General features: G+C 72.9%; 52 protein-coding genes, 1 tRNA gene and 1 pseudogene (1 of these 54 only partly in view). 31 read left to right on the top strand and 23 right to left on the bottom strand.

The window, feature by feature from the left end; genetic code table 11:
• Positions 1-1,019, top strand: the 3' portion of a protein-coding gene (locus tag ACIF8S_RS24230; protein ID WP_400001662.1) for an NYN domain-containing protein. The gene continues 199 nt to the left of window position 1, outside the view; only the last 1,019 of its 1,218 coding nucleotides appear in the window; the start codon falls outside the window, past its left edge; it ends in the stop codon at positions 1,017-1,019.
• 278 nt (positions 1,020-1,297) lie between these two features.
• On the opposite strand, the gene ACIF8S_RS24225 is transcribed toward ACIF8S_RS24230, so the two are convergent.
• Complete coding sequence (locus ACIF8S_RS24225; protein ID WP_400001660.1) at positions 1,298-1,702, bottom strand: VOC family protein; 405 nt, start codon at positions 1,700-1,702, stop codon at positions 1,298-1,300.
• Positions 1,703-1,972: 270 nt separating this feature from the next.
• Between ACIF8S_RS24225 and ACIF8S_RS24220 the strand changes: the two genes are divergently transcribed.
• The 3 genes from ACIF8S_RS24220 (at position 1,973) to ACIF8S_RS24210 (ending at position 4,597) form a co-directional block, all read left to right on the top strand.
• Positions 1,973-2,947, top strand: coding sequence for an ABC transporter ATP-binding protein (locus ACIF8S_RS24220; RefSeq protein ID WP_400001880.1), 975 nt, complete (start codon positions 1,973-1,975; stop codon positions 2,945-2,947).
• Between the two features lie 86 nt (positions 2,948-3,033).
• Positions 3,034-3,855, top strand: coding sequence for an ABC transporter permease (locus ACIF8S_RS24215; protein WP_400001658.1), 822 nt, complete (start codon positions 3,034-3,036; stop codon positions 3,853-3,855).
• A gap of 34 nt (positions 3,856-3,889) precedes the next feature.
• Positions 3,890-4,597, top strand: coding sequence for an AAA family ATPase (locus ACIF8S_RS24210; RefSeq protein WP_400001656.1), 708 nt, complete (start codon positions 3,890-3,892; stop codon positions 4,595-4,597).
• A 191-nt stretch (positions 4,598-4,788) separates the two neighbouring features.
• Here ACIF8S_RS24210 and ybaK read toward each other — a convergent pair whose 3' ends face one another.
• From ybaK to ACIF8S_RS24190, 4 genes are all read right to left on the bottom strand, one after another.
• Positions 4,789-5,292, bottom strand: coding sequence for a Cys-tRNA(Pro) deacylase (ybaK, locus tag ACIF8S_RS24205; RefSeq protein WP_400001654.1), 504 nt, complete (start codon positions 5,290-5,292; stop codon positions 4,789-4,791).
• Positions 5,293-5,314: 22 nt separating this feature from the next.
• Positions 5,315-6,055, bottom strand: a complete 741-nt coding sequence (locus ACIF8S_RS24200) for an LON peptidase substrate-binding domain-containing protein (RefSeq protein ID WP_400001653.1) — start codon at positions 6,053-6,055, stop codon at positions 5,315-5,317.
• Between the two features lie 11 nt (positions 6,056-6,066).
• A complete protein-coding gene (locus ACIF8S_RS24195; RefSeq protein WP_400001652.1) occupies positions 6,067-7,143 on the bottom strand; it encodes a hypothetical protein in 1,077 nt (358 codons plus the stop codon).
• A 468-nt stretch (positions 7,144-7,611) separates the two neighbouring features.
• Complete coding sequence (locus ACIF8S_RS24190) at positions 7,612-9,189, bottom strand: oxidoreductase (RefSeq protein WP_400001651.1); 1,578 nt, start codon at positions 9,187-9,189, stop codon at positions 7,612-7,614.
• Between the two features lie 192 nt (positions 9,190-9,381).
• Here ACIF8S_RS24190 and hisD point away from each other — a divergent pair, with 192 nt between their 5' ends.
• The 8 genes from hisD to hisF are packed head-to-tail and all read left to right on the top strand — an operon-like array spanning position 9,382 to position 15,114.
• Entirely contained in the window at positions 9,382-10,707 is a 1,326-nt protein-coding gene (hisD, locus tag ACIF8S_RS24185; protein WP_400001649.1) for a histidinol dehydrogenase, read from the top strand.
• The gene (locus ACIF8S_RS24180) at positions 10,704-11,816 is read left to right on the top strand and encodes a histidinol-phosphate transaminase (RefSeq protein ID WP_400001647.1); all 1,113 of its coding nucleotides are present in this window, start codon (positions 10,704-10,706) and stop codon (positions 11,814-11,816) included. The genes hisD and ACIF8S_RS24180 overlap by 4 nt, the downstream gene beginning before the upstream one ends.
• The gene (hisB, locus tag ACIF8S_RS24175) at positions 11,813-12,406 is read left to right on the top strand and encodes an imidazoleglycerol-phosphate dehydratase HisB (protein WP_400001645.1); all 594 of its coding nucleotides are present in this window, start codon (positions 11,813-11,815) and stop codon (positions 12,404-12,406) included. Before ACIF8S_RS24180 ends, hisB begins: the two co-directional genes overlap by 4 nt.
• A 3-nt stretch (positions 12,407-12,409) precedes the next feature.
• Complete coding sequence (locus ACIF8S_RS24170; RefSeq protein WP_024882524.1) at positions 12,410-12,568, top strand: hypothetical protein; 159 nt, start codon at positions 12,410-12,412, stop codon at positions 12,566-12,568.
• Positions 12,569-12,572: 4 nt separating this feature from the next.
• Complete coding sequence (gene hisH, locus ACIF8S_RS24165; RefSeq protein ID WP_400001643.1) at positions 12,573-13,214, top strand: imidazole glycerol phosphate synthase subunit HisH; 642 nt, start codon at positions 12,573-12,575, stop codon at positions 13,212-13,214.
• Positions 13,215-13,218: 4 nt separating this feature from the next.
• Complete coding sequence (gene priA / locus ACIF8S_RS24160; RefSeq protein WP_349793630.1) at positions 13,219-13,941, top strand: bifunctional 1-(5-phosphoribosyl)-5-((5-phosphoribosylamino)methylideneamino)imidazole-4-carboxamide isomerase/phosphoribosylanthranilate isomerase PriA; 723 nt, start codon at positions 13,219-13,221, stop codon at positions 13,939-13,941.
• A 16-nt stretch (positions 13,942-13,957) separates the two neighbouring features.
• On the top strand, positions 13,958-14,362 hold the full coding sequence (locus ACIF8S_RS24155) for a Rid family hydrolase (RefSeq protein WP_400001641.1): 405 nt from the start codon (positions 13,958-13,960) through the stop codon (positions 14,360-14,362).
• On the top strand, positions 14,359-15,114 hold the full coding sequence (hisF, locus tag ACIF8S_RS24150) for an imidazole glycerol phosphate synthase subunit HisF (protein ID WP_024882520.1): 756 nt from the start codon (positions 14,359-14,361) through the stop codon (positions 15,112-15,114). The genes ACIF8S_RS24155 and hisF overlap by 4 nt, the downstream gene beginning before the upstream one ends.
• Before the next feature lie 3 nt (positions 15,115-15,117).
• Here hisF and ACIF8S_RS24145 read toward each other — a convergent pair whose 3' ends face one another.
• Both ACIF8S_RS24145 and ACIF8S_RS24140 read right to left on the bottom strand, forming a co-directional pair.
• Entirely contained in the window at positions 15,118-15,516 is a 399-nt protein-coding gene (locus ACIF8S_RS24145; protein ID WP_400001640.1) for a VOC family protein, read from the bottom strand.
• Positions 15,517-15,539: 23 nt separating this feature from the next.
• Positions 15,540-16,175 carry a TIGR03085 family metal-binding protein gene (locus tag ACIF8S_RS24140; RefSeq protein ID WP_349793637.1) on the bottom strand — a complete coding sequence of 212 codons (636 nt, stop codon included), beginning with the start codon at positions 16,173-16,175 and terminating at the stop codon, positions 15,540-15,542.
• Between the two features lie 84 nt (positions 16,176-16,259).
• Here ACIF8S_RS24140 and hisI point away from each other — a divergent pair, with 84 nt between their 5' ends.
• The 11 genes from hisI to lgt all read left to right on the top strand — a co-directional run bounded on the left by hisI (position 16,260) and on the right by lgt (position 25,084).
• The gene (gene hisI, locus ACIF8S_RS24135) at positions 16,260-16,652 is read left to right on the top strand and encodes a phosphoribosyl-AMP cyclohydrolase (protein WP_400001638.1); all 393 of its coding nucleotides are present in this window, start codon (positions 16,260-16,262) and stop codon (positions 16,650-16,652) included.
• Positions 16,653-16,663: 11 nt separating this feature from the next.
• On the top strand, positions 16,664-18,151 hold the full coding sequence (locus tag ACIF8S_RS24130; protein ID WP_400001637.1) for an anthranilate synthase component I: 1,488 nt from the start codon (positions 16,664-16,666) through the stop codon (positions 18,149-18,151).
• Between the two features lie 49 nt (positions 18,152-18,200).
• Positions 18,201-18,842, top strand: coding sequence for a TIGR02234 family membrane protein (locus ACIF8S_RS24125; RefSeq protein ID WP_400001635.1), 642 nt, complete (start codon positions 18,201-18,203; stop codon positions 18,840-18,842).
• A 115-nt stretch (positions 18,843-18,957) separates the two neighbouring features.
• Positions 18,958-19,209, top strand: coding sequence for an HGxxPAAW family protein (locus ACIF8S_RS24120; protein WP_024882515.1), 252 nt, complete (start codon positions 18,958-18,960; stop codon positions 19,207-19,209).
• A gap of 71 nt (positions 19,210-19,280) precedes the next feature.
• A complete protein-coding gene (locus ACIF8S_RS24115) occupies positions 19,281-19,715 on the top strand; it encodes a DUF2752 domain-containing protein (protein WP_400001633.1) in 435 nt (144 codons plus the stop codon).
• Between the two features lie 119 nt (positions 19,716-19,834).
• A complete protein-coding gene (gene trpC, locus ACIF8S_RS24110) occupies positions 19,835-20,641 on the top strand; it encodes an indole-3-glycerol phosphate synthase TrpC (RefSeq protein WP_145825259.1) in 807 nt (268 codons plus the stop codon).
• Between the two features lie 22 nt (positions 20,642-20,663).
• On the top strand, positions 20,664-20,822 hold the full coding sequence (gene trpM / locus ACIF8S_RS24105) for a tryptophan biosynthesis modulator TrpM (RefSeq protein WP_400001632.1): 159 nt from the start codon (positions 20,664-20,666) through the stop codon (positions 20,820-20,822).
• A gap of 181 nt (positions 20,823-21,003) precedes the next feature.
• Positions 21,004-22,287, top strand: a complete 1,284-nt coding sequence (gene trpB, locus ACIF8S_RS24100; protein ID WP_400001630.1) for a tryptophan synthase subunit beta — start codon at positions 21,004-21,006, stop codon at positions 22,285-22,287.
• Positions 22,284-23,099, top strand: coding sequence for a tryptophan synthase subunit alpha (trpA, locus tag ACIF8S_RS24095; protein ID WP_400001628.1), 816 nt, complete (start codon positions 22,284-22,286; stop codon positions 23,097-23,099). The genes trpB and trpA overlap by 4 nt, the downstream gene beginning before the upstream one ends.
• A gap of 101 nt (positions 23,100-23,200) precedes the next feature.
• Positions 23,201-23,977 (top strand): thioredoxin domain-containing protein, encoded by a 777-nt coding sequence (locus ACIF8S_RS24090; RefSeq protein ID WP_400001627.1) that lies wholly within the window; start codon positions 23,201-23,203, stop codon positions 23,975-23,977.
• 87 nt (positions 23,978-24,064) lie between these two features.
• Positions 24,065-25,084: a prolipoprotein diacylglyceryl transferase gene (gene lgt / locus ACIF8S_RS24085; protein WP_400001625.1), complete on the top strand. Its 1,020-nt coding sequence runs from the start codon at positions 24,065-24,067 to the stop codon at positions 25,082-25,084.
• Between the two features lie 58 nt (positions 25,085-25,142).
• On the opposite strand, the gene ACIF8S_RS24080 is transcribed toward lgt, so the two are convergent.
• The 6 genes from ACIF8S_RS24080 to ACIF8S_RS24055 are packed head-to-tail and all read right to left on the bottom strand — an operon-like array spanning position 25,143 to position 31,982.
• The gene (locus ACIF8S_RS24080) at positions 25,143-25,973 is read right to left on the bottom strand and encodes an HpcH/HpaI aldolase/citrate lyase family protein (protein WP_400001623.1); all 831 of its coding nucleotides are present in this window, start codon (positions 25,971-25,973) and stop codon (positions 25,143-25,145) included.
• On the bottom strand, positions 25,970-27,187 hold the full coding sequence (locus ACIF8S_RS24075) for a CaiB/BaiF CoA transferase family protein (protein WP_400001622.1): 1,218 nt from the start codon (positions 27,185-27,187) through the stop codon (positions 25,970-25,972). Before ACIF8S_RS24075 ends, ACIF8S_RS24080 begins: the two co-directional genes overlap by 4 nt.
• Complete coding sequence (locus ACIF8S_RS24070) at positions 27,184-28,560, bottom strand: ADP-ribosylglycohydrolase family protein (protein WP_400001620.1); 1,377 nt, start codon at positions 28,558-28,560, stop codon at positions 27,184-27,186. Before ACIF8S_RS24070 ends, ACIF8S_RS24075 begins: the two co-directional genes overlap by 4 nt.
• The gene (locus ACIF8S_RS24065; protein ID WP_400001618.1) at positions 28,548-29,729 is read right to left on the bottom strand and encodes an ADP-ribosylglycohydrolase family protein; all 1,182 of its coding nucleotides are present in this window, start codon (positions 29,727-29,729) and stop codon (positions 28,548-28,550) included. The genes ACIF8S_RS24070 and ACIF8S_RS24065 overlap by 13 nt, the downstream gene beginning before the upstream one ends.
• Before the next feature lie 7 nt (positions 29,730-29,736).
• On the bottom strand, positions 29,737-30,981 hold the full coding sequence (locus tag ACIF8S_RS24060; RefSeq protein WP_400001616.1) for an ADP-ribosylglycohydrolase family protein: 1,245 nt from the start codon (positions 30,979-30,981) through the stop codon (positions 29,737-29,739).
• Positions 30,978-31,982, bottom strand: coding sequence for an ADP-ribosylglycohydrolase family protein (locus tag ACIF8S_RS24055; protein ID WP_349793660.1), 1,005 nt, complete (start codon positions 31,980-31,982; stop codon positions 30,978-30,980). The genes ACIF8S_RS24060 and ACIF8S_RS24055 overlap by 4 nt, the downstream gene beginning before the upstream one ends.
• Positions 31,983-32,262: 280 nt before the next feature.
• Here ACIF8S_RS24055 and ACIF8S_RS24050 point away from each other — a divergent pair, with 280 nt between their 5' ends.
• The 3 genes from ACIF8S_RS24050 (at position 32,263) to ACIF8S_RS24040 (ending at position 39,416) form a co-directional block, all read left to right on the top strand.
• Entirely contained in the window at positions 32,263-32,994 is a 732-nt protein-coding gene (locus tag ACIF8S_RS24050) for a VIT1/CCC1 transporter family protein (protein ID WP_352166516.1), read from the top strand.
• Between the two features lie 367 nt (positions 32,995-33,361).
• Positions 33,362-37,960, top strand: a complete 4,599-nt coding sequence (gltB, locus tag ACIF8S_RS24045) for a glutamate synthase large subunit (RefSeq protein ID WP_400001878.1) — start codon at positions 33,362-33,364, stop codon at positions 37,958-37,960.
• Positions 37,953-39,416: a glutamate synthase subunit beta gene (locus ACIF8S_RS24040; RefSeq protein ID WP_400001613.1), complete on the top strand. Its 1,464-nt coding sequence runs from the start codon at positions 37,953-37,955 to the stop codon at positions 39,414-39,416. The genes gltB and ACIF8S_RS24040 overlap by 8 nt, the downstream gene beginning before the upstream one ends.
• 97 nt (positions 39,417-39,513) lie before the next feature.
• Here the strand turns inward: ACIF8S_RS24040 and ACIF8S_RS24035 are convergent, their stop codons facing one another.
• The 3 genes from ACIF8S_RS24035 to ACIF8S_RS24025 form a co-directional block, all read right to left on the bottom strand.
• Positions 39,514-40,428: a chitosanase gene (locus ACIF8S_RS24035; RefSeq protein WP_400001612.1), complete on the bottom strand. Its 915-nt coding sequence runs from the start codon at positions 40,426-40,428 to the stop codon at positions 39,514-39,516.
• A complete protein-coding gene (locus ACIF8S_RS24030; RefSeq protein ID WP_400001610.1) occupies positions 40,425-41,351 on the bottom strand; it encodes a rhomboid family intramembrane serine protease in 927 nt (308 codons plus the stop codon). The genes ACIF8S_RS24035 and ACIF8S_RS24030 overlap by 4 nt, the downstream gene beginning before the upstream one ends.
• 173 nt (positions 41,352-41,524) lie before the next feature.
• The gene (locus ACIF8S_RS24025) at positions 41,525-42,424 is read right to left on the bottom strand and encodes a hypothetical protein (protein ID WP_400001608.1); all 900 of its coding nucleotides are present in this window, start codon (positions 42,422-42,424) and stop codon (positions 41,525-41,527) included.
• A gap of 100 nt (positions 42,425-42,524) precedes the next feature.
• Between ACIF8S_RS24025 and ACIF8S_RS24020 the strand changes: the two genes are divergently transcribed.
• From ACIF8S_RS24020 to pepN, 3 genes are all read left to right on the top strand, one after another.
• Complete coding sequence (locus ACIF8S_RS24020) at positions 42,525-42,863, top strand: chorismate mutase (RefSeq protein WP_024882496.1); 339 nt, start codon at positions 42,525-42,527, stop codon at positions 42,861-42,863.
• 149 nt (positions 42,864-43,012) lie between these two features.
• Positions 43,013-43,555, top strand: a complete 543-nt coding sequence (locus tag ACIF8S_RS24015) for a response regulator (protein ID WP_349793672.1) — start codon at positions 43,013-43,015, stop codon at positions 43,553-43,555.
• Between the two features lie 48 nt (positions 43,556-43,603).
• Entirely contained in the window at positions 43,604-46,189 is a 2,586-nt protein-coding gene (pepN, locus tag ACIF8S_RS24010; protein ID WP_400001606.1) for an aminopeptidase N, read from the top strand.
• Between the two features lie 72 nt (positions 46,190-46,261).
• Here the strand turns inward: pepN and ACIF8S_RS24005 are convergent, their stop codons facing one another.
• Positions 46,262-48,070, bottom strand: a complete 1,809-nt coding sequence (locus tag ACIF8S_RS24005; RefSeq protein ID WP_400001604.1) for a bifunctional metallophosphatase/5'-nucleotidase — start codon at positions 48,068-48,070, stop codon at positions 46,262-46,264.
• A gap of 239 nt (positions 48,071-48,309) precedes the next feature.
• Here ACIF8S_RS24005 and pyk point away from each other — a divergent pair, with 239 nt between their 5' ends.
• A complete protein-coding gene (pyk, locus tag ACIF8S_RS24000) occupies positions 48,310-49,746 on the top strand; it encodes a pyruvate kinase (protein ID WP_400001602.1) in 1,437 nt (478 codons plus the stop codon).
• A gap of 16 nt (positions 49,747-49,762) precedes the next feature.
• Here pyk and ACIF8S_RS23995 read toward each other — a convergent pair.
• Positions 49,763-50,507: pseudogene (locus ACIF8S_RS23995) on the bottom strand (helix-turn-helix domain-containing protein).
• Positions 50,508-50,614: 107 nt separating this feature from the next.
• A tRNA-Leu gene (locus ACIF8S_RS23990) sits at positions 50,615-50,689 on the bottom strand.
• Between the two features lie 100 nt (positions 50,690-50,789).
• Here ACIF8S_RS23990 and ACIF8S_RS23985 point away from each other — a divergent pair.
• Positions 50,790-51,449 carry a response regulator gene (locus ACIF8S_RS23985; protein ID WP_349793681.1) on the top strand — a complete coding sequence of 220 codons (660 nt, stop codon included), beginning with the start codon at positions 50,790-50,792 and terminating at the stop codon, positions 51,447-51,449.
• Between the two features lie 80 nt (positions 51,450-51,529).
• Here ACIF8S_RS23985 and ACIF8S_RS23980 read toward each other — a convergent pair whose 3' ends face one another.
• The 4 genes from ACIF8S_RS23980 to ACIF8S_RS23965 are packed head-to-tail and all read right to left on the bottom strand — an operon-like array spanning position 51,530 to position 56,083.
• Entirely contained in the window at positions 51,530-52,246 is a 717-nt protein-coding gene (locus tag ACIF8S_RS23980; protein WP_400001599.1) for an ABC transporter ATP-binding protein, read from the bottom strand.
• A complete protein-coding gene (locus tag ACIF8S_RS23975) occupies positions 52,243-53,313 on the bottom strand; it encodes an ABC transporter ATP-binding protein (RefSeq protein WP_400001598.1) in 1,071 nt (356 codons plus the stop codon). The genes ACIF8S_RS23980 and ACIF8S_RS23975 overlap by 4 nt, the downstream gene beginning before the upstream one ends.
• A gap of 5 nt (positions 53,314-53,318) precedes the next feature.
• On the bottom strand, positions 53,319-55,145 hold the full coding sequence (locus ACIF8S_RS23970) for a branched-chain amino acid ABC transporter permease (RefSeq protein ID WP_400001596.1): 1,827 nt from the start codon (positions 55,143-55,145) through the stop codon (positions 53,319-53,321).
• A gap of 5 nt (positions 55,146-55,150) precedes the next feature.
• Positions 55,151-56,083, bottom strand: a complete 933-nt coding sequence (locus ACIF8S_RS23965; protein ID WP_400001594.1) for a branched-chain amino acid ABC transporter permease — start codon at positions 56,081-56,083, stop codon at positions 55,151-55,153.
• Positions 56,084-56,238: the final 155 nt, after the last annotated feature.

Genomic DNA, 56,238 nt, shown 5'->3' with positions numbered 1-56,238 from the left:
CGCAGCCCGAGCACCGCCGGCTGCGCGTGATGCCCCGGGTCACCGTCCGGCTCGGCGCGCTGACCCGCAGCGACGGACGCTGGGCGCAGAAGGGCGTGGACGCGGCGATGCACGCCGAACTCACCGAACTCGCCCGCAACCGCGCCTGCTCCGACATCGTCCTGGTCACCGGCGACGGCGACCTGCTGCCGGGCATGATGGCCGCCAAGGAACACGGCGTGGCCGTGCACCTGTGGGCCGTGCAGGCCGCCGACGGCGACTACAACCAGTCCGAGGACCTCGTCGCCGAGGCCGACGAGCGCCGGGTGCTCGACCGGGCGTGGATCACCCAGGCGGTCCGCGCCAAGGAGATCGGCGGTGTGTGCGCCCCGCAGCCCGCCCCCCGGCCCGAGATCGCCGCGATCCTCTCCGCCCCGCTGCCCGAGTCCGCCCTGGCCCCGGCCACCGAGCGCACCGCCCCGGAACCGCGCCACCCGGCCGCCGCCGGGCACAACGGCACCGGCGAGCGGACGCCCGTCGCCAAGGGCGTCCCCACCCCCAAGGACCTGGCCGCGCTGCGCCACCCCGGAGCGCACCAGCCGCCGCAGCCGCAGCAGCCCGCCTCCGCGACCCTGCGCTGGTCCTCCGACAAGGGGTGGGTGGACCGGCCCGCCGCCGAGCCGCCGGAGGCCGCTTCCATGCCGACGCTGGCCCAGCTGACCACGGCGGAGCAGCGGTGGGCCGACCGCGAGGAGGACATCACCACCGTCGGCGGCGACCCGTTCGAGGTCGGGCAGGTCTTCGCGCGGCGGTGGGTGGAGCGGCTCGGCGACCACAGCCACATCCAGAAGCTGTCCGCGATGTACCCGCGCATTCCGCACCGCGTCGACGGTGAGCTGCTGCGCTACGCGGCCCGCTTCGGGCTGCTCGCCCACAAGGACGACCAGATCGACGAGCGGGACCGCTACGCCATCCGGGCGGGGTTCTGGCGTGAGCTGGACACGCGGACCGGGACGGAGCGGGTTTCCGCGGGGGAGTGAGGGGCGCGCCGGCTTTGCCGCCGGGTGCGGTCGTGGCACCCGCTGTGCGCAGTTCCCCGCGCCCCTGGATCGGTGGGGCCGGTGGGTGTGGCTGAGGTCGTTGGGGGCTGGTCGCGCAGTTCCCCGCGCCCCTTTGTGGGCTGGCGCCGGTGGGTAGGGCCGGGGCCGTGGTGGGTTGGTCGCGCAGTTCCCCGCGCCCCTCAAGGGGCGCGGGGAACTGCGCGAGTGGCTGCAACGCGCCCGCGGACGCACGTCAGGGGGGCGCCCCTCGCGGGGCTCTAGTCGTCGAGTTCGGTGAACAGCGTGAGCTGGAGCGCGCCCGGCGCCTCCAGCCGGGAGTTCAGCGAGTTCCACGGCGTGCGGGTCGGTTCCGCGACCACCTCCGCCCCGGCGGCAGCCAGCCTCTCCGTCGTCGCGGCCGAGTCGTCGACCTGGAAGGCGACCCGGACGTGCCCCGCGACCCGCCGGCCCACCTCGACGTCGTCGATGAACGCCGCATGGTTCGGGTCGGTCAGCTCCAGTGTGGCCCGCCCCGCCTCCAGGATCGTCACCCTCCCGCCGTCCGACGTGAACGCGGCCCGCTCGGGCAGCCCCAGCACGTCCCGGTAGAACCGCAGCGCGGCGTCGTAGTCCTCGGCCGTCACCACCAGGCGCAGCTCACGGACGGCGGGTATGTCGGTCATGGCGGCTCTCCGTCTCCTTCGGCGCTTCCGGTACGCGGGGGTGAACACGGTCCGCGACGGGTTGATTCCCGGCCGTCAGGGCCGCCGCCGGTGCCTCCGGACGCCCGTCGCCCGCCGGGGAGGGCGATCCCTCCCCCGGTGTCCGGTGCGTCCCCCCGCCCAGGGCGGCACGCAAGGGTGACCCGAAGGCGGTACGACGGCGCCGACCCCGTACGCTCGTCCCTTGTGAGTACGCGCGCGGCACAGGGACATCGGCACGGTGGTGACGTCGTGTGTGCGGTGCGCGGGCTGACCAAGACCTATCCGGCGGTGCGCGGACGGCGCGGCGTACCCGCGACGCCCGAGGTCCGGGCCACCGACGACGTGGCGCTCGACATCGCGCGCGGCGAGATCTTCGGCCTGCTCGGGCCGAACGGCGCCGGAAAGTCCACCCTGGTGCGCCAGATGACCGGACTGATGCGGCCCGACAGCGGCAGCGTCGAGATCCTCGGTCACGACATCGTCCGCCACCCCGAGCGGGCCTCCCGCATCCTCGCCTACCTCGGCCAGGAGTCCAGCGCCCTGGACGAGCTGACCGTGTCCCTGGCCGCCGAGACCACCGGCCGGCTCCGCGGACTCGACGTACGGCGGGCCCGCGCCGAACGCGACGACGTCCTCGACGAACTGGGACTCACCGCGATCGCCTCCCGCCCCCTGCGCAAGCTCTCCGGCGGCCAGCGCAGGCTCGCCTGCTTCGCCGCCGCGCTGGTGGGGGAGCGCCCGCTGATGGTCCTCGACGAGCCCACGACCGGCATGGACCCGGTGGCCCGGCGCGCGGTCTGGTCCGCCGTCGACCGGCGCCGCGCCCAGCGGGGCACCACCGTCGTGCTGGTCACCCACAACGTCATCGAGGCCGAGACCGTGCTCGACCGGGTCGCCGTGCTGGACCGGGGCCGGGTCATCGCCTGCGACACCCCGGCCGGGCTGAAGGAACAGGTCGCCGGGGAGGTCCGGGTGGAGCTGGTGTGGCGCGAGGCCGCGCCGCTGCACGTGCCCGAGGTGGCCGCCCTGCGCGACCGGGCGGCCGAGTCCGGCCGCCGCTGGACCCTGCGGCTGGCGCCGGAGGAGGCCCGCACGGTCGTCGCCACCGTGACCGGCGGCGCCGCCTTCGCGGCCCTCGACGACTTCACGCTGGCCACGCCCAGCCTGGAGGACGTCTACCTGGCGCTGGGCGGCGCCGTGCGACAGGGGCTGGTGAAGGCGTGAGCGCACGGGCCGTGACATCCGTACCGAACGGGGCGACCTCCGGAGCGGCTCCGGACGGAATCCCGAGCGAAGGGGAGCAGCACGACGTGAGTGTCGTACCCGCCGATGCCCTGCCGGCCGGCGCCCTGACCGCGGAGGAGGCCGCGCCGGCACCGGCCGCGCTCGGCCCCCGGGCGCGGCTGTGGCCGTCGCTGGCGGCCGTGTACCGGGCCCAGCTGTCCCGGGCCCGGGTGGCGCGGATCCCGCTGCTGTTCGTGGCGACCTTCCAGTCGGTCGGGATCATGGTCCTGATGCGCGGGGTGGTCGACGGCGGCGGCGAGGCGCGGGCCGTGGTGGCCGGGTCGTCGGTCCTGGTCGTCGCCTTCGTCGCGCTGAACCTGCTCGCCCAGTACTTCGGCCAGCTGCGCGCCAGCGGCGGCCTCGACCACTACGCGACCCTGCCCGTGCCGCCCGCGGCCGTGGTGCTGGGCGCGGCGGGCGCCTACGCCTCGTTCACCGTCCCCGGCACCGTGGTGACCGCTGTCTTCGGCTGCGCGCTGTTCGGGCTGCCGCTCGCCCACCTGTGGATCCTGGTCGCGGTGATCCCCCTGGCGGGAGCGGCCCTCGCCGGGCTCGGCGCCGCCCTCGGCCTGCTCGCGCCCCGCCCGGAACTGGCCACCCTGCTCGGCCAGCTCGGCATGTCCGCGGCGCTGCTGCTGGGCGTGCTGCCGCCCGAGCGGATGCCGGAGGCGGTCCGCCTGGCCCGCGACCTGCTGCCCTCCACGTACGGCGTCGAGGCCTTCGCGCGCACCTTCGCGCCGCACCCCGACTGGGCGCACGTGCTCGGTGACCTCGCCGTGTGCGGAGTGGTCGGGGTGATCTCGCTGGCCGTGGCGACCTGGGCCTACCGCAGGGCCGCCGTCCGGTGACGCGCGGCACGGTCACGCCTGGCACGATGGCAGGGTGAGTGCACCCCTGACACCCCCGCCGCCGCACGACCCGTCCGCGCACGACCCGTGGCAGCCGCCCTCCGGCACTCCCTCGGGCGGCGCGCACCGGTACGACGGGAAGCCCGGTGCCGCCGCTTCCCCCCGGCACGGCTGGTGGCAGAACCCGGGCGGCCCCGGACTCGCGAAGGAGATACGGGAGGCCGCCGTGGTGGCCGCCGCGGTGGCGCTCGGCGGGGTGCTGCTCGGCGTGCTGTGGTGGTGGCTGGCGCCGCGGGTGCCGCTGGTGGGCGACGCGTCCGGCAACGCCTGGGTGGTCTACCTCAAGGACTCCGAGGGCGAGCAGAGCATCGGCGTGGACGGCACGTTCACCCTGCTCGCCCTGGCCTGCGGTGCGCTGAGCGCGCTGGTGGTCTTCCTGGTGCGGCGGCGCGGCGGCGTCCCGCTCGTGGTGGGCCTGGCGATCGGCGGGCTGCTGGGCTCGGTGCTGGCCTGGCGGCTCGGGGTGTGGCTCGGCCCGACGCAGGACGTCATCGCGCACGCCAGGAGCGTGGGGAAGGGCGTCACCTTCGACGCGCCGCTGAAGCTGAACGCCAAGGGCGCGCTGCTGGCGTGGACCTTCGCGGCGCTGGTGCTGCACCTGGGGCTGACGGCGCTGTTCGGGCCGCGCGACCCGGAGGACTGGCCGCAGGCGGACCAGCCGTACGCACCCCACGGGGCGTGAGTCCCGGGGTGCCGGGCAGCCGCGTACCGCCCGGCGCGTCCGTCAGGCCGGGCGGCGACCGTGGTTCGCCCGGCGCTTCCTGATCCGCCACCTGCGCTTGCGCGTCCGCTTCGACATACCTCGGTACATACCGAACGCCCCGGGGCCCGTCGACCCCCGGAACAGGCCGCGTCCGGGCGGCGGCCGGCGGACTACTCCCGGCCGATCGGGGCCAGGGTCGCCGAGGTCAGCTTTGCCAGGTCGGCCGGGGCGAGTTCGACCTCCAGCCCGCGGCGGCCCGCCGAGACGCAGATCGTCTCGTGGCGGTCCGCCGACGCGTCCAGCACCGTCGGCAGCTTCTTGCGCTGGCCCAGCGGGGAGATCCCGCCCCGCACGTACCCGGTGGTGCGCTCCGCCAGGGCCGGGTCGGCCATCGCCGCCCGCTTGCCGCCGGCCGCCGAGGCCAGCGCCTTGAGGTCCAGCTGGCCCGCCACCGGCACCACCGCCACCGTGAGGGTGCCGTCCACGTCCGCCACCAGCGTCTTGAAGACCCGGTCGGGTGACACGCCCATCGCCTCGGCCGCCTCCTCGCCGTAGCTCGGACGGGAGGGGTCGTGGTCGTAGGAGTGCACCGTGAAGGGCACCCCTGCGGCGGTGAGCGCCACCGTGGCGGGCGTCCCGCCGGACTGCTGCTGCTTCTTGGACTTCTTCGCCATGCCGGTCGTCGCTCCGCAAGCGTCAGTTGAGACTCGTCGGGGCCCGCGTCAGCTCCGACGCGGGCAACGACGGAAGACTACGGATGATCGCCGTCTCGGTGCGAAGGAGTTTCAGCTCGTCACGCAGCCGGGACGCGGTGTCCGGAGCCTGCAGCAGACGCTGCCGGGTCGGCGTGTCCAGCATCATCGCGGCGGCGACCAGGTACGAGACCACGCTGGGCTCGTCCGGCAGGTCCGTGTCCGTGGCCAGCGACCGCTCCCGCGCCCCCGCCAGCCGCTTCTGGTACTGCCGGAACGCCCGCAGCACCCCCTCCGCCAGCGCCCCCGCCTCCTCGCCGGGGTCCTCCTCCAGCGGCTCCAGCTCCGCCGTGAGGAACGGCCCCGAGGCGTCGACCGACAGCAGCCGCACCCGGGTCGTGCCGGTCGCCAGCACCTCGAAGGTGCCGTCGGGGCGCTCCCGGACCGTCGCCGCGTCGGCGATGCAGCCTGTCTTGTGGAAGGCGCGGAGCGGGTCGGCGCCGAAGCCGGCCGTGGGGCCCCGGTCGGGCACGGCGGTGGGGTCGGGCAGGCCGGGGGCGCTCGGCGCCACCTCGTGGCCGTCCCGGATCGCCACCACGGCGAAGCGCCGTGGCTCGTCCTCCGGGGTCTTCAACAGCTCACGCATCATGGCGCGATAGCGCTCCTCGAAGACGTTGAGCGGGAGCACGAGCCCCGGGAACAGCACCGTGTTCAGGGGGAAGAGCGGAAGCCGGACGGTGGTCACGACGCAAAAGCCTAATGGCCGCCGGGGCCGGGCCGTCCGCGCCGTCCGCCGCCCGGACGCCCGGAGGCGGGGGAGGGGCCTCGCGTTCCGGCCGTCGCGGCGTCCGACGCGAGCGCGCCGAGGACGTCCTGACGCACCTCCAGGAACCGCCCGAGCGGGTCCTCCCCGTCCCGGTCCCAGGGGAACGACGTGGCGTACGGGCCGGTCAGCCGCAGCTGTTCCAGGGCGTCCTGCCAGCGCTCCAGGCGGACCAGGACGTAGGTCAGCAGATTGCGCACCTCGGCCGGCCAGGGCCGGCCCGCCGGCAGCCGGGCGGACAGGACGACGGCCCGGTCGGCGGCGGCTTCCAGCCGTTCCTGTCCGACGGCGGGACCGCAGCCGTCGGTCAGGTAGCCGTACGCCGCCCGCAGCGGCAGGGCCTGGGTGAGGGAGCCCTCCGGCGCGTCCTGCGCGGCCAGGTCCGCGAAGTCGAAGCACTCGCGGTGCGAGCCGTGCCAGGAGGACGCCAGGTAGCGCAGGGCCGCCACATGGCAGCCGTGGTGGTGCGGGGCGCGGCGCACCGCCGCCTCCCACAGCTCCTCGAAGTAGGTGTGGCCGGCGCGCGCGCCGCGCGCGTGGTCCAGGGCCAGCCGCCACGGCACCGGGTCGCGGTGGTCCGCCCGGGCGGCGGCGGTGATCAGCGGGCTCACCTCGCGCAGCAGCTCCGTCCGGGCCGGCGAGTCCCAGGCCCGGTCCACCGCCCGCTGCGCGTCCAGCAGCAGCGCGTCCGGGTCGCGCGGGACGCGGGCGCGCCAGGTGTCCAGCCACTCGGGGCGCGACCGGGCGAAGGAGGCGAGGCGGCGCACGTAACGGTCGCGGTGTTCCCAGGCGGCCCGGTGCCGGGTGGCGGCGAGCAGGTCGGCGGCGGGGGCGTGGTCACCGGCCGCGGCGCCCACCAGCGCGCGGCCCAGGGCGTCGTCCGGTACGTCGAGGAGCACCTCGTCGTCGGCGGGCAGCACGACGGGGGCGGGGGGCGTGGTGCCCGTCCGCTTTCCTCGCACCCGGGACGTGCGGGTGAACGCGTGCAGCAGAGCCATGGTGTTGACCATTGAAAGACCGCAGGTCACGGGCGCGCCAGACCCCACGCGGAAGTTGCCTAAAGTTGTACGGTCGTTGGTCAAGGGACGGTAAAAAGCGGGTGGCTCTGTGGGTGTGTCGGGACTCATGGCCCTCACCAGTCGCACACATCTCCGGTTGTTGAGCGGTCCCTGGCTCACCTGGGCGTCGCGCAGTTCCCCGCGCCCCTGGGGGGCTTGCGTCGCCGGTGGTTGATTCGCGCCCCGGGGAAGCACACGTCGCGCAGTTCCCCGCGCCCCTGGGGTGACTTGCGTCGCCGGTGGTTGATTCGCGCCCGGGGAAGCGCACGTCGCGCAGTTCCCCGCGCCCCTGGGGGGCTTGCGTCGCGGTGTTGTCCCGGGTCCGGGGCGGCCTGGGCGTTGCGCAGTTCCCCGCGCCCCTGGGGTGACTTATGGCGCCGGTGATTGCTTCGGGCGCCGTTGCCCGTGCCCTTCAAGACCTCACGTGCGGCGCAGCGTGCGGGTGGCGCCGGCGGCGACCGTTGTCGCCAGGATCCAGCCCAGCAGGATGAACGCCGCCGACAGCCACTGCCAGCCGCCGCGCATCTGCCAGAAGCCCGCCTGCCCCAGGTCGATCACCGGCAGCAGCAGGTCCAGCGCGAACAGCGCCGGGTTCCAGGTTGGGTGCTCCCCGGCCTTGAGCGGCGGATGGTCCGCCCGCGCGAAGGCCAGCGAACCGGCCGCCCACAGCACCGCCATCCACACCGCCGCCCGGCCCGGCCGGTACCCGTAGGCGACCGTCCAGTCCTGCGCGTACCCCCACAGCTTGGCCGCGAGCGGCAGGCTCTCCCGGCGCCGGCGCTGCTTGGCGAGCAGCACCTCGCGGGCGTCCTCGTCCGCCCCGCTCTCCCGCAGCACGGCGGCCAGCCGCTCGTACGGCTCCGGGTTGTACTCGGCGCTCGCCGCGTCCACCCAGCGCAGCCGCAGCGCCAGCGGGAACGGGCCGCGCGGCACCAGGTTCTCGTAGGTGAACCCGCCCATGTGCAGGCGGCCCGGGCCGGGCCAGCTGTCCGCCCGGTCCATCAGGTTGACCACCTTCGCGCCGGACAGCACCACCCGGCCGCGCCGCGGCCGCTCCCCGAGGAAGCGCAGCTCCGGCGTCTGCACCCGGCGCAGCGACAGCTCCTGCTCGTCGGTGAAGGAGAACGAGGCCCCCTCGAAGTCGACCGCGTCCCCGAACCGCCCGTCGTCCAGCCGCACCCCGCCCTCGCACGCGAACCGCTGGATGCGTGTGCCCCGCGCCGGGGTCATGCCGCTGCGGGCCTGCGCGCCCACCCCGGCCGGCGTCAGGTACAGCGAGCGCTCCACGGTCAGCTGCGGCGCGTTCAGCGCGAGCCGGGTGTAGGGGTTGACCAGCCGGGCGCCGCGCAGGCTCAGCGACACGCCGATGGTGGCGCCGCGCAGGCTCAGCTCGCCGTGCGACTCCAGCATCTCTGCCTGGAGGTCCTGGCCGACGCTCATCCCGTCCGCGGCCAGGGAACGGCCGCTGCGGTCCCGGTGCAGGACCGCCTGGTTGAGCATGAGGTCCGTGCCGATCCGGGCGTCGGTCAGGCGTATGCCGCCGAGGAACCGGCAGCGCGGCAGATGCAGATCGCCCTCGGTGTGCAGCCGGGCGGCCTCCAGGCGGGGTATGGAGCAGTCCACCATCCGCATGGTGGTGAAGCGGGCCTCCGGCAGCAGCACGTCCCGCTCGAAACGGCAGCCGCGCATCTCCACGTACGGCACGACGGTGCCGCCCGCCAGGTCCAGCGGGCCGCTGATGCGCACCCCGACCAGCTTCAGCGAGGAGACCCGGCCGGCCAGCGCGGGCGGACCGTCCAGCAGCAGCCAGCACACGACCCGGGCCCGCACGGTCCGCTCCGGCCCCCAGGGGTGTCCCCCGTGCGGATCGTCGACCACCGTGTCACCGCTGCTCAGGTCGTACACGCTGCCGTTGCGGAAGGCCTGCCACATCCCGGCCTCCGCGGCGGTCAGGTCCTCCGGCGGCTCACCGCCATGCGGTCCCACCCCGTCGGCCACGGCACTCCCCTCCTCCTCATTACTCACCGGTTCATCGCTTCGTACAGCCGTTCATGCCCGGTACGGTGACGCGTTGAACACGGAAAGTGAAGAGGATCTCGAAAACGAGCGCGGACGGTCACCGGGAGGGTGACGTATCAGCCACTGGAACAGGCGGACGCCCCGCGCGACGGGTCTGAGAGAATTGAGCACGTGATCTCGCGAATCGACCTGCGCGGCGACGCCCTCCCCGAGGGCCCCGCCCTGCGTGACCTGCTGCCCCGTGCCGACTTCGACGTCGCGGCCGCCCTGGAGAAGGTGCGGCCCATCTGCGAGGACGTGCGTCATCGGGGCGACGCGGCGCTGATCGACTTCGCCGAGCGCTTCGACGGTGTGAAGCTGGCGCAGGTCAGGGTCCCGGCCGACGCGCTGAAGCGCGCGCTGGAGGAGCTCGACCCGGCCGTACGCGCGGCCCTGGAGGAGTCCATCCGGCGCGCCCGCCTCGTCCACCGCGCGCAGCGCCGCACCACCCACACCACCCAGGTCGTGCCCGGCGGCACGGTCACCGAGAAGTGGGTCCCGGTCGACCGCGTCGGGCTGTACGCGCCCGGCGGCCGGTCCGTCTACCCGTCCTCCGTGATTATGAACGCGGTACCCGCCCAGGAAGCCGGTGTCCCGTCGATCGCGCTCGCCTCCCCGGCGCAGGCCGAGTTCGGCGGCCTGCCGCACCCGACCATCCTTGCCGCCTGCGCCCTGCTCGGCGTCGACGAGGTGTACGCGGCCGGCGGCGCCACCGCCGTCGCGATGTTCGCGTACGGCACCGAGTCCTGCCCGCCCGCCAACATGGTCACCGGCCCCGGCAACATCTGGGTCGCCGCAGCCAAGCGCCACTTCACCGGGAAGATCGGCATCGACGCCGAGGCCGGCCCGACCGAGATCGCGATCCTCGCGGACTCCACGGCCGACCCGGTGCACGTCGCCTCCGACCTGATCAGCCAGGCCGAGCACGACCCGCTGGCCGCCGCCGTCCTGGTCACCGACTCGCCGGACCTCGCGGACGCGGTCGAGAAGGAACTGAAGCCGCAGGTCGAGGCCAGCAAGCACGTCGACGAGCGGATCGCCCCGGCCCTCGCCGGCCGCCAGTCCGCGATCGTCCTGGTCGACGGCGTCGAGGAGGGCCTGCGGGTGGTCGACGCCTACGGCGCCGAGCACCTGGAGATCCAGACCGCCGACGCCGCCGCGGTCGCCGACCGGGTGCGCAACGCGGGCGCGATCTTCGTCGGCCCCTGGTCCCCGGTCTCCCTCGGCGACTACGCGGCAGGATCCAACCACGTGCTGCCCACCGGCGGCTGCGCCTGCCACTCCTCGGGCCTGTCCGTGCAGTCCTTCCTGCGCGGCATCCACGTCGTCGACTACACGGAGGACGCGCTGGCCGAGGTCGCGCACACCGTGGTGACGCTGGCGGAGGCGGAGGACCTGCCCGCGCACGGCGCGGCGATCAAGGCCAGGTTCGGCTGGAAGGTGCCCGAGAACAAGTGAGCGACGTGAGCATCGACGACCTCCCCGTGCGGGACGAGCTGCGCGGCAAGTCCCCCTACGGCGCGCCCCAGCTGGACGTCCCCGTACGGCTGAACACCAACGAGAACCCCTACCCGCTGCCCGAGCCGCTGGTCGAGCGGATCGCCGAGCGGGTCCGCGAGGCCGCCCGGGACCTCAACCGCTACCCCGACCGGGACGCGGTCGAGCTGCGCACCAGGCTGGCCGAATACCTCAGCAGGACGACCGGCCACCCGGTCGCCCTGGAGAACGTGTGGGCCGCCAACGGCTCCAACGAGGTCCTCCAGCAGCTGCTGCAGACCTTCGGCGGCCCCGGCCGCACCGCGATCGGTTTCGAACCGTCGTACTCGATGCACGGACTCATCTCGCGCGGCACCGGCACCGGCTGGATCTCCGGGCCGCGCCACGAGGACTTCACCATCGACGTGCCCGCCGCCGAGAAGGCGATCGCGGAGCACCGCCCGGACGTCGTCTTCGTCACCACCCCCAACAACCCCACCGGCAACGCGGTCCCGGCCGGGACGGTCCTCGCGCTGTACGAGGCCGCCCAGGCGGCCAAGCCGTCCATGGTCGTCGTGGACGAGGCGTACATCGAGTTCAGCCACGGCGACTCGCTGCTCCCGCTCCTCGACGGACGCCCCAACCTGGTGGTCTCCCGCACCATGTCGAAGGCGTTCGGCGCGGCGGGCCTGCGCCTGGGCTACCTCGCCGCGCACCCGGCCGTCGTCGACGCCGTCCAGCTCGTACGGCTGCCGTACCACCTGTCGGCGATCACCCAGGCGACCGCGCTGGCCGCCCTGGAGCACACCGACACGCTGCTCGGCTACGTCGAGCAGCTGAAGACCGAGCGGGACCGCCTGGTCGCCGAACTGCGGGCCATCGGCTACGAGGTGACCGAGTCCGACGCCAACTTCGTCCAGTTCGGACGGTTCGCGGACTCCCACGAGACCTGGCGGAAGATCCTCGACCGGGGCGTCCTGGTCCGGGACAACGGCGTACCGGGATGGCTGCGGGTCACCGCCGGCACCCCGGAGGAGAACGACGCGTTCCTCGACGCGGTACGTGAAGTCAAGAAGGAGCAGAGCACATGAGCCGCGTAGGACGCGTGGAACGCACGACCAAGGAGACGTCCGTCCTCGTCGAGATCGACCTCGACGGGACCGGAAAGACGGAGATCGCCACCGGGGTCGGCTTCTACGACCACATGCTCGACCAGCTCGGCCGGCACGGTCTGTTCGACCTGACCGTCAAGACCGAGGGCGACCTGCACATCGACTCCCACCACACCATCGAGGACACCGCCCTCGCGCTCGGCGCCGCCTTCAAGCAGGCGCTCGGCGACAAGGTGGGCATCTACCGCTTCGGCAACTGCACGGTCCCGCTGGACGAGTCCCTCGCCCAGGTCACCGTCGACCTGTCCGGCCGCCCCTACCTCGTGCACACCGAGCCCGAGAACATGGCGCCGATGATCGGCGAGTACGACGTGACGATGACCCGGCACATCCTGGAGTCCTTCGTCGCCCAGGCGCAGATCGCGCTGCACGTGCACGTGCCCTACGGGCGCAACGCCCACCACATCGTGGAGTGCCAGTTCAAGGCCCTCGCCCGGGCCCTGCGCTACGCGTCCGAGCGCGACCCGCGCGCCGCAGGCATCCTGCCCTCCACGAAGGGCGCCCTGTAAATCATGAACGGCCTGTCCACCGTCCTGATCGTCGTCGGCCTGTTCTTCGTCGGCGGGATCATCTCCTTCGTCAAGCAGAAGATGCCGGCGAGCCTGATCGTGCTGATGTCCGTGGGCGCCGCGCTGTGCCTCTTCACGGGCCTGCTGCAACTGGAGGTGTGAGCCCTTGAGCACCACCAAGAAGGTCGTGGTCTTCGACTACGGCTTCGGCAACGTCCGCTCCGCCGAGCGCGCCCTCGCGCGCACCGGGGCCGACGTCGAGATAACGCGCGACTTCGACACGGCGATGAACGCCGACGGCCTGCTGGTGCCCGGCGTCGGCGCCTTCGCCGCCTGCATGAAGGGCCTCAAGGAGGCCCGCGGCGACTGGATCGTCGACCGCCGGCTCGCCGGCGGCCGCCCGGTGATGGGCATCTGCGTCGGCATGCAGATCCTCTTCGCCCGCGGCATCGAGCACGGCGTCGAGGCCGAGGGCCTCGACGAGTGGCCGGGCTCGGTCGAACCGCTCCAGGCCGACGTCGTCCCCCACATGGGCTGGAACACCGTGGACGCCCCGGCCGGCTCCGAGCTGTTCGCCGGCCTGGACGCGGACGCGCGTTTCTACTTCGTGCACTCCTACGCCGTCCACGACTGGACGCTCCAGGTGGAGAACCCCGCGATGCGCGCCCCGCTCGTCACCTGGACCACCCACGGCAAGCCCTTCGTGGCCGCCGTGGAGAACGGCGCCCTGTGGGCCACCCAGTTCCACCCCGAGAAGTCCGGCGACGCCGGTGCCCAGCTCCTCACCAACTGGATCGGAACCCTGTAGAGACATGGCCAAGCTCGAACTGCTCCCCGCCGTCGACGTCCGCGACGGCCAGGCCGTCCGCCTCGTGCACGGCGAGTCCGGCACGGAGACCTCGTACGGCTCGCCGCTGGAGGCCGCGCTCGCCTGGCAGAGCTCCGGCGCCGAGTGGCTGCACCTGGTCGACCTGGACGCCGCGTTCGGCACCGGCGACAACCGCGCGCTGATCGCGGAGGTGACCGGGGCGATGGACATCAAGGTGGAGCTGTCCGGCGGCATCCGCGACGACGACACCCTCGCCGCCGCCCTCGCCACCGGCTGCACCCGCGTCAACCTGGGCACCGCCGCCCTGGAGACCCCCGAGTGGGTCGCCAAGGTCATCGCCGAGCACGGCGACAAGATCGCCGTCGGCCTCGACGTGCGCGGCACCACCCTGCGCGGCCGCGGCTGGACCCGCGACGGCGGCGACCTCTACGAGACACTGGACCGTCTCAACAAGGAGGGCTGCGCCCGCTACGTCGTCACCGACATCGCCAAGGACGGCACCCTGCAGGGCCCGAACCTGGAGCTGCTGCGGAACGTCTGTGCCGCCACCGACCGACCGGTGGTCGCCTCCGGCGGGGTGTCCTCGCTCGACGACCTGCGCGCCATCGCCGAGCTGGTCCCCCTCGGTGTCGAGGGCTCCATCGTCGGCAAGGCCCTGTACGCCAAGGCGTTCACCCTGGAAGAGGCTCTGGAGGCCACGTCGTGAACAAGGACACAGCCCGATGACATCCGAAGCCGTACGGCGTGTGCAGAGCGGGAACCCCTGGGAGGAGACCCTCGGATCCGCGCGCGCCGTGGCGGCGGGCGACCTCGTCATGGTGGCGGGCACCACCGCGTTCCGGGGCGATGTCCTCCACGGCGAGGGCGACCCCTACGAACAGGCCAAGGTGGCCTTCACCAGCGCCCTGGAGGCGATCGGGGAGTTCGGGCTCGGCATCGGGTCCGTGGTCCGCACCCGTCTGCACCTCGCCCACGCGCGGGACGTCGACGCGGCCTGCCGCGCGCACAAGGAACTGTTCGACGCGGTCCGCCCGGTCACCACGCTGCTGGTGGTCGAGGGCTTCGTCGACTCGCGCGTACTGGTCTCAGTGGAACTCGAAGCATTCAGAGGAGCCGTGGATTCATGACCCTGGCGGTCCGAGTCATCCCCTGCCTGGACGTGGACGGCGGCCGGGTCGTCAAGGGCGTCAACTTCCAGAACCTGCGCGACGCGGGCGACCCCGTCGAGATGGCCAAGGTGTACGACGCCGAGGGCGCCGACGAGCTGACGTTCCTCGACATCACCGCCTCCTCGGGCAACCGCGAGACCACCTACGACGTGGTCCGCCGCACCGCCGAGCAGGTGTTCATCCCGCTCACCGTGGGCGGCGGCGTGCGCACCGCCGAGGACGTCGACAAGCTGCTGCGCGCCGGTGCCGACAAGGTCGGCGTCAACACGGCCGCCATCGCCCGCCCCGACCTCATCCGTGAGATCGCCGAGCGGTTCGGCCGGCAGGTGCTCGTCCTCTCGGTCGACGCCCGGCGCACCGAGGGCGGGACCTTCGAGGTCACCACGCACGGCGGACGCCGCGGCACCGGCATCGACGCCGTGGAGTGGGCGCACCGCGCCGCCGAGCTGGGCGCCGGGGAGATCCTGCTCAACTCCATGGACGCCGACGGCACCAAGGACGGCTACGACCTGGAGATGATCGCCGCCGTCCGCAAGCACGTCACCGTGCCCGTCATCGCCTCCGGCGGCGCGGGCCGGCTCGGCGACTTCCCGCCCGCGGTCGCCGCCGGCGCGGACGCGGTCCTGGCCGCCTCGGTGTTCCACTTCGGCGACCTGCGCATCGGCGAGGTCAAGCAGACCCTCAAGGACGCCGGCCACCCGGTGCGCTGAGACTCAGCCGAGCTTCTGGGTGAGCTGGATCAGGTTGCCGACCGTGTCGTCCAGGAGCGCGGTCAGCACCGGGCCCTGCTTCTCGGGGTCCCGCACGAAGTGGACGCCCTCCCCGCGCAGCCGCTCGAATTCCGCGCGGAGGTCGTCCACCGAGAACACGATCGCCGGCAGCCCCGCCTCCCGCACCGAGCGGCGGTAGGGCTCCGCGATCGCCCCGTCACCCGGCTCGAGCAGCAGCTCCAGCTCGGGCTGGGCACCGTCGCGCGCCCCCACGGTGACGAACGGCGAGCCCCCGCCCGGGTCCACATGGGTGCGGGTCTCGAAGCCGAGGACCCGCGTGTAGAAGGCGTGCGCCTTCGCCACGTCCTCGACGTACACACTCGTCATGGCGACCTTGATCACGAGCTGTGCCTTTCCGGAGCGGATCAGATGCCGAGCTGTTTCGTGGCACGCAGCTCGGCGATCGCGTTCTCGTCGCCGTCCAGCTCGACCTTGGCCGCGCTCTGCCGGCCGTACGCGAACATCACCAGCTCGGACGGCTGTCCGGTCACCGTCACCACCGGCGTCCCACGGCGGGCCACCGCCGTCTGGCCGTCCGGGCGGCGCAGCACCAGGCCGGTCGGCACCCCGCGGCCCATCAGCCGGGCCGACCGCTCGAGCCGCGACCACAGGGCGTCCTGGAACACCGGGTCCAGCTCGCGCGGGGTCCAGTCCGGCTGGGCCCGGCGCACGTCCTCGGCGTGCACGTAGAACTCGATCACGTTCGACATCTCGTCGACCTGCTTGAGCGAGAACGGCGAGAAGCGCGGCGGGCCGGTCCGGATCAGCCCGATCAGCTCGTCGTACGGCTTCGCCAGGAACTCCGCCGTCACCCGCTCCAGGCGTGACGCCAGCTGCTTCACCAGCAGGCCGCCCGCCGCGTCCGGGCGGCGCTCGCGCACCACCACGTGGGCGGCGAGGTCCCGGGTGGTCCAGCCCTCGCAGAGGGTGGGGGCCTCGGGCCCCGCGGTCTCCAGCAGGTCGGCCAGGAGAAGCCGTTCACGCTTGGCATGGGTCGACATGCCAGCCAGCCTACGGCCGCCCGTCACGTCCGGACAGTGGACGACGGCACGGGGGGACCGGGGGCGCGCGGCACAATGGTTCCCATGACCAGCCAGCCCCGGCCCAGCCGCCTCGACCCGGAGATCGCCGCGCGCCTCAAGCGCACCCCCGACGGCCTCCTTCCCGCGATCGCCCAGCAGTACGACACCGGAGAGGTGCTGATGCTGGGCTGGATGGACGACGAGGCGCTGCACCGCACCCTCACCACCGGCCGCTGCACCTACTGGTCGCGCAGCCGCCAGGAGTACTGGGTCAAGGGCGACACCTCCGGGCACTTCCAGTGGGTGAAGTCGGTCGCCCTGGACTGCGACGCGGACACGCTGCTGGTCAAGGTGGACCAGGTGGGCGCCGCCTGCCACACCGGCGACCGCACCTGCTTCGACGCCGACGTGCTGCTGAAGGACGCCGGTACCGGCGCGCCCGCCGCGGATCAGTAGGGTCTGCCGCCATGGACCTCGAGACGTTCCGCAAGCTCGCCACCGACCGCCGGGTCATCCCGGTCACCCGCAAGCTCCTCGCCGACGGCGACACCCCGGTCGCGCTCTACCGCAAGCTCGCCGCCGAGCGGCCCGGCACCTTCCTGCTGGAGTCCGCCGAGAACGGCAGGTCCTGGTCCCGCTACTCCTTCGTCGGCGTGCGGTCCGCCGCCACCCTCACCGAGCGCGACGGGCAGGCCCACTGGGTGGGCACCCCGCCGGTCGGCGTGCCCGTCGACGGCGACCCGCTCGCCGCGCTGCGCGCCACCCTGCGGACCCTGCACACCCCGCGCGACCTCGCCGAGGACCTCGGCCTGCCGCCCTTCACCGGCGGCCTGGTCGGTTACCTCGGCTACGACATCGTGCGCCGCCTGGAGAAGGTCGGGCCCGGTGAGCGGGACGACCTGAAGCTCCCCGAGCTGACCATGCTGCTCACCAGCGACCTCGCCGTGATGGACCACTGGGAGGGCTCGGTCTGGCTGATCGCCAACGCGATCAACCACAACGACCTGGAGACCGGCGTCGACGAGGCCTACGCCGACGCCGTCGCCCGCCTGGACGCCATGGAGGCCGACCTCACTCGCGCGGTGGCGCAGCCCCCGGCCGTCCTGCCTCCGTCCGAGCTGCCCGAGTACACCGCCCTGTGGGGCGGCCCCGACTTCCAGGCGGCCGTCGAGGACGTCAAGGAACGCATCCGCGCGGGCGAGGCCTTCCAGGTGGTCCCCTCCCAGCGCTTCGAGACGCCCTGCACGGCGAGCGCCCTGGACGTCTACCGGGTGCTGCGGGCCACCAACCCCTCGCCGTACATGTACCTGTTCCGGTTCGACGGCTTCGACGTGGCCGGGTCGTCCCCCGAGGCGCTGGTGAAGGTCGAGGACGGGCAGGCCATGGTCCACCCCATCGCCGGCACCCGGCACCGCGGCGCCACCCCCCAGGAGGACCAGGCGCTCGCCGACGAACTGCTGGCCGACCCCAAGGAGCGCGCCGAGCACCTGATGCTCGTCGACCTCGGCCGCAACGACCTCGGGCGGGTCTGCGAACCCGGCTCCGTCGAGGTCGTCGACTTCATGTCGGTCGAGCGCTACTCGCACGTGATGCACATCGTCTCCACGGTCACCGGCCGGGTCGCCCCGGACCGCACCGCCTTCGACGTGCTCACCGCCTGCTTCCCGGCCGGCACCCTCTCCGGCGCGCCCAAGCCCCGCGCCCTGCAGATCATCGACGAACTCGAACCCTCCCGGCGCGGTCTGTACGGCGGCTGCGTCGGCTACCTCGACTTCGCCGGGGACTCCGACACGGCCATCGCCATCCGCACCGCCCTGCTGCGCGACGGCACCGCGTACGTGCAGGCCGGCGCGGGGATCGTGGCCGACTCCGACCCGGTCGCCGAGGACACCGAGTGCCGGAACAAGGCGGCCGCGGTGCTGCGCGCCGTCCACACGGCGAACCGGCTGGGGTGACGGCCGCCACCCCACCCCGGATGCCGTAACGGCCGGGGTTCAGGCGATAGTGGTGCATGTGACTGCTGTACCTACCCCTCGTTCCGAGCCCGCCGGCCCCGCCCGGGCCGGCCGCACCAGCCTCGCCGTGGCCCTGCTGAGCGGCGCCCTGGGCGCGGCCGTGGCCCTGCTCGCCACCCGGCAGCAGTGGTCGGAAGGCACCGCGACGGTGGCCGGCGGCGCGTTCCCGCTGACCGCCAAGGGCAGCGACGTCACCGGCGTGCCCGCCGCCCTCGCCGTCGTGGGGCTCGCCGCCCTCGTCGCCGTCTTCGCCGTACGCCGGACCGGCCGGCTGGCCGTCGCCGCGGTGCTCGCCCTTTCCGGGGCCGGCACCGTCGCCGCCGCGCTGCTCGGGGCGTCCGACGCCTCGGCGCTCGACGCGAAGGCCGCCGAGGCGTCCGGGGACACGTCGGCGACCGTCGGCGCCCTCTCGCACACCGCCTGGCCGTACGTGGCCGCCGTCGGCGGACTGCTGCTGCTGGTCGCCGGTCTGCTCGCGCTCCGCTACGGGCGGCTGTGGCCCGCCATGTCCGGGCGCTACGAGCGCGGCGGCGCCCCCCGTCCGCGCCGGGCGGCGGCACCGGCCGACCCGGACCGCCCCGAGGACCTCTGGAAGGCCCTCGACCGCGGCGAGGACCCCACCGGCTCCTAGGGCCCGACACGCGAGGCCCTCACGGCCGACCCCCGGCGCACGGCGGTCCCGTGTGTGCGGGACAATGGGGAAGAGCGTCCCGCTCACCCACGCACACGGCAACGAGGAGCAAGCAATGGCGGGCAGCAGCCACGGTCACACCCCGGCCGCCTGGACCGGTGTCATCATCGCCTTCATCGGTTTCTGCGCCGCGGGCGCGTTCATGGTGATGGACCAGCCCGTGGGCTTCTGGGCCGGACTGGGCGTCGTCCTCCTCGGTGGCGTCGTCGGCGCCGTCATGCGCGCCATGGGCATGGGCCAGCCGAAGAGCCACCACCCGGTGCACGAGACGACCGGCGACCGCGAGCCGGCCCGCGCCCAGGGCTGAACCCCGCGAACCCCGACGGGGGCGGCCGCCGGCGTGTGCCGGTGCCGCCCCCGCGGCGCGTCCGGGGGAGAATGCACCCCGTGAACGCCCCCAGCCCGCACGCGGTCTCCGGCCCGGCGGCCCGGCTGGCCGTCCCCGCCGGCCTGCTCGCCGCCGTGGCCGGAGCCTTCGCCTACGTCGCCGCCGTCGACCCCAACGAGCCCGGCCACTACCCGGTCTGCCCGCTGCTGCACCTCACCGGCCTGTACTGCCCCGGCTGCGGCGGACTGCGCAGCGCCCACGCCGTCGCCCACGGCGACCTCCTGACCGCGCTCCAGGCCAACGCCCCCGCCGTCCTCGGCTACGCGGCCTTCGCCCTGCTGTGGACCGTCTGGGTGGTGCGGACGGCGCGCGGCAGGCCCTTCCGGCTCGACCCGCCCCCCGCGCTGGTGTGGTCGGCGGGTGCGTTGCTGCTGGTCTTCACGGTGGTCCGGAACACGCCGTTCGGCGGCTGGCTGCACCCCTGAACGAGCGGTGATCGTCCAGGTACTGGACCGCGCCTCGGCCGGATGCGGGGCATTCGCCCTGCTCCGGATACCATCGCAGGGACCAGCCAAGCCCGACCGTCAGGAAGGGGGCCGCTCGCGTGAGTGTGCTCGACGAGATCATCGACGGAGTCCGTGCCGACCTCGCGGAGCGGCAGGCGCGCGTCAGCCTCGACGAGCTCAAGGAGCGCGCGGCCAAGGCGCCCGCGGCCAAGGACGGCGTGGCCGCACTGCGCGGCGACGGCGTCAAGGTGATCTGCGAGGTCAAGCGCTCCAGCCCGTCCAAGGGCGCGCTGGCCGCCATCGCCGACCCGGCCGCTCTGGCCGCCGACTACGAGGCGGGCGGCGCCGCCGTCATCTCCGTCCTCACCGAACAGCGCCGCTTCGGCGGTTCGCTGGCCGACCTGGAGGCCGTCCGCGCCAAGGTCGACATCCCGGTGCTGCGCAAGGACTTCATCGTCACCTCGTACCAGCTCTGGGAGGCCCGCGCCTACGGCGCCGACCTGGCGCTGCTGATCGTGGCCGCCCTGGAGCAGTCCGCCCTGGAATCGCTGATCGAGCGCGCCGAGTCCATCGGGCTCACCCCGCTCGTCGAGGTCCACGACGAGGACGAGGTCGAGCGGGCGGTCGACGCCGGCGCCAAGGTCATCGGCGTCAACGCGCGCAACCTGAAGACCCTCGAGGTCGACCGCGGGACCTTCGAGCGCGTCGCCCCCGAGATCCCCGCCCACCTCGTCCGGGTGGCCGAGTCCGGCGTCCGCGGCCCGCACGACCTGATCGCCTACGCCAACGCCGGGGCCGACGCCGTCCTGGTGGGCGAGTCGCTGGTCACCGGCAAGGACCCGAGGACGGCCGTCTCCGACCTGGTGGCGGCGGGCGAACACCCCGCCCTGCGCCACGGCCGCTGAGACCTCGCCAGGCTGACCCCCGATGACGCTCTCCCGCCTCGCACGTGGCTGCCGGCCCCGTGGCTGCCGTGCCCCCGCCCGCCGGGTGCACGGCCGCAGGGTCCGCTACGTCATCGGCGACGAGCCGGGCCAGGTGAACGGCAGACGATGGCAGCGCCCCGCAAGGGGCGCGGGGCTCTGACGCCATACGGCTCCGCCGCGTGGACGCGATCAGCCACACACGGCACGCAGCCGACCGACAGCCTCCGCCCCGAAAGGGGCGCGGGGAACTGCGCGACCGGCCACGTACGACCCGCGGTCGACGAAAACCCCGCCCCCACGGCGCTCAGTGTCGTCCCACACACTCACCGTGAGGTACACCCATGCCCAGCACCTTCTTCATCCCCGACCCGGAGGGTCAAACCCCCTCCGCGGAGGGCTACTTCGGCGCCTTCGGCGGCAAGTTCATCCCCGAGGCCCTCGTCGCCGCCGTGGACGAGGTCGCCGTCGAGTACGACAAGGCCAAGTCCGACCCGGAGTTCGCCCGCGAACTCGACGACCTCCTGGCCCACTACACCGGCCGTCCCAGCGCCCTCACCGAGGTCCCCCGCTTCGCCGAGCACGCCGGAGGCGCCCGCGTCTTCCTCAAGCGCGAGGACCTGAACCACACCGGCTCGCACAAGATCAACAACGTGCTCGGCCAGGCCCTGCTCACCAAGCGCATGGGCAAGACCCGGGTCATCGCCGAGACCGGCGCCGGGCAGCACGGCGTGGCCACCGCCACCGCCTGCGCCCTGTTCGGCCTCGAGTGCACGATCTACATGGGCGAGATCGACACGCAGCGCCAGGCCCTCAACGTGGCCCGGATGCGGATGCTCGGCGCCGAGGTCATCGCCGTGAAGTCCGGCAGCCGCACCCTGAAGGACGCCATCAACGAGGCGTTCCGCGACTGGGTCGCCAACGTCGACCGCACCCACTACCTGTTCGGCACCGTCGCCGGCCCGCACCCCTTCCCGGCGATGGTCCGCGACTTCCACCGCGTCATCGGCGTGGAGGCCCGCCGCCAGCTCCTGGAGCAGGCCGGCCGGCTGCCCGACGCCGCGATCGCCTGCGTCGGCGGCGGCTCCAACGCCATCGGCCTGTTCCACGCCTTCATCCCCGACGCGGGCGTCCGCCTGATCGGCTGCGAGCCCGCCGGACACGGCATCGAGAGCGGCGAGCACGCGGCCACCCTCACCGCCGGCGAGCCCGGCATCCTGCACGGCTCCCGCTCCTACGTCCTCCAGGACGACGAGGGCCAGATCACCGAGCCGTACTCGATCTCCGCCGGCCTGGACTACCCGGGCATCGGCCCCGAGCACGCCCACCTCAAGGACAGCGGCCGCGGCGAGTACCGCGCGGTCACCGACGACGCCGCCATGCAGGCCCTGCGCCTGCTGTCGCGCACCGAGGGCATCATCCCGGCCATCGAGTCCGCGCACGCCCTGGCCGGCGCCCTCGAGGTCGGCCAGGAGCTGGGCAAGGACGGGCTGATCGTCGTCAACCTGTCCGGGCGCGGCGACAAGGACATGGACACCGCGGCCCGCTACTTCGGGCTGTACGACACGGACGCCGAGGTCGAGGACAACGCCTCCGGCACCGCCGAGATCGAGGGGGACGCCAAGTGAGCGGGAACGTGCGGCTGCTGAGCGACACCCTCGCCGCGGCGAAGGCCGAGGGCCGTGCCGCCCTCATCGCCTACCTCCCGGCCGGGTTCCCGACCGTGGACGGCGGCATCGAGGCGGTCAAGGCGGCGATCGAGGGCGGCGCCGACGTCGTCGAGGTGGGGCTGCCGCACAGCGACCCCGTCCTGGACGGCCCGGTCATCCAGACCGCCGACGACATCGCCCTGCGCGGCGGGGTGAGGATCGCGGACGTGATGCGCACGGTGCGCGAGGCCCACGCGGCCACGGGCGCGCCGATCCTCGTCATGACGTACTGGAACCCGATCGACCGCTACGGCGTGGAGCGGTTCACCGCCGAGCTGGCGGAGGCCGGGGGCGCCGGGTGCATCCTGCCCGACCTGCCGGTGCAGGAGTCGGCGCTGTGGCGGGAGCACGCCGAGAAGCACGGGCTGGCCACGGTCTTCGTGGTGGCGCCCAGCAGCAAGGACGAGCGGCTCGCCGAGATCACCGCGGCCGGGAGCGGTTTCGTCTACGCCGCCTCCCTCATGGGCGTCACCGGCACCCGCGCGTCGGTCAGTTCCCAGGCCGAGGACCTGGTGCGGCGCACCCGCGCCACCACCGACACCCCCGTCTGCGTCGGGCTCGGCGTGTCCAACCCGGCGCAGGCCGCCGAGGTCGCCCGGTTCGCCGACGGGGTGATCGTCGGCTCCGCCTTCGTCAAGCGGATGCTGGACGCGTCCGACGACGCCGCGGGCGTCGAGGCCGTCCGCGCTCTCGCCGGTGAGCTGGCCAAGGGCGTGCGCGGACAGGTGTGACCGCACCGGCCGGCCGCCGCGGCGGGCCGCCGGGGTCCCTCGTACGGGTGGACCTGGGACCGGGGAGGCGCTGGGCGCCTCCCCGGTTCGTTCTGCGGGGTGTGAGCGACAAGAACCGTGAGGGAAAGCGCACCGCCCGGGAGCGGATGGCGGCAGAGCGCGAGAAGCAGAAGACGGCGGACAAGCGGCGCCGCACCCTGATCGTGGGCGCGAGCGTGGTCTGTGTCCTGGGGCTCGCGGCGGTGATCGGCGTCGTCGCGGCGAACTCGGGCGGGGACGACGAGAGCAAGGCGTCCGGCCCCGTCGTGGCGCCCTCGGGCGCGCAGGGCAAGGACGGCCTGGCCATCCCCGTCGGCAAGGAAAACGCCAAGGCCACCCTCACGGTGTGGGAGGACTTCCGCTGCCCCGCCTGCAAGGCCTTCGAGCAGACCTACCGTTCCACGCTGAACGAGCTGACCGAGGCCGGCAAGCTGAAGGTCGAGTACCACCTGGTGACGCTGATCGACGGCGGCCTCGGCGGCAGCGGTTCGCTGAGCGCGGCCAACGCCGCGGCGTGCTCCCAGGACGCGGGCAAGTTCACCGAGTACCACGACGTGCTGTTCGAGAACCAGCCGATGGAGAGCGACGACGCCTTCTCCAGCGACGACAAGCTGTTCGACCTGGCGAGCAAGGTCGACGGGCTCGACACCCCCGCCTTCCGCACCTGCGTCGAGGACGGCACGCACGACAGCTGGGTGGTGAAGTCCAACGAGGCCTTCCAGAAGGGCGGCTTCAGCGGCACCCCGACCGTGCTGTTCGAGGGGCAGAACATCTACCAGGACCGCTCCATGACGCCCGAGAAGCTGAAGGAGATGGTCGAGGAGGCCAACAAGTCCTGAGCGGCGTGTCCCCGAGGGGCCTGTTATGGAGCCGTAGCCGGACCGCCTGCCGTGCGGGCCGTCCGGCACGGTAGCGTCGACCCTGCCATGGAACTTGCCTACATTCCCAGCCCGTCGAGCGGGGTGCTGTACCTCGGCCCCGTTCCGCTGCGCGGCTACGCGTTCTGCATCATCATCGGCGTCTTCGTTGCCGTCTGGCTCGGCAACAAGCGCTGGATCGCCCGGGGCGGGCGGGCCGGCACGGTGGCGGACATCGCTGTCTGGGCCGTGCCGTTCGGCCTGATCGGCGGCCGGCTCTACCACGTGGTCACGGACTACCAGCTGTACTTCAGCGAGGGCCGTGACTGGGTGGACGCCTTCAAGATCTGGGAGGGCGGCCTCGGCATCTGGGGCGCCATCGCCCTGGGCGCGCTCGGCGCGTGGATCGGCTGCCGCCGCCGCGGCATCCCGCTGCCCGCGTACGCCGACGCCATCGCCCCCGGCATCGCCCTCGCGCAGGCCATCGGCCGCTGGGGCAACTGGTTCAACCAGGAGCTGTACGGGCGGGCGACCGACGTGCCGTGGGCGGTGGAGATCACCTCCTCCTCCGACGGCCGGGTGCCGGGCACGTACCACCCGACGTTCCTGTACGAGTCGCTGTGGTGCGTCGGCGTGGCGCTGCTGGTGATCTGGGCCGACCGGCGCTTCAAGCTCGGCCACGGACGCGCCTTCGCGCTGTACGTCGCCGCGTACTGCGCGGGCCGCTTCTGGATCGAGTACATGCGGGTCGACGAGGCGCACCACGTCCTCGGCATGCGGCTGAACAACTGGACCGCGATCCTGGTCTTCCTGCTCGCGGTGCTGTACATCGTGCTGTCCGCGCGGAAGCGGCCCGGGCGTGAGGCCGTGGTCGAGCCCGGCGCGAGCGACGGCGACGGACCGGCCGACGGGGAGACGAAGGCCGGCGACGTGAAGGCAGGCGACGAGAAGGCCGGGAAGACGGCCGACGACGCCGAGGAGGGCGAGACGTCCGCCACGGAGAAGGCGGACGCGTCCGCCGAGGACTCCGACGCCTCCGCGGACTCCGAGGCGTCCAAGGACGGGGCCGGGTCGGCCAAGAAGGGCTGACCGCCCGCCGTACGACCGTGGAGGGCGCCCGGGGAGACCCCCGGGCGCCCTTCGCGCGTCAGCGTTTGTGGGCCAGGGACAACGTGCGGTGGGCCGCCGCCACCACCGCCGCGTCCACGAAGGTGCCGTCCGGGAGCGCCTGGGCCCCCCGCGTGGCCGCCGCTGCCTTGAGCACCGTCTCCGCCTGCTCGATCTCGCGCGCCGTCGGCAGATAGGCGCGCTCGATGACCGGGAGCTGGCGCGGGTGGATCGCGGCGCGGCCCAGGAACCCCAGGGCGCGGCCCCGCACGCAGGACGCCTCCAGGCCCTCCTGGTCGCGGATGTCCGGGTGCACGGACTGCGTGGGCGGGGCCAGCCCGGCCGCGCGCGCCGCGACCACCACCCGGGCCCGGCACCAGTCCAGTCCGGAGTCCTCGCGCACCCCGAGGTCGGCCCGCAGGTCCGCCTCCCCGATCGCGATGCCGCGCAGGGCCGGATGGGCGGTCGCCACGGCGTGCGCGTGCTCGATGCCCAGCGCGGTCTCCAGCAGGGCGTACAGCGGCGGGGACCCGCCCCGCGCGGAGACGGTCCGGCGCGCCACGCGCACCACGTCGGCCGGCGAGGACACCTTGGGCAGCCGCAGCCCCGACAGGCCGGGGGCCGGGGCGACGGCCGCCAGGTCGGCCGGTCCCCAGGGGCTGGTGAGGGCGTTGACGCGCACGTGCACCGGCACCGGCTGCGGGTCGCGCAGCAGCTCGGCGGTGGCGCCGCGGGCGTAGGCCTTGCGGTCGGGCGCGACCGCGTCCTCCAGGTCGATCACCACCACGTCCGCGCCGGAGCGGAGCGCCTTCGCCACCACCGCCGGACGGTCGCCCGGGGCGTACAGCCAGGTCAGCGGGAAGCCCGTCACAGGGCGCCCTCCGCGCGCAGCTCCGCGAGCTCGGCCGGGGTGAGACCCAGCTCGGTGAGGACCTCCTCGGTGTCCGCGCCGTGCGGGCGGCCCGCCCAGCGGATCGCACCCGGGGTGCCGGAGAGCCGGAAGAGCACGTTCTGCATGCGCAGCGGGCCGAGCTCCGGGTCGTCGACCGTGGTGATCGTGCCCAGCGCCTGGTACTGCGGGTCCGCCATCACGTCCCGCACGTCCTGGACCGGGGCGACGGCCGCCTCCGCCTTCTCGAAGGCGGCCAGGACGTCGGCGCGGGTGTGGCGGGCGATCCAGCCGCCGACCGCCTCGTCCAGGACGTCCGCGTGCCGGGCGCGGCCCTCGCCGGTGGTGAACCAGGGCGCGTCGATCAGGTCCTGGCGGCCCACGAGCACCATCACCCGCTCGGCGATCGACTGGGCCGAGGTGGAGACGGCGACCCAGGTGCCGTCGGCGGTGAGGTACGTGCCGCGCGGGGCGTTGTTCTGCGAGCGGTTGCCGGTGCGGGGCTGGACGTGACCGAGCTGGTCGTACCAGGTGGGGTGGGGCCCGAGGGCGCTGAGGATCGGCTCGATCAGGGCCAAGTCCACGACCTGGCCCTCGCCGGTGCGCTCGCGCCCCGCGAGGGCGGTCATGACCGCGTAGGCGGTGGTGAGCCCCGCGATCGAGTCGGCCAGGCCGAACGGCGGCAGCGTGGGCGGGGCGTCAGGTTCGCCGGTGAGCGCGGCGAAGCCGCTCATCGCCTCGGCGAGGGTGCCGAAGCCCGGCCGGTGCGCGTACGGGCCGAACTGGCCGAAGCCGGTGACCCGGGCCAGGACCAGCCCCGGGTTGGCGGCGGACAGCTCGGGCCAGCCCAGGTCCCACTTCTCCAGGGTGCCGGGGCGGAAGTTCTCGACGACCACGTCGGCGGTGCGCACCAGGCGCAGCAGGGTGTCCCGGCCGCCCGGCGTGGACAGGTCGAGGGTGATGGCGCGTTTGTTGCGGCCGAGCACCTTCCACCACAGGCCGATGCCGTCCTTCGACGGCCCGTGGCCCCGTGAGGGGTCCGGTCTCCTCGGGTGCTCGACCTTGACGACCTCTGCGCCGAAGTCGCCGAGCAGGGTCGCCGCGAGGGGGCCGGCGAAGAGGGTGGCGAGGTCCAGGACGCGCAGACCGGTGAGCGGGGGAGCGGCGGGGGCGGCGGCCGGTTCGGGGGGTGTCATGGGCGGGACGCCTCCAGGTGGGTCAGACGGGCCAGGGTGTCGAAGCCGGTGCCGTCGAAGTCGCCGACGGAGGTGGCCAGGCGGTTCTTCAGCGGGGCCGTCCAGCGTTCGGGGAGCGCGCGGGGCGAGCCGGCCAGCAGTCCGGCGACGCCGCCGGCGGTGGCGCCGACCGAGTCGGTGTCCCAGCCGCCGGACACCGCGCGGCAGACCGAGGCGGTGAAGTCCCCGTCGGCGTGGGTGAGGGCGGCGGCGAGCAGGGCGGTGTTGGGGACGGCGTGCACCCAGTGGTGGGTGGCGCCGTGCGCCGCGTGCAGCAGGTCGACGACGGTGTCGAAGTCGCGGTGCTCGCGGGCCATCCGTACGGCGTCGCGGACGGCCAGGGCGAGCCGGGAGCGGGGCGGGACGACGGTGAGGCCGGTGCGCAGGCAGGCGTGCACGTCGTGTCCGCCCGTGGCCGCGGCGGCGATGACGGCGGCGGTGAACATCGCCGCGTAGACGCCGTTGGCGGTGTGGGTGAGGACGGCGTCGCGGTGCGCCTGCGCGGCGGCGGCGCCCGGGTCGCCGGGGTTGGTCCAGCCGTGGACGTCGGCGCGGATCAGGGCGCCGATCCACTCGCGGAAGGGGTTGCGGTGGCGGGCGGTGAGCGGGGGTTCCAGGCCGTCGAGGAGGTTGCGGTAGGCGACGCGCTCGGCGGTGAAGGTGCGGCCGGCGGGCAGCTCGTCGAGCCAGACGCGGGCCACGTCGGCGGTGCTGAAGCGGCGGCCGTGGCGGCGCAGCACGAGCAGGGCGAGCAGCGGGTAGTTGAGGTCGTCGTCCTCGGGCATGCCGTCGATGTTCTCGGCGAGCGAGGTGTCAGCGGAGCGGCGGTTCCAGGGGTGTGCGGCCAGCAGCTCCGCGGGGACGCCCCGGGCGGTGAACCAGTCGTTCAGCGGCCAGTTGCCGGTGGCGCGGGCGAGGGCGCGGATGGCGGCGAGAGGGAGCTTCTCGACCGGCTTGCCCAGCAGGCAGCCGGCCGCCCTGCCGAGCCAGGCGGCCTCCAGCCGGGCCTCGAACGCGGGCCCGTCCCAGGCCGGCGGGGTGGCGGGGGAGGCGGGCCAGTGCGGGCACAGCGCCCTGATGGCGGGGAGGTCGGTCGGCTCGTCGTCCGCCAGGGTGCTCGGCAGGTCGGCCAGTTCGTCCAGCAGGTCACCGGCCAGCAGCCGCAGACAGCGGGAGGCCGGCCGGGGCGAGGCGCCGGCGGCGGAGGGGGCCGGCGGGCCGCCCGCCGCGAACCAGCGGGCGGCGACCGCCGCCGGCTCACGGCCGTCCAGGGCGGCCTGGCGCAGTTCGTGGCCGACGAGGTCCTCGGGCTGGACCCAGGTCAGTCGGAGCATCCGGCCCCTCCCAGCTGTGCGAACGCCCGCTCGTGGGCGCGGCGGCGCTCCACGTCCCGGGCGAAGACCTCGCGGGCCACCCCGGTCAGCGTGGCGGCCGGCTCCCACAGGTCGAGGCGGCTGGCCTCCGCCACGGTCTTGGCCCACTCCTCGGGGACGGAGGAGCCGAGCGCACCGGTCACCGCCCCGGCCATCGTGGCGATGGAGTCGCAGTCGCGGCCGTAGTTCACCGCGCCCAGCACCGCGTGCCGGGTGTCGCCGCGCGCCACCAGCACCATGCCGAGGGCGACCGGCAGTTCCTCGATCGCGTGCAGCCGGGAGGGGCGCCGGGCACCCAGCGAGGGGGAGCGGTAGTCGGGGCCCACGGTGTCGTAGGGGGCGACCGCCTCGCGCAGCGGACCCAGCGCCGACTCGAAGTCGGTGTGCCGCGCCGCTTCCGCGCAGACCCGCTCGATCGCCTCCCGGGTGCCGTCCTTGGCCAGGGACAGGCACGCGGCGACGACCGACTCCGGGGTCGCCCCCGGTGCGCAGGCCGCCGCCACGGCCGCCGCGAACACCCCGGCCGCCTCCCTGCCGTACGACGACTGGTGGGCGCCCGCGACGTCCAGGGCCTCGGCGTACGCGGCGGCCGGGTGGGCCGCGTTGACCAGCCCGACCGGGGCCATGTACATCGCCGCGCCGCAGTTCACGATGTTGCCCACCCCCGCCTCACGCGGGTCCACGTGGCCGTAGTGCAGCCGGGCCACCAGCCACTTCTCGGCGAGGAAGATCCGGTGCAGCGGGATCGTCTCCGCCTCCAGCTCCGGGATCCAGCGCGGGTTCGTCATCAGGTCCGGCACCAGGTGGTCGGCGACCGCGTAGGCGTCCAGATGGTCGCGGACCCGCGCGTACACCCGGACCAGCGCGTGGGTCATCAGGGTGTCGTCGGTGACGTGGCCGTCACCCTTGTGGTACGGCGCGACGGGGCGGGCGGTGCGCCAGGCGTCGCCGTTCCACGGGCCGACCACGCCGTGCACCCGGCCGCCGTGGCGGTCGGTGATCTGTTCGGGTGAGTACCCCTCGACCGGGCCGCCGAGGGCGTCGCCGACGGCAGCCCCGACCAGGGCCCCGGTGATCCGTTCCGCCAGGGAAGGCGTGCTTGCCTGGTCTTCGGTGGATTCGCGCGTCATGCCGGAATCATCCTCTCGGTGCGGCCGGCCGGGCGGCTTCCAGGAGCCCGGCGAGTTCGACCAGGTCCGTCCCCGTCAGCCGGGGCAGCACGCAGCCCGAGAGGGTGCGGCAGCTCTCCCGCCAGGACCGGGGGATCGCGGCGCTCCCGCCCAGCGCCCCGGTGAGGGCGCCGGCCAGCGCCGGGGCGGAGTCCGCGACCCGTGACAGGCAGGCCGCCGCGGGGACCGCCTCCGCGATCCGGCCGCGGGCGGCGGTGGTCAGGGCGAGGGCGACGGGGACGGTCTCGGCGGCGGCGACGCCGTAGCTGTAGACGTGGTCGACGATCTGGTGCTCCAGCGACGGCACCAGGGCGAAGGCGCTGTCGGCGTCCGCCGCGAGGGCCAGCGCGTGCCGGGCGTTGCGGCCGATCTCGGTGTCCTCGGGCAGTTCGGCACAGGCGGCGTCCGCGCAGGCGCGCGGGTCCGCGCCGGCCAGCGCGAGCGACACGGCGGCGGCCATGGCACGCGCGCCGTGCACGCCGTCGCCGTCCTGGGTGTAGCGGGCGTCGAACTCGGCGAGGTCGGCGGCGGCCCGCGGGTCGCCCGCGTGCGCCACGGCCAGCACGCAGGCCCGGACGCAGGCGGCGTCGTCGAAGTAGTGCGGGTTGTCGTGCCCGGTGGCGGGCGGGCGCAGACCGGTGGCGAGGTTGCCGAGGCCGGCCCGCACGGAGATGCGGGCGCGCAGGGGCAGGACGGCGGACTCGGTCTCCGGGGCCCGCTCGGTGGCGGCGGCGACCTCGGCCGCGACCGCGTTCCAGGTCAGGTCGATGGCGGCGCGGGTACGGCGCTCCCGGCTCAGGTCGCCGAGCACGGTGTCGTCGCCCGCGCGCAGCACCGCCTCGGCGGCGAACGCGGCCCACTCGGCGTCGTCGGAGGGGCCGAGGCGCAGGGGTTCGGGGGGCTGGTTGAGGGCGATGGGGACGGGGAGCGTGGTGGTGGCGTTCTGTTCGGCGAAGGTGTCCAGCTCGCGGGTGAGGCGCCGGGTCCACTCGGGCATGCGGGCGGCGCGGTGGCGGGCGGCGGGCCAGCCGGCGGCGTCCCCGGCGGCGAGTCCGAGGAGCAGGCCCTCGACGGCCGAGCGGGCCGGACGGGGGGCGGGTCCGGCGGGTGTGCGCGGCGCCGGCGCGGCGTCGTCCCGCGCGGTGCCGGTGGCCGGCCTGTCGTCGGTGGCCGGCGTGTCGTCGGTGGTCGGTGCGGGGGTGGTGGAGGTCATGTGGGGGTCTCCGGGGTCAGGAGGTCCGCGATGTCGAGGACGTGGTGGCCGGCCATGGCGGGCAGGCAGCTGCCGCGGGCCGGGGTGATGGCCGCGGCCCAGCGCTCCGGGACGGCGGCGACCCCCTGGGTCGCCCCCGCCAGCGCGCCCGCGACCGCCGCCGTGGTGTCGGCGTCGCGGCCCATGTTCACGGCGGTCAGCACCGCCTGTTCGAAGTCGCCGTCGGCCGTCGCGTACGCGCCGAAGGCGAGGGCCACCGCCTCGGGCGCCAGGTCGGTCCAGGGGTAGCCGCCGATCACCACCGCGGCGCGGACCGCGCGTTCGCCGTGATGGGCGGCGGTCACCGCGCGGCGCAGCGAGCGGGCGGTCCAGGAGTCGTCCGGCACCACCGCCAGCGCCGAGGCCACGACGGTGACCACCGGTGCCCCGGCCATGGCCGCCGCGACGCCCGCCGCGACCGCCTGCCCGCCGTAGATGCCCTCGCCGTCGTGGCTGACCGAGCCGTCGATCGCCGCGAGCCGGGCCGCCTCGTCCGGCCGTCCGGCCGCGTGCACGCCGTACGGTGCCGCCCGCATCGCCAGCCCGTCGCTCCAGGCGTGCCGGTGCTGGGCGGAGATGGGCGCGGCGAGCCCCCGGCGCAGGTTCTCCAGGGTGCCCCGCTCGCTGAAGCCGGCGCCCCGGAAGGGGCCCTCGGCGCGGTCGGCGATCCACTCGTGCCAGGCCGCCTCGACGTGCGCGGGGGTGAGCGCGGAGCCGTGCCGGGCCACCAGCAGTCCGGAGAAGATGGCGTACTCGGTGTCGTCCGTGCCCGCCGGGGGGTCGGTCACGTATCCCGTGACGCGGCCCCACCGGGCGCGGATCTCGGAGGGCTTCATGTTCTCGGCGGGCGCGCCCAGCGCGTCGCCGACGGCCAGGCCGAGCAGCGCGCCGCGTGCCCGTTCCCGGAGCCCGGGGGCGTCCCCGGGCGCGGGCACCGAGGGGATGCGGGCGGTCGATGCCATACGCGGCTCTCCTCTCAGGCGCGCCCCGCGGGGCGCGGGCCCCTTGCGGAACTGTCCCCGGTGCCGTGTTCGCCGCAGCCTCGTCCGCCCGAGCGTCACCCGGACGACATCGGCGGGGGCATCCACGCACCGCGGTGAGAATCGCAAAAGGGCTGGTTAGCGCAGCCTTTCCTTGCTGGCAGGAGGTTCGGCCGAGGCGTAGACTGGCTTCCGTCGAAAAGTAGAACAAGTCCAAAGAAGCGCCCGGACGAGGGCGCCGAGAGTGTCCTGGGGGACCGGCATGGCCATCATCGAGACCGAGGCGACGCTGCACGAGGCGCACCGCGACAACCACACCCACCGCGACGTGAACGGCGGCTGGCTGCGCCCGGCGGTGTTCGGCGCCATGGACGGGCTGGTCTCCAACCTCGCCCTGATGACGGGCGTCGCCGGCGGCGCGGTCGGCCAGCAGACCGTCGTCCTCAGCGGCCTCGCGGGACTGGCCGCCGGTGCCTTCTCCATGGCGGCCGGCGAGTACACCTCCGTCGCCTCCCAGCGCGAGCTGGTCGAGGCCGAGCTGGCCGTCGAGCGGCGCGAACTGCGCAAGCACCCGGCGGACGAGGAGGCCGAGCTTGCCGCGCTCTACGAGGCCCGCGGGGTCGAGTCGGAGCTGGCCCGCGAGGTCGCCCGGCAGCTCTCCCGCGACCCCGAGCAGGCGCTGGAGATACACGCCCGCGAGGAGCTGGGCATCGACCCCGGTGACCTGCCGTCGCCGACCGTGGCCGCCGTGTCCAGCTTCGGCTCCTTCGCCCTGGGCGCGCTGCTGCCGGTCCTGCCCTTCCTGCTCGGCGCGAGCAGCCTGTGGCCGGCCGTGCTGGTCGCGCTGCTCGGACTGTTCCTGTGCGGTGCCGTGGTGGCCAAGGTCACGGCGCGGTCCTGGTGGTACAGCGGACTGCGGCAGCTGGCCCTCGGCGGTGCGGCGGCCGGTGTGACGTACGCCCTGGGCTCGCTGTTCGGAACGGCCGTAGGATGAGGTCCCTTGCGTTTATGCGAAGCCTCGCATAAATAATCATTACTCGCTGGTTTCGCACGTGTGACCAGTGGGCATGAGCCGTACGCGCTGAAGGCAATGAGGCCTGCGGCGCGCCCAGCGGGCGAGGCGACGAAGCCTCTCCCCGCCGTCGGACCGGCGGACACCGATCTGCCCGCCGCGGTCCCCCACAGCCTCTCGTCGACAGGCGCGGAACCCCGCCGCGACCCCCTCGATGTCCGCATGCTGGAACGGAAGTCCCGGTTCCCGAGAGTCGTTCCATCATGTAACCTGCACGAAATTTAGCCACGCAGAGGGCCAACGTCGTCCCTCGGCACGCACATGCCACATGACGACGACGGGAGAGCCGATGCGTACGCCGCGCCAGCCGTCCCAGCATTCCTCGAACGACCGCACGAGCTGGTCGTTCATGGATGCTCGCCCTGCTGCGCAGGGTATGTACGACCCCCGCAACGAGCACGACGCCTGCGGCGTCGGCTTCGTCGCCACCCTCACCGGCGAGGCGTCCCACACCCTGGTCGACCAGGCCCTCACGGTCCTGCGCAACCTGGAGCACCGCGGTGCCACCGGCTCCGAGCCGGACTCCGGCGACGGAGCGGGCATCCTGTCCCAGATCCCGGACGCCTTCTTCCGTGAGGTGGCCGGTTTCGACCTGCCCGAGGCGGGCGGGTACGCCGCCGGCATCGCCTTCCTGCCCGGGGAGGGCACGGACGCCGCCGTCGCCCGCATCGAGGAGATCGCCGCCGCCGAGGGGCTGACCGTGCTCGGCTGGCGCGAGGTGCCGGTCGCGCCCCAGCTGCTGGGCGCCACCGCCCGCTCCACCATGCCGGTCTTCCGGCAGCTCTTCGTCTCCGACGGCACCAGCCGGGACATCGCCCTGGACCGCAAGGCGTTCCTGCTGCGCAAGCGCGCCGAGCGCGAGGTGGGCGTCTACTTCCCGTCGCTGTCCGCGCGGACCATCGTCTACAAGGGCATGCTGACCACCGGCCAGCTCGAGCCCTTCTTCCCGGACCTGTCCGACCGCCGCTTCGCCTCCGCGATCGCGCTGGTGCACTCCCGGTTCTCCACGAACACCTTCCCGTCGTGGCCGCTGGCGCACCCGTACCGCTTCGTCGCGCACAACGGCGAGATCAACACCGTCAAGGGCAACCGCAACTGGATGCGCGCCCGCGAGTCCCAGCTGATGTCCGACCTGTTCGGCACGGCGAAGGACCTGGAGCGCACGTTCCCGGTCTGCACCCCGGACGCCTCGGACTCCGCCTCGTTCGACGAGGTGCTCGAACTGCTGCACCTGGGCGGCCGCTCGCTCCCGCACTCCGTGCTGATGATGATCCCGGAGGCGTGGGAGAACCACGACTCCATGGACGCCAGCCGGCGCGCCTTCTACCAGTACCACTCCACGATGATGGAGCCCTGGGACGGCCCGGCCTGCGTCACCTTCACCGACGGCACCCAGGTCGGCGCCGTGCTCGACCGCAACGGCCTGCGCCCCGGCCGCTACTGGGTCACCGACGACGGCCTGGTCGTCCTCGGCTCCGAGGTCGGCGTCCTCGACATCGACCCGGCGAAGGTCGTCCGCAAGGGCCGCCTCCAGCCCGGCCGCATGTTCCTCGTGGACACCGCCGAGCACCGCATCATCGAGGACGACGAGATCAAGGCCGCCCTCGCCGCCGAGCACCCCTACGCCGAGTGGCTCGAGGCCGGCGAGATCGAGCTGAGCGACCTGCCCGAGCGCGAGCACATCGTGCACACCCACGCCTCGGTCACCCGCCGGCAGCAGACCTTCGGGTACACCGAGGAGGAGCTGCGCGTCATCCTCGCCCCGATGGCCAAGGCCGGCGCCGAGCCCATCGGCTCCATGGGCACTGACTCGCCGATCGCCGCGCTCAGCGAGCGCCCGCGGCTGCTGTTCGACTACTTCACCCAGCTGTTCGCGCAGGTCACCAACCCGCCGCTGGACGCCATCCGCGAGGAGCTGGTCACCTCGCTGCGCTCCTCCCTCGGCCCGCAGGGCAACCTGCTGGAGCCGACGGCCGCGGCGTGTCGCAGCGTCACCCTGCCCTTCCCGGTGATCGACAACGACGAGCTGGCCAAGCTCATCCACATCAACGCCGACGGCGACATGCCCGGCTTCAAGGCCGCGACCCTCTCCGGCCTCTACCGGGTGGCCGGCGGCGGCGAGGCCCTCGCCGCCCGAATCGAGGACATCTGCGCCGAGGCCGACGCCGCCATCGAGAACGGCGCCCGCCTGATCGTCCTGTCCGACCGGCACTCCGACGCCGAGCACGCGCCGATCCCGTCGCTGCTCCTCACCGCGGCCGTCCACCACCACCTCATCCGCACCAAGCAGCGCACCCAGGTGGGCCTGCTGGTCGAGGCCGGCGACGTCCGTGAGGTCCACCACGTGGCCCTGCTCATCGGCTACGGCGCCGCCGCGGTCAACCCGTACCTGGCGATGGAGTCGGTCGAGGACCTGGTCCGCGCCGGTACCTTCCTGCCGGGCGTCGAGCCCGAGAAGGCCATCCGCAACCTCATCTACGCCCTCGGCAAGGGCGTGCTGAAGGTGATGTCCAAGATGGGCATCTCCACCGTCGCCTCCTACCGCGGCGCCCAGGTCTTCGAGGCCGTCGGTCTCGAGGAGGGCTTCGTGGAGAAGTACTTCAACGGCACCACCAGCAAGATCGGCGGCGTCGGCATCGACGTGATCGCCAAGGAGGTCGCCGCCCGCCACGCCAAGGCGTACCCCGCCTCCGGCATCGCCCCGGCGCACCGCGCCCTGGACATCGGCGGCGAGTACCAGTGGCGCCGCGAGGGCGAGCCGCACCTGTTCGACCCGGAAACGGTCTTCCGTCTCCAGCACTCCACGCGCTCCGGCCGCTACGAGATCTTCAAGAAGTACACGGAGCGGGTGAACGAGCAGTCCGAGCGGCTGATGACGCTGCGCGGCCTGTTCGGCTTCAAGCCGGGCCGGGGCCCGATCCCCGTGGAGGAGGTCGAGCCGGTCTCCGAGATCGTCAAGCGCTTCTCCACCGGCGCCATGTCGTACGGCTCCATCTCGCAGGAGGCGCACGAGACCCTCGCCATCGCCATGAACCAGCTGGGCGGCAAGTCCAACACCGGTGAGGGCGGCGAGGACCCGGAGCGCCTGTACGACCCGGCCCGCCGGTCGTCCATCAAGCAGGTCGCCTCCGGCCGCTTCGGCGTGACCTCCGAGTACCTGGTCAACTCCGACGACATCCAGATCAAGATGGCCCAGGGCGCCAAGCCCGGCGAGGGCGGCCAGCTGCCCGGCCACAAGGTCTACCCGTGGGTGGCGAAGACCCGGCACTCCACGCCGGGCGTGGGGCTCATCTCCCCGCCGCCGCACCACGACATCTACTCCATCGAGGACCTCGCCCAGCTGATCCACGACCTGAAGAACGCCAACCCCCAGGCGCGCATTCACGTCAAGCTGGTCTCCGAGGTCGGCGTCGGCACCGTCGCCGCGGGTGTCTCCAAGGCCCACGCGGACGTCGTGCTGATCTCCGGCCACGACGGCGGCACCGGTGCCTCGCCGCTGACCTCGCTCAAGCACGCGGGCGGCCCCTGGGAGCTCGGTCTCGCCGAGACCCAGCAGACCCTGCTGCTCAACGGCCTGCGCGACCGCATCGTCGTGCAGACCGACGGCCAGCTGAAGACCGGCCGTGACGTGGTGATCGCCGCGCTGCTCGGCGCCGAGGAGTTCGGCTTCGCCACCGCCCCGCTGGTGGTCTCCGGCTGCGTCATGATGCGCGTCTGCCACCTGGACACCTGCCCGGTCGGCATCGCCACCCAGAACCCGGTGCTGCGCGACCGCTTCACGGGCAAGGCCGAGTACGTGGTGAACTTCTTCCGGTTCATCGCGCAGGAGGTCCGCGAGCTGCTGGCCGAGCTGGGCTTCCGCTCCATCGAGGAGGCCGTCGGCCACGCCGAGGTCCTCGACGTGACCCGCGCGGTCGACCACTGGAAGGCGCAGGGCCTGGAGCTCGAGCCGCTGTTCCACGTGCCCGAGCTGCCCGAGGGCGCCGTCCGCCACCGGGTCGTCGCCCAGGACCACGGCCTGGAGAAGGCGCTCGACAACGAGCTGATCAAGCTCGCCGCCGACGCGCTCTCCGCCACCGGCGCCGAGGACGCCCAGCCGGTGCGCGCCCAGGTCGCCATCCGCAACATCAACCGCACGGTCGGCACCATGCTCGGCCACGAGGTGACCAAGAAGTTCGGTGGCGCGGGCCTGCCCGACGACACCATCGACATCACCTTCACCGGCTCCGCCGGCCAGTCGTTCGGCGCCTTCGTCCCGCGCGGTGTCACGCTGCGCCTGGAGGGCGACGCCAACGACTACGTCGGCAAGGGCCTGTCCGGCGGCCGGATCGTCGTGCGGCCCGACCGGGCGGCCGACCACCTCGCCGAGTACAGCGTCATCGCGGGCAACACCCTCGCCTACGGCGCCACCGGCGGCGAGATGTTCCTGCGCGGCAAGACCGGTGAGCGGTTCTGCGTCCGCAACTCCGGCGCGCTGGTCGTCTCCGAGGGCGTGGGCGACCACGGCTGCGAGTACATGACGGGCGGCCACGCGGTCGTCCTCGGCGAGACCGGGCGCAACTTCGCGGCCGGCATGTCCGGCGGCGTCGCCTACGTCATCGACCTCGACCGGGACAACGTCAACGCGGGCAACGCCGGCTCCGTCGAGGCGCTGGACGACGCCGACAGGCAGTGGCTGCACGACGTGGTCCGCCGGCACCAGGAGGAGACGGGTTCCACCGTCGCCGAGAAGCTGCTCGCCGACTGGGACACCGCCGTGGAGCGCTTCAGCAAGATCATCCCCAGCACGTACAAGGCAGTGCTCGCCGCCAAGGACGCCGCCGAGCGAGCCGGTCTGTCCGAGACCGAGATCACCGAGAAGATGATGGAGGCGGCGATCAATGGCTGACCCGAAGGGCTTCCTGAACCACGGCCGCGAGGTCGCCACGCCCCGCCCGGTCGAGGAGCGCAAGAAGGACTGGAACGAGGTCTACGTCCCCGGCTCCCTGCTGCCGATCATCAGCAAGCAGGCCAGCCGCTGCATGGACTGCGGCATCCCGTTCTGCCACAACGGCTGTCCGCTCGGGAACCTCATCCCCGAGTGGAACGACTACGCCTACCGCGAGGACTGGGGCGCGGCCAGCGACCGGCTGCACGCCACGAACAACTTCCCCGAGTTCACCGGGCGGCTGTGCCCCGCCCCGTGCGAGTCGGCGTGCGTGCTCGGCATCAACCAGCCGCCGGTCACCATCAAGAACGTCGAGGTCTCGATCATCGACAAGGCGTGGGAGACCGGTGACGTCGCCCCGCAGATCCCCGAGCGGCTGTCCGGCAAGACCGTCGCGGTCGTCGGCTCGGGCCCCGCGGGCCTGGCCGCCGCCCAGCAGCTGACCCGGGCCGGCCACACCGTCGCCGTCTACGAGCGGGCCGACCGCATCGGCGGCCTCCTGCGGTACGGCATCCCCGAGTTCAAGATGGAGAAGCGGCACATCAACCGCCGCATCGAGCAGATGCGCGCGGAGGGCACCAAGTTCCGCACCGGCATCGAGATCGGCCGCGACATGCCGGCGACCGCGCTGCGCAAGCGGTACGACGCCGTCGTCCTCGCGGTCGGCGCGACCACCGCGCGCGACCTGCCGGTGCCGGGCCGCGAGCTCAACGGCATCCACCAGGCCATGGAGTACCTGCCGCTGGCCAACAAGGTGCAGGAGGGCGACTACGTCTCCCCGCCGATCACCGCCGAGGGCAAGCACGTCGTCGTGATCGGCGGCGGCGACACCGGCGCCGACTGCGTGGGCACCGCCCACCGCCAGGGCGCCGCCTCGGTCACCCAGCTGGAGATCATGCCCCGCCCGAACGACGACCGGGACCCCCTCGCCCAGCCCTGGCCGACCTTCCCCATGCTGTACAAGGTCACCAGCGCCCACGAGGAGGGCGGTGAGCGGGTCTACTCCGTCTCCACCACCCACTTCGAGGGCGACGAGGACGGCAACGTCCAGTGGCTGCACCTGACCGAGGTGGAGTTCGTCGACGGCAAGCTGACCCAGAAGCCGGGCACCGAGCGCAAGATCCCCGCGCAGCTGGTCACCCTGGCCATGGGCTTCACCGGCACCGACCGGGACAACGGCCTGGTCGAGCAGTTCGGCCTGGAGCTGGACGCGCGCGGCAACATCGCCCGCGACGGCGACTTCCAGACCAACGTGCCGGGTGTGTTCGTCGCCGGTGACGCCGGCCGCGGCCAGTCGCTCATCGTGTGGGCGATCGCCGAGGGCCGCTCGGCCGCCCAGGGCTGCGACCGCTTCCTCACCGGGGCCAGCGCGCTGCCCGCCCCGATCCGCCCGACGGACCGCGCCCTGGCGGTCTGACCCACCCCGAGACGTCCCGCACAAAGGCGTGCGGAACACCGCGGCGCCTGCCCGCCAGTCCCCGACCGGACCGACTGGGCAGGCGCCGCGAACACGTTCAGGACAGGGTGTAGTGGTCCCCGTACATCTCCCAGGTCAGCGGGGTGGCAAGGTCCAGGTTCCCGGCCTGGAGGAAGCGGCGCTGCGCGGTGTCGACACGGGAGGTGTCGCGGTCCGGGTACCGGGTGAGCATGGTGTCGCGGCGGACGTCGAGGAAGGCGCCCAGGTACTTCTTCTCGCCGCCCCCCGCGGCGGGTGTCTTCGCCTGCTTCAGCACGCGCTCCCGCAGGGCGTAGAAGCCGGTCTCGTCGGTGCCCGTGCCGTGGAAGACCATCGCGTCGAAGTAGACGAACTGGCCGAGGGTGCCCAGGCCGTCCAGCTTGGCCAGGCGCACCGCCGGTTCGAAGTAGACGCGGTCGCGCTCCTCCTCCTGCGCCGCGCGGAACTCCGGCACCTCGGCCTCAGCCTTCCAGGCGTCCGTGAAGCCGGGGTCCAGCCCCTCGTGGGAGTCCGTGCCGTCGACCTTCCGCAGGGCGGGCAGATAGCGCGCGAGACCGTTCCCGGGGTGCTTCTCCGTGTAGTGCTCCACCAGGGTGAGCAGGTCGTGGGTGCCGGTGCAGAAACCGATGATGCCCGCGGTGTAGCCGCAGTCGTCGTCCCGGTCCTCGATGATCCCGTAGGTGGAGCGCCAGTCGGTGGTGGAGTGCTCGGCGCTCGCCACCAGCTTGTGGGCCAGCTCCTTCTTCGCCGGGGCGGCCAGACCGGGCGGCAGGGAGGCGATGATCTCGTCGTCCTTGTCCCGCTGCTCCTCGTGGTCCTGCTCGGCGCGGTCCTTCACGTCGTCCCGGGAGGACTGCGCACCGACCGACGTCGGGGCGGCCGGCGCGTCCGCGGCCCCCGACGGCAGGACGAAGTACACCGCCGTGGCGACCACGGGGACGCCCGCGAGGAAGAGCACACCGGCACGTTTCACTGGGGGATCCCTCCACCTGTCAGTTCGGACACCTTGACCACCGTCAGGACCGCCAGCAGCACCGCCAGCCCCACGCACGCGCCGATCTGCACCGCCGCCCGGCGGCCGTCACGGGGGGCGTACGCGAACGCCAGGGCCACCAGCCCGCCCGTCAGCAGCCCGCCCAGGTGGCCCTGCCAGGAGGTGAAGAGCGCGGACACCACCAGCCACAGCAGCAGTCCGCCCATGAGGCGGTTCACCCCGCCCATGTCGGCGCCCACCCGCCGGGCCATCACGTAGTAGGAGGCCCCCAGGCCGAACAGGGCACCGGACGCGCCGACCGTGGGGTCCGAGGGCGCGATCAGCAGCACCAGCACCGAACCGCCCAGCGCGGACAGCAGGTACAGGGTGAGGTAGTGCAGGCGGCCCAGCATCGGCTCGACCATCCGGCCCAGGTTCCACAGGGCCACCATGTTCATCACCAGGTGGAGGACGCCGAAGGTGCCCTCCGTGGGCGGCAGGTGCAGGAACGCGCCGGTCAGCAGCCGGTACCACTCACCGCCCGCCAGCCCTTCGGGGGCGAAGCCCGGGGGGTACGCGTCGGTCCACAGGTAGTGACCGCCGTCCGGGCCGGCCAGCCCCGCGCCCAGCATCGCGAACCGGTCCACGACCTCCGGCCGGACCACCTCCGCCAGGTACGCCAGCACGTTCAGGACGATCAGCACGTACGTCGCGACGGGCACGGCCGAGACCCGGCCGCCCACCAGGGTGCGCGCCTGCCGCATCGACCGGGCGCCCTCCCGCACGCACTCCGGGCACTGGTGGCCCACGGCCGCCTCGCGCATGCAGTCGGGGCAGATGTACCGGTCGCAGCGGACACAGCGGACGTGACACTCGACCCGCGGATGGCGGTAACAGGTGGTGACGACGGACTCGGGCTCCACAGGCCTGCTCCTCGGCGGGGTCGGGACAGAAACGGGCCGGCGGGGACGGCGGCGCACACGACGACAGCGGCGAACAAAATAGCGAACACCTGAGACATGAGCGAATACCGGGGTGAAATGCCGCTTCTGTGGCGGTCGTTGCAGGGGTGGCGCGGTGGCGCGGGGCCCGGCCCTCAGGTGTCGCACTCCAGGACGGTCCGGCACACACCGCACCGCGCCCGGACACGCCCCGTCACCGGGACCCGGATCCGCTGGTGGCAGGTGGGACACGGGAACGACACCCGCAGCGGCCCGTCGCCGTCCGCCGAGAACCGGTACGGCGTCTCCCGCCCCGGCCCGGCCGCCTCCGCGTGCCCCAGGGCGTGCCGCCGGTCCCGCGCGTACCGGCGCCGCCCGGCCCACCCCGCGGAGCACAGCGGCGGCTGCTCCGCGTCGCGCCGCGCCAGCGCCATGCCCTCCCGGTACGCCGAGTACGCCTGCGCACTGGTGAACCACACCGACGGGTCCTCGCCGAACAGCAAGGACCGCTTCGCCAGCACGTAGCCGAACTCCTCAGGCGTGAGGTACCCGAGCTTCTGCGAGGACGCCCCGTCCTCCCGGAACGCGTCCAGCAGCAGCCAGCCCGCGCCGAGGTACGTCGCCGCGGTGTCCGTGAGGATCTCGTTCTCCCGCGTCGACGGGAACGACAGCCCCAGCCGGTGCAGGTACACGTGCGCCACCTCGTGCGCCAGCGCCGCCCCGATGTCCCGCCGATGGTCACGGAACCGGTCGTTCAGCTCGACGAAGTACTCCGGGCCCGCCGTCAGTTCCACGTTCGCCGCATGCGTCATCTCACGGAACCCGACGATCAGCCGCGCGTCCGGCAGGCGGTAGTGCCCCACCATCTCGTGGGCCACCCGCTGCGCCCCCAGATGCAGGTCGTCCGTGTCGCAGAACGCCACGTCCGCCGGTGCCACGCTCACCGAGAAGGTGCGGACCGTGTCGTACGACAGGCGCCGGTACAGCGCCGTGACCGACTCCCGCACCGTCCGCAGATGCGGGTAACCGTGCTCCACCGGCCCGCCGTTCGCCACGTCGCACCCCCGCCGCGCTGGACCCCGTTCCACTCTACGGGCCCGCCCCCGGCGCCGCCCCGTCCGCGCCCGGGGCCGCCCGGCCGTAGGCTGAACCGCCATGACCACCAGCAACGCCGCCACCCCGGACGCCGACCCCGCCGTCCTCGACGAGCTGACCCGTCTGCGCGACAGCATCGACAACATCGACGCGGCCGTCGTCCACATGCTCGCCGAGCGCTTCAAGTGCACCCAGCAGGTGGGCCGGCTCAAGGCCGAGCACCGGCTGCCACCCGCCGACCCCGGACGCGAGGCCCGCCAGATCGCCCGGCTGCGTGCCCTCGCCGAGAGCGCCAAACTCGACCCGGCCTTCGCGGAGAAGTTCCTGACGTTCATCATCGCCGAGGTGATCCGCCACCACGAACGCATCGCCGACGACACCGCGAACGGCACGGCCTGAGCGCGGCGGACACCGTCTCCTCCTCCGCGGGGAGTGACAGGGCGGCCCGCGCGGTGCATGCTGCGCCGTGCACTCCTCGTCCGCCGGCGAGCACCGTCCGTCAGCGCCCGGAGCCACACCCGGACCCTGACGGGGGAAGGACGTGCGCCATGCCGCCCACCGCCCGCATCCTCCTCGTGGACGACCACGAGGACACCCTGTACGCCCTGGAGAGCGCCCTGGCCCCGCTGGGCCACCTGCTGGGCCGGGCCACCAGCGGCGACGAGGCGCTCAAGCAGCTGCTGCGCGGGAACGTCGGCCTGCTCCTGCTCGACGCGCACCTGCCCGGCACGGGCGGGCTCGACGTCGTGCGCCACATGCGCCGCCTGGAACAGACCCGGCACGTCCCCGTCGTCCTGCTCACCGGCTTCGCCCGCGACCGCCGCCTCGGCGCCGCCGCCTACCGCCTCGGCGTGGCCGACCTGGTCACCACACCCGTCGACCCCTGGGCCCTGCGCACCAAGGTGCGCCACCTGTACGACGCCCACCAGCGGCGGCTCGCCCTGGAGGCCGAGATACGCGCCCTGCGCGCCCGGCTCGACGAACACGGCACCCCGCCCGCACGCCCCGCGCCGCCCCGTCCGCGCGCGCACGTGCCTCCCGCACAGCCCCCGGGGGCGCACACCGCGGAGCTCGGCGGGGACCGGACATAGGCCGCGTACCCCATCCTCCTCTGTGCCCGGCCGACGCCATCAGGCAGCATGGCGTGCATGTCCGTACTGACGCGCGACGAAGCGCAGAACCGAGCACAGCTCATCGACGTCCACCGCTACACGATCGCCCTCGACCTGACCGCCGGGGACGAGACGTTCGACTCCCGCACCCTCATCAGGTTCAGCGCCCGCACCGACGCGGACACCTTCGTCGAGATCAAGCCCGCCGAGCTGCGCACCGTCACGCTCGACGGACAGCCCCTGGATCCCGCCCTCCTCGACGACGGCCGGCTTCCGCTGAAGAACCTCACCGCCGGCGAGCACGAGCTGCTGGTCGACGCGCGCATGCACTACTCCCGCACCGGCGAGGGCATGCACCGCTTCACCGACCCCACCGACGGCGAGACCTACGTCTACACCCAGCTCTTCCTGGACGACGTGCAGCGCGTCTTCGCCGCCTTCGACCAGCCCGACCTCAAGGCCGTCTTCGACCTCACCGTCACCGCGCCCGACACCTGGACGGTCCTCGCCAACGGCGTCACCGAGCACACCGGCGGCGGCGTGTGGAAGGCCGCCCCCACCCCGCTGATCTCCACCTATCTCGTGGCCGTCGCCGCCGGCCCCTGGCACTCCGTGCGCACCGAGCACCGCGGCCTGCCCTTCGGCCTGCACTGCCGCCGCTCCCTGGCCCCGTACCTGGACACGGACGCCGAGGAACTGCTCGACATCACCCGCGCCTGCTTCGACCGCTACCACGAGAAGTTCGAGGAGCCGTACCCCTTCGACTCCTACGACCAGGCCTTCGTCCCCGAGTTCAACGCGGGCGCCATGGAGAACCCCGGACTGGTCACCTTCCGGGACGAGTTCGTCTACCGCTCCGCCGTCACCGACACCGAGCGGCAGACCCGCGCCATGGTCGTCGCCCACGAGATGGCCCACATGTGGTTCGGCGACCTCGTCACCCTGCGCTGGTGGGACGACATCTGGCTCAACGAGTCCTTCGCCGAGTACATGGGCTACCAGACCCTCAACGAGGTCACCCCCGCGAGCCCCGGCGGACAGCCGCCCCGCTGGCGCGGCACCGACACCTGGACCGACTTCGGCGTCTCCCGCAAGGCCTGGGGCTACGACGCCGACCAGCGGCCCTCCACCCACCCCGTCGCCCCGGAGCACGTCGAGGACACCGCCTCCGCCCTGCTCAACTTCGACGGCATCTCCTACGCCAAGGGCGCCTCCGCGCTGCGCCAGCTCGTCGCCTGGCTCGGCGAGAAGGACTTCCTCACCGGCATCAACATCCACTTCGAGCGCCACCGCTTCGGCAACGCCGGACTCGCCGAGTTCATCGACTCGCTGGCCGCCGCCACCGAACGCGACGTGCACGCCTGGGCCGACGCCTGGCTGCGCACCACCGGCGTCGACACCCTCGTCCCGGAGGTGCGCGGCGGCGAGTCCGGCTCCTGGACCCTCGCCGTCCGCAACCTGGGCGACGTCCGCCCCGCGCCCGCCGACGGCACCACCCCCGACCGGGACGGCGTCGGGCGCCCGCACCGCATCACCATCGGCGTCTACGACCGCGACCTGCACGACGCGGGACACCTCGCCCCACGCGAGCGCATCGACGCCGACGTCCCCGCCGACGGGACCGTCTCCCTCGGCACCGGCGGCACCCGCCCCGCCCTCGTCGTCCTCAACGACGGCGACCTCACCTACGCCAAGATCCGCTTCGACACCAGGTCCCTGGCCACCCTGCGCACCCACCTGTCCGGCCTGCCGGACCCGCTCACCCGCGCCGTCGTGTGGAACGCGCTCCGGGACGCCGTACGGGACGGCGAGCTGCCCGCCGCCGACTACCTCGACATCGCCCGCGCCCACCTGCCCCACGAGACCGACGTCGCCCTCGTCCAGGGCGTCCTCGCCTTCGCCTCCGGACACGTCGCCGACCGCTACCTGAGCCCCGACCGACGGCCGGCCGCGCTCGCCACCCTCACCGACCTGTGCCGCGACCTCATCCGCCGCACCGAGGACGGCGACCACCCCGGCCTGCGCCTGGTCGCCGTGCGCCACTCCATCGACGCCGCCGCCCACCCCGAACCCGTCGCCGCCTGGCTCACCGAGGGCACCGTCCCCGGAGGCCCGGAACTCGACCCCGAACTGCGCTGGCGCGTCCTCGCCCGGCTCGCCACGCTCGGCGCCGTCACCGAGACCGACATCGCCGAGGAACTGCGCCGCGACCCCAGCGCCACCGGCCAGGAGGGCGCCGCCCGCTGCCGGGCCGCACTGCCCGACCCGGACGCCAAGGCCCGTGCCTGGGACGCCATGTTCGCCTCCGACGACCTGTCCAACTACCTGTTCACCGCCACCGCCCAGGGCTTCTGGCAGCCCGAACAGGCCGAACTGGTCCGCCCGTACGTGGCGCGCTACTTCAAGGACGCCGTCGCCGTCGCCGCCCGCCGGGGCCCCGCCATCGCCGAGGCCGCCGGACGCTGGGCCTTCCCCGCCCACGCGGTCGACGCCGAGACCCTGAGGCTCGGCGAGAAGTGCCTGCGCAAGGCCGACCCGATCCCCGCCCTGCGCCGCAAGCTGGCCGACCAGCTCGACGACCTGGCCCGCGCCCTGCGCGTCCAGGAGGCGTGACGGCGGACGGGAACGCCGCGGGGGCGCCGCCGGACGAACCGGCGGCGCCCCCACATGCCGTACCCCGGACGGTCAGAACACCGGCGTGCCGTCCCGGGTCAGCCGCCAGTCCTCCGACGCGAAGTCCTTCGGGTCCAGCACGCCCTTGGCCGTCGCCCACTCCGCGATCCGGGTCCGGATCTCCGTCGACTCCGCCCACAGCTCCTGCGCCGACGCCACGTGCGGGAACGCGCCGCCTCCGTTCGCCCGGTAGTTGTTCACCGCGAACACGAACCGCTGCGCGTCGTCCACCGGGGCGCCGTCGAACGTCAGGTTCCTGATGCGCGACCCGGCCGGCTGGGCGATGTCGATGTCGTACTTCACGCCCGACACGTAGTCGTAGTTGTAGTCCGGACGCCCGCCCGCGTTCGTCAGCTTGTCGACGTCCACCGGCGCGCCGGCCGCGGTCTGCGTGAAGTACTCCGCCGAGTACTCGAGGTACGCCCGCACCTGAGCACCCGTCAGCAGCTTCGCGACCAGCGTGTTGTCGTACACGTACAGGCTGGAGAGGTCCCGGATGGTCACCTCGCCCGCCGGAATCTCGCTCGTCCGCGAGAACGGCGACGCCTGCGACAGCACCGGCAGCGACGCGTACTCCGTGCCCGCCAGCGCCTCCCTGACCACGTCCTCCTGCACCTTGCTGATCAGGTCGATGATCGGCGCGTCCTTGTAGCGCGCCTCCACCGTCGTCAGCGTCTCGGTGGCCGTCCCCACCACCTGGTTGACGTACGCCACCACCCGCGCGTGCTCGTCGCCCAGCAGCCGCGTGATGCGCGGGTCGTCCTCCACCGTCGCCGCGTCCCGCAGCGACGCCTTGACCGACTCCACCTGCCAGCGGCCCCGCTCGAAGGTCAGCTCGACGTCGAAAAGGGTCAGCCGCTCGGCGTAGCACAGCGGCTCCGACAGCACGACCTCCTTGCCCGTCTCCTCGTTGGTCACCCGCAGCTCCGCGATCTCCGCGTGCGCGTGGCCGACCAGGATGGCGTCGATGCCCGGCACCCGCCGCGCCACGTTCGCCGCCGCGTTCTCCACGTGCGGCAGCTGGTCACCGTAGGAGGAGGTGCCGGACGTGCCCGAGTGCGCCGACACGATGACCACGTCCGCGCCCATCGAGCGCAGCTTCGGCACCCACTTCGCCGCCTGCTCCTCCAGACCCGGGAACGTCAGCTTCCCCTGCACGTACGCCTTGTCCCAGATCGCGATGCCCGGGTTGGTCAGCCCCAGCACCGCCACCTTCACCGGCGCCGCGCCCTTCACGTGGAACTTCTTGACGAAGTACGGAGGGAAGGCGGGCTTCAGCGTCTTCGCGTCCACGGCGTTGGCGCCGAGCAGCGGGAAGTCGCATTGCTCCTCGAACTTCCGCAGCGTCTCGATGCCGTAGTTGAACTCGTGGTTGCCGAGCGCCACCGCGTCGTACCCGATGGCGTTCATCGCCTGCGCCATCGGGTGCACCGGGCCGCCCTTGGCGGTGATCGGGTCCACCTTGGCGTAGTAGTACGTCAGCGGCGTGCCCTGGATGGTGTCGCCCGCGTCCAGCAGCAGCGTGTTCTCCCGGCCCCGCTCCCTGCGGATCCGGTCCACCAGCGTGGACACACGCGCCAGCCCCTGGGCGTTGCCGTCCGTGTCCTGGTACTCGGCGTCCTTGAAGTAGTCCCAGTTGAAGACGTGCCCGTGCAGGTCGGTCGTGCCCATCACGGTCAGCGCGTACCGCTTCACCGGCTTCTTCCCCCGTCCCGCAGGTGCTGCGGCCTCGGCCGCGGGAGTGGCCACCGTACCCGCCAGCGCCACCCCCGCCCCCGTGACGGCGGACTTCTTCAGGAACTTCCGGCGGTCCAACGGCATGTCAGGTTCTCCTCGTACGACGACGGCGCACAACGCGCGTAGATTCGCCCGACGATTCTGACCTGAACACGTCGACCCGGAACAGACCCCTCAGGTTGCGATCCGATGACCGGCCCCGCACGCTCATCTGAGCGGCCCCGCGCACACTTCGACACTTGTCAAGAGCCCCTCACCCGCACGACGTTGAGTGGTCACGCGCCGCCAGATCGCTACCGGCAAGTAAGGCCTAGGGTCGAACCATGCGCCGAGCGAAAATCGTCTGCACCCTCGGGCCCGCGACGGACACGTACGACCAGATCAAGGACCTGGTCGACGCCGGAATGGACGTGGCCCGCTTCAACCTCAGCCACGGCGAGCACGCCCAGCACGAGGAGCGGTACCGAAGGGTGCGCAAGGCCGCCGACGAGACCGGCCGCAGCGTGGGCCTCCTCGCCGACCTCCAAGGCCCGAAGATCCGCCTGGGCCGTTTCACCGAGGGCCCGGTACTCCTCGAACGCGGAGACACCTTCACCATCAGCGTCGAGGACGGCGTCGAAGGCGACCGCCACCTCTGCGGCACCACCCACGCCGGCCTCGCCGACGACGTCACCCCCGGCGAACGCATCCTCGTCGACGACGGCAGGGTCACCCTCGAAGTCACCGCCGTCGACGGCCCCCGCGTCCGCACCACCGTCGTCGAGGGCGGCGTCGTCTCCGACCACAAAGGCCTCAACCTCCCCGGCGTCGCCGTCTCCGTCCCCGCCCTCTCCAAGAAGGACGAGGACGACCTGCGGTGGGCGCTGCGCACCGGATTCGACGTCGTCGCCCTCTCCTTCGTCCGCGGCGGACGCGACGTCAAGGACGTCCACCGCATCATGGAGGAGGAAGGCCGCCGGCTCCCCGTCATCGCCAAGATCGAGAAGCCCCAGGCCGTCGACAACCTCGACGAGATCGTCGCCGCCTTCGACGGCATCATGGTCGCCCGCGGCGACCTCGGCGTCGAAATGCCCCTCGAACAGGTGCCGATCGTCCAGAAACGCGCCGTCAAACTCGCCCGGCGCAACGCCAAGCCGGTCATCGTCGCCACCCAGATGCTCGACTCGATGATCGACAACGCCCGGCCCACCCGCGCCGAGGCCTCCGACGTCGCCAACGCCGTCATCGACGGCACCGACGCCGTCATGCTCTCCGGCGAGACCAGCGTCGGCAAGCACGCCGTCGAGACCGTCCGCACCATGGCACGCATCGTCGAGGCCGCCGAGGAGGACATCCTCGCCCGCGGCCTGCCACCGCTGACCGAGCACAACAAACCCCGCACCCAGGGCGGCGCGGTCGCCCGCGCCGCCGCGGAGATGGGCGACTTCCTCGGCGCCCGCTTCCTCGTCGCCTTCACCCAGTCGGGCGACACCGCCCGCCGTCTGTCCCGCTACCGCTCACCGATCCCGCTGCTCGCCTTCACCCCGGACCCGGCCACCCGCTCCCAGCTCAGCCTCACCTGGGGCGTGGAGACCTTCCTGGGCCCGCACGTCGAGTCCACCGACGCGATGGTCGACCAGGTCGACGAGCTGCTGCTGCGGTACGCACGCTGCGCGAAGGGCGACGCGGTCGTCATCACCGCCGGCTCCCCGCCCGGGGTCTCCGGCTCCACCAACCTGGTCCGCGTCCACCACATCGGCGAGGACGACAGCCCGAAGTGACGGCACCGGGCCCCGGTCAGTACTTGGGGCCCACGTGGAGGTCCATCAGGGCGACGGACGCCTTGCGGGCGATGGAAATGTTCCGGGCCCCGGCCCAAGCCCATTCGACGCCCACCCTGTCGAGTGCGGACGTGAAAAGACCGATGATGTCGGCCGACAGATTGGTGAAGAAGTACCGCGGATACGTGTGGCATCTGCGCTCACCGGCCACCACCCGAGTCGCCCAATTGACGGTGCGGCAGCCGTCCGAATGGATCAGGCCACGGATGAACTCCCAAGGGTGGGCGTCGACAATGCTCTGCTGCCAGCCCTCGAGCACGATGTCACGCAAGTGCTTCTTCCCGGGCCCGTGCTGGGGGAACAGTGCGGGCCAGTGCCGCGAATAACTCGTCACCATCCGGCAGCCCTGCTTCGGCACGAGAGAGACCTTCACGGCCGGGCGCACCCTGGTGATGGCCTCACGGCACTCGTCGATGAGGCCGGGCCACGCGTCCGCGCAGGCGATCCGCATGTAATGGCCACCGCGCGGATGGGCGCTGATGCATCCGTCGCCCAGGTAGAGGCCCAGCAGGTACGCGTACGCGCGTGCACAGGCGGGGGGGACCGGGGTGGTGAGATTCCGGGGTGGGCGTGGTGTCCGGACGGTTCCGCCAAGCACGGAGCGCGGAGCGCGAGATCCCGGTCTCCCGGCTCACGGAACTCAGACTCCGGCCCTGATCCACCAGTGCCAGAGCACGTCTGCGGGTGCTGATGTCGTACATAGGGCCCACGATCGCCGGAGAGCCGCATCCGGACCCGGTGAAACAACGGGATTCAGGCGAACGGGGAAATCCGCTATCCGTGTCAGCCTTGAGATCGAAGGAAAAAGTGCCCCAGGTGGGATTCGAACCCACACTGTCCGCTGTTTGAGAGCGGCCTCTCTAACCAGTTGGAGTACTGGGGCCTTCGAAAGCAAGGGGTGCGGCGCCCCCTCGCGCCCCTACCTTACCGCAGCTAGGTAGGCTCTTGGCAGCAGAGTTCTGCCTCGCACCAAGGAGCCCACGTTGAGCGCCCCCGAGTCGCCCCAGCCCGCAGACGTGCCCGACGACGACAAGTCGCACGTGCCGCCGATGACGACCCGCGTCGTCATCGCCGAGGACGAGGCACTGATCCGGCTCGATCTCAAAGAGATGCTCGAGGAGGAGGGGTACACGGTCGTCGGCGAGGCCGGCGACGGTGAGCAGGCCGTCGAGCTGGCGCGCGAGCACCGCCCCGACCTGGTGATCCTCGACGTCAAGATGCCCAAGCTGGACGGCATCTCCGCGGCCGAGAAGATCGCCGAGGAGTCCATCGCCCCGGTGCTGATGCTGACCGCGTTCTCGCAGCGCGACCTGGTGGAGCGGGCCCGGGACGCGGGTGCGATGGCGTACCTGGTCAAGCCGTTCAGCAAGAGCGACGTGGTGCCCGCGATCGAGATGGCGGTGTCGCGGTTCACGGAGCTGAAGGAGCTGGAGCGCGAGGTCGCCGACCTGAGCCAGCGTCTGGAGACGCGCAAGCTGGTGGACCGCGCCAAGTCGGTGCTGCAGACGCAGTACGGGCTGACGGAGCCGGCGGCGTTCCGGTGGATCCAGAAGACGTCGATGGACCGGCGGATGTCGATGCAGCAGGTCGCGCAGGCGGTCATCGACGACGCCGAGGAGAAGAAGGCAGCGAAGGGCGGCTGAGCGGGGCCGCCGCCCGGGGTCCCGGGTACGACGAAGGCCCGCGCCCCCCGACCGGGGGCGCGGGCCTTTCGCCTGCGGGTTCAGTCCTCGCCGAGGTAGGCCTTGCGGACCGACTCGTCGTGGAGGAGGTCCCGGCCGGTGCCGGACAGGACGATGTTGCCGACCTCCATGACGTGGCCGTGGTCGGCCAGCGAGAGGGCGGCCTGGGCGTTCTGCTCGACGAGCAGGATGGTGGTGCCCTGGGACTTCAGCTCGGCGATGGTCGCCATGATCTTCTGCATCATGATCGGCGACAGACCCATGGAGGGCTCGTCGAGCATGAGGAGCTGCGGCCGGGACATCAGGGCCCTGCCCATGGCGAGCATCTGCTGCTCGCCGCCGGAGAGGGTGCCGGCGGCCTGCTTGCGGCGTTCCCCGAGGATAGGGAAGAGGTCGTAGGCGCGCTGGATGTCCTGTTCGATGCCCGCCTTGTCGCTGCGCAGGAAGGCACCGAGGCGCAGGTTGTCCTCGATCGTCATGCGCGGGAAGATGTGCCGCCCCTCGGGGGAGTGGGCGAGCCCGAGAGAGACGATCTTGTGGGCGGGGATCTTCTTCAGCGACCTGCCGTTGAACTTGATCTGGCCGCCGACCGGCTTGAGGAGCCCGGAGAGCGTGCGCAGGGTGGTGGTCTTGCCGGCGCCGTTGGTGCCGATGAGGGTGACCACTTCGCCGGCCTCGACGCTGAACGAGATGCCCTTGACGGCCTGGATCTTGCCGTAGGCGACTTTCAGGTCCTCGACCTCGAGGAGTGCGGTCATCGGTCGTTCTCCTTGCCGGGCGCGGCGTCGGTGGTGGCCTCGGCCTCCGTCTGCGCCTGTGCTTCTGTCTCGGCGTCCGTGTCGGCGTCGGCGCTCGCCTCGGTCTCCGCTTCGGCGTCCGCCTCGGCGGCGTCCGTGCCTGCGTCCGCCGGCCCGGAGCCGGCCGTGCCGGCGGGCGCCTGGGGCCGGCCCGCCGCCTGGGCCGCCGCCTCGGCGGCCTCGACCTCGGCGACCTCGGCGGCACCGGGGTCGTCCGCGAGGGGCTCACCGATGTACGCGGCGATCACGCGTTCGTCGCCCTGGACGGTCGCGGGGTCGCCCTCGATCAGCTTCTCTCCCTGGACGAGCACGGCGACCCGGTCGCAGAGGTTGAAGATGAACCGCATGTCGTGCTCGATCACGAGGACCGCGGTGCCCTGGTCGCGGATGGCGAAGATGAGTTCCTCGGCCGCCCGGGTTTCCTGGGGGTTCATGCCCGCGGTGGGTTCGTCGAGGAGCAGCAGCCCCGGTTCGCTGGCGAGGGCGCGGGCGATCTCCAGCTTGCGCTGCTCGCCGTAGGGGAGGTTGCGCGCGAGGTGGTCGGCCTTGTCGGCGAGGCCGACGAACTCCAGCAGCTCCATGGCCCGGGCGCGGGAGGCGGCCTCCGCCTTGTGGAAGCCGGGTCCGCGCAGGACGGCGGACCAGAAGCCTTCCTTGGTGCGGGTGTGCCGCCCGACGAGCACGTTCTCCAGAACCGTCATGTTGGCGAACAGCCGGATGTTCTGGAAGGTGCGGGCGATGCCGGCGGCGGTCACCTTGAAGGACTTGGGCGGCAGCACCTTGTCCTGGTAGCGGACCTCGCCCTCGGTCGGGATGTACAGCCCGGTGAGGCAGTTGAAGAAGGTGGTCTTGCCGGCGCCGTTGGGGCCGATGAGACCGACGATCTCGCCGCTGCGGACGGTGAGGTCGACGTCCCGGACGGCGGTGAGGCCGCCGAACCGCATGGTGACGCCGCGGGCGTCGAGGACGACGCTGCCGGGGTCGGACGCGCCCGCGGCGGTGTCCTTGGTGGTGGTGTCGGTGGTCATGGTGGTCAGGCCCCCGTCTTGCTCAGGACTGTGGGCGCGTCGGCCTCTTCGTGGAACTCCAGCTGGCGGCGGCGGTTGGGGATGAGGCCCTCGGGACGGAAGCGCATCAGCAGCACGAGCGCGAGACCGAACGCGAGGAGCTGGTAGTCGCCCAGGAACTGGAGCTTGTTGGGGATCAGGAAGAGCAGCGCCGCACCGAGGAGGGGTCCGGCGATGGTGCCCATGCCGCCGAGCACGACCGCGGCGAGCAGGAAGGCGGAGTTGGGCGGGGTGGTGCCGGCGAACAGGTACTGCTCGGGGGTCACGGTGTAGGTGACGTGTGCCTGCACCGTTCCGGCGAGGCCGGCGAGGGTGGCGCCCACGGCGAAGGCGATGAGCTTCACGCGGAAGCCGTTGATGCCCATGGCGAGGGCGGCGGTCTCGTCCTCGCGGATGGCGACCCAGGCGCGGCCGATGCGGGAGTCGCCGCTGCGCCGGAAGACGAGGACGACGACGGCCGTGATGAGCAGCATCAGGAAGAAGTAGTTCGCGAACCGGCCGATGGTGAAGCCGCCGATGTCGTGTGCGATGCCGAGGTCGAAGCCGAGGATGTTCAGGTCCGGGATGGACGCGATGCCGTTGGAGCCGTTGGTGAGGTCCGGTCCGGAGGTGCCGTCGGTGTTGTTGACGGCGATGCGGAAGATCTCACCGAAGCCGAGGGTGACGATGGCGAGGTAGTCGCCGCGCAGTCGCAGGGTCGGTGCGCCGATCAGCACACCGAAGATCAGCGAGGCGGCGGCGCCGACGAGCACGGCGGCCCAGAAGGGGAAGTGCACGCCGAACGGTGAGCTGGGGGAGCCGGAGACGAGTGCGGCCGCGTAGGCGCCGACGCCGAGGAAGGCGACGTAGCCGAGGTCGAGCAGGCCGGCGAGGCCGACGACGATGTTCAGGCCCAGGGCGACGGTGGCGAAGATGAGGATGTAGACGCCGAGGGTGGCGTACTGGTCGTCGGTCTGGGTGAAGGGGAACAGGGCCGCCGCGATGAACGCGCCGCAGACGGTGATGTTCTGGTGGCGTGCGCTGATCTGGGAGGCGTGGGCGATCAGGCCGGAGCGGTTCAGCGCGCTGAAGCCGAAGCCGGCGGTGATCAGGAAGCCGACGAACAGCTCGTCGTACTCGGTGCCGATGCCGTAGGTGAAGACGACCAGGGCGAGCGCCAGGATGCCGACGATGACGAGGATCTCGGCGTAGGACGGCAGGGTGCGCAGGGGGCGCGGGCTGCCGGAGGAGAGGGCGGCGCGGAGCACGGCCATGGCGTGGCCGACGTCGTGCTTGAACTGCTCCCAGCCGGTCTCGTCGGGGTCGATCGGGTCGGGCTCGGGCCGCTCGAAGGGGAGGGCCAGGGCGCCGAGGAGGGCTATGAGCGTGGCGGCGGCGACGAGGTAGCCGCCGGGCTCGAGGTTGACGACACCCCCGAGTTCGGTGCTGATCGAGACGACGGTGTACCAGGCGGTGGCGAAGGTGCCGAGGACGGCGTACTTCACGGCCGCGTCGGCGCCGGCCGGGGTGAGCCAGCGCAGTCCCTTGACGCCGTAGGAGGCGAGGCAGAACAGGGTGGCGAGGGCGCCGCCGACGAGGACCAGGACCTGCAGTCCGCCGGGGTAACCGTAGACGGTGAGGTCGCCGGGGAACTCGGCGGTCCAGGTCCAGGCGAGGAAGGTCGAGACGACGGCGAGGACGCTGCCGCCGGTGGCGAGGGCGCGGCCGAGGTGGGCGGGGATGCCGATGAGCCCGGAGGGGGTGCTCGGGGCGGGTGCGGCCACGGTCTCGGATGCGGTGGTCTGTGTGGTCATCGGTGTCACGCCCTGTCCGCAACGCGCTCGCCGAGCAGGCCCTGTGGCCGGAACAGGAGCACGAGGATGAGGAGGATGAAGGCCCAGACCTCGGCCCAGGACTGGCTGCCGAACTTGTCCAGGCCGGGGATGTCCGCGATGTAGGCGGTGGCCAGGGTCTCGACGACGCCGAGGACCACACCGCCGATCATGGCCCCGTAGATGTTGCCGATGCCGCCGAGCACGGCCGCGGTGAAGGCCTTGAGGCCGAGGATGAAGCCCATCTTGAAGTCGATCTGGCCGTACTTCAGACCGCTGGCGACACCGCCGACGGCGGCGAAGACGGCGCCGAGGGCGAACGCGATCACGATGATGCGGTCGGTGTTGACGCCCATGAGCTTGGCGGTGTCCGGGTCCTGCGCGGTGGCCTGCATGCCGCGGCCGGTGCGGGTGCGCATCACGAAGTAGGCCAGGAAGGCCATGCTGACGGGCGCGGCGACGAGCAGGAAGATGTCACCGGTCTGGATGGTGGCTCCGCCGATGGTGAAGGGGCCGCCCTCGATCTGGGGGAAGGGCAGCTTGGACTTGGCCTCGGGGTAGAAGGCCCAGACGGCCTGCTGGAGGGCGAGGGAGAGTCCGATGGCGGTGATGAGCGGGGCCAGACGGGGGGCGCCGCGCAGCGGGCGGTAGGCGAACCGTTCCGCTCCGATGGCGACCAGTACCGAGACGATCATGGCGCCGAGCAGCATGAGCGGCAGGGCGACCCACATGGAGGTGCCGTCCGGCAAGACGTACAGGTGCACGGTGATGGCGCCGAAGGCGCCGACCATGAAGATCTCGCCGTGGGCGAAGTTGATGAGCTGGACAATGCCGTAGACCATTGTGTAGCCGATGGCGACCAGGCCGTACATGGATCCCAGTAGCAGGCCGTTGACCAGCTGCTGCGGCAGTTCGTTCACCGCATGTCCTCCGAGACTTTCGGAATGTTCGACGGATGGGCCGGAACCGGGTCCGGGGGGGGGGGCCCGGGGGCACCCCCCCCCCCCGCCCCCGGGGGGGGGGGGGGGGGTGTTCAACCGGGTAAGATGCGGGCAAGTCCCTGGCCGCCGAGGCC

This window comes from Streptomyces sp. NPDC085937 (genome assembly GCF_044540535.1).
In the GTDB taxonomy this organism is placed as follows: Bacteria; Actinomycetota; Actinomycetes; order Streptomycetales; family Streptomycetaceae; genus Streptomyces.
Note: the sequence above shows the minus strand (reverse complement) of the source record. Positions and strands in the feature narration are given on the sequence as shown.

What these genes read in the sequence shown, in the direction of transcription:
- ACIF8S_RS24225 (WP_400001660.1), bottom strand. Translation starts at nt 1,702, where the DNA reads ATGACCGACATACCCGCCGTCCGTGAGCTGCGCCTGGTGGTGACGGCC.
- ybaK (WP_400001654.1), bottom strand. Translation starts at nt 5,292, where the DNA reads ATGGCGAAGAAGTCCAAGAAGCAGCAGCAGTCCGGCGGGACGCCCGCC.
- ACIF8S_RS24195 (WP_400001652.1), bottom strand. Translation starts at nt 7,143, where the DNA reads ATGGTCAACACCATGGCTCTGCTGCACGCGTTCACCCGCACGTCCCGG.
- hisB (WP_400001645.1), top strand. Translation starts at nt 11,813, where the DNA reads ATGAGCCGCGTAGGACGCGTGGAACGCACGACCAAGGAGACGTCCGTC.
- ACIF8S_RS24170 (WP_024882524.1), top strand. Translation starts at nt 12,410, where the DNA reads ATGAACGGCCTGTCCACCGTCCTGATCGTCGTCGGCCTGTTCTTCGTC.
- priA (WP_349793630.1), top strand. Translation starts at nt 13,219, where the DNA reads ATGGCCAAGCTCGAACTGCTCCCCGCCGTCGACGTCCGCGACGGCCAG.
- ACIF8S_RS24155 (WP_400001641.1), top strand. Translation starts at nt 13,958, where the DNA reads ATGACATCCGAAGCCGTACGGCGTGTGCAGAGCGGGAACCCCTGGGAG.
- hisF (WP_024882520.1), top strand. Translation starts at nt 14,359, where the DNA reads ATGACCCTGGCGGTCCGAGTCATCCCCTGCCTGGACGTGGACGGCGGC.
- ACIF8S_RS24140 (WP_349793637.1), bottom strand. Translation starts at nt 16,175, where the DNA reads ATGTCGACCCATGCCAAGCGTGAACGGCTTCTCCTGGCCGACCTGCTG.
- hisI (WP_400001638.1), top strand. Translation starts at nt 16,260, where the DNA reads ATGACCAGCCAGCCCCGGCCCAGCCGCCTCGACCCGGAGATCGCCGCG.
- ACIF8S_RS24130 (WP_400001637.1), top strand. Translation starts at nt 16,664, where the DNA reads ATGGACCTCGAGACGTTCCGCAAGCTCGCCACCGACCGCCGGGTCATC.
- ACIF8S_RS24120 (WP_024882515.1), top strand. Translation starts at nt 18,958, where the DNA reads ATGGCGGGCAGCAGCCACGGTCACACCCCGGCCGCCTGGACCGGTGTC.
- ACIF8S_RS24115 (WP_400001633.1), top strand. Translation starts at nt 19,281, where the DNA reads ATGCACCCCGTGAACGCCCCCAGCCCGCACGCGGTCTCCGGCCCGGCG.
- trpM (WP_400001632.1), top strand. Translation starts at nt 20,664, where the DNA reads ATGACGCTCTCCCGCCTCGCACGTGGCTGCCGGCCCCGTGGCTGCCGT.
- trpB (WP_400001630.1), top strand. Translation starts at nt 21,004, where the DNA reads ATGCCCAGCACCTTCTTCATCCCCGACCCGGAGGGTCAAACCCCCTCC.
- lgt (WP_400001625.1), top strand. Translation starts at nt 24,065, where the DNA reads ATGGAACTTGCCTACATTCCCAGCCCGTCGAGCGGGGTGCTGTACCTC.
- ACIF8S_RS24075 (WP_400001622.1), bottom strand. Translation starts at nt 27,187, where the DNA reads ATGACACCCCCCGAACCGGCCGCCGCCCCCGCCGCTCCCCCGCTCACC.
- ACIF8S_RS24070 (WP_400001620.1), bottom strand. Translation starts at nt 28,560, where the DNA reads ATGCTCCGACTGACCTGGGTCCAGCCCGAGGACCTCGTCGGCCACGAA.
- ACIF8S_RS24065 (WP_400001618.1), bottom strand. Translation starts at nt 29,729, where the DNA reads ATGACGCGCGAATCCACCGAAGACCAGGCAAGCACGCCTTCCCTGGCG.
- ACIF8S_RS24060 (WP_400001616.1), bottom strand. Translation starts at nt 30,981, where the DNA reads ATGACCTCCACCACCCCCGCACCGACCACCGACGACACGCCGGCCACC.
- ACIF8S_RS24055 (WP_349793660.1), bottom strand. Translation starts at nt 31,982, where the DNA reads ATGGCATCGACCGCCCGCATCCCCTCGGTGCCCGCGCCCGGGGACGCC.
- ACIF8S_RS24050 (WP_352166516.1), top strand. Translation starts at nt 32,263, where the DNA reads ATGGCCATCATCGAGACCGAGGCGACGCTGCACGAGGCGCACCGCGAC.
- gltB (WP_400001878.1), top strand. Translation starts at nt 33,362, where the DNA reads ATGCGTACGCCGCGCCAGCCGTCCCAGCATTCCTCGAACGACCGCACG.
- ACIF8S_RS24040 (WP_400001613.1), top strand. Translation starts at nt 37,953, where the DNA reads ATGGCTGACCCGAAGGGCTTCCTGAACCACGGCCGCGAGGTCGCCACG.
- ACIF8S_RS24020 (WP_024882496.1), top strand. Translation starts at nt 42,525, where the DNA reads ATGACCACCAGCAACGCCGCCACCCCGGACGCCGACCCCGCCGTCCTC.
- ACIF8S_RS24015 (WP_349793672.1), top strand. Translation starts at nt 43,013, where the DNA reads ATGCCGCCCACCGCCCGCATCCTCCTCGTGGACGACCACGAGGACACC.
- pepN (WP_400001606.1), top strand. Translation starts at nt 43,604, where the DNA reads ATGGCGTGCATGTCCGTACTGACGCGCGACGAAGCGCAGAACCGAGCA.
- ACIF8S_RS24005 (WP_400001604.1), bottom strand. Translation starts at nt 48,070, where the DNA reads ATGCCGTTGGACCGCCGGAAGTTCCTGAAGAAGTCCGCCGTCACGGGG.
- pyk (WP_400001602.1), top strand. Translation starts at nt 48,310, where the DNA reads ATGCGCCGAGCGAAAATCGTCTGCACCCTCGGGCCCGCGACGGACACG.
- ACIF8S_RS23980 (WP_400001599.1), bottom strand. Translation starts at nt 52,246, where the DNA reads ATGACCGCACTCCTCGAGGTCGAGGACCTGAAAGTCGCCTACGGCAAG.
- ACIF8S_RS23975 (WP_400001598.1), bottom strand. Translation starts at nt 53,313, where the DNA reads ATGACCACCGACACCACCACCAAGGACACCGCCGCGGGCGCGTCCGAC.
- ACIF8S_RS23970 (WP_400001596.1), bottom strand. Translation starts at nt 55,145, where the DNA reads ATGACCACACAGACCACCGCATCCGAGACCGTGGCCGCACCCGCCCCG.